The organism is Microcoleus sp. C2D2 (assembly GCF_036702495.1).
In the GTDB taxonomy this organism is placed as follows: Bacteria; Cyanobacteriota; Cyanobacteriia; order Cyanobacteriales; family Microcoleaceae; genus Microcoleus.
In genome coordinates, this window is record NZ_JAUBTO010000019.1 from 1 (window position 1) to 57,671 (window position 57,671).

The following is a 57,671-nucleotide window of genomic DNA, read 5'->3' on the forward strand; positions in this document are numbered from 1 at the left end:
GTCATTAGTCATTAGTCATTAGTCATTAGTCATTAGTCATTAGTCATTAGTCATTAGTCATTAGTCATTAGTCATTGGTCATTGGTCATTAAAATATAAAGACAGGGAGGTTTTTTTCGGGGATTTTAATAATACGAATTACGGGCGACGGCGGACTAATGACTAATGACTAATGACTGCTAACTAACTGATGACAGATGACTAATCTATAGTCCGGCCAGTTTTTATTTATTCGTCTGAAACTATCGATTTTTCGTTGGTGTATCCATGACCGAATCGCCTTGCAACCCTTATGATACGGTGGGCAATCAAAAACTGTCCGAAGTATTGACTAAAGACTAATTACTAATATGAATGATGACGATTTAAACGAATTAATAGATGCTTTTACCGCAGAATGCGAAGAGTTTCTCCAGTTAATGGAGACGAACCTGCTGGCGATGGAAGCTGCGGGGTTGAAAGAGCGACAAGCGGCAGTTAAAGAAATGTTTCGGGCGGCTCACTCGATTAAAGGTGCGGGTTCGATGTTGGGCTTTCAAAACGTATCGGCGGCGGCTCACACGCTGGAGGACTGTTTTGTCATTTTGCGCGATCGCACAGACTTGTCGGTTCTGGAACCGACTACTGTGAGTGTTTTGCTGCAAGGCGTGGATGCTCTCAAAAACATTGCCCTCGAATCAATTCAACACTCCGATGTCACAACTCCCGATCAAACCGAAAACTTGGAGGCGATCGCCCAAATTTTCGCGATTTTCGAGGCCAAGTACGGCAAGCCAGAACAGTCGCCAGTCCCCGCAGCCAGCCAATCGGCCGCCCCGGAAACCCTGAAACTGATTTTTGAACACGATGTGCTCCCACTCTTCAATCGCCTCGAAACCGACCTTTCCCAAGCTTCTGAGGCAGATTTGGCAAAAAGCGTGGCCGCCCTCAACCAGGTTTACTATCAACTCTCCGGTTTGGCTGGAATGCTGCAATTGCCGGATTTTGGGAAAGTCGCCGAACCCCTCAGAGATTTGATCGACTCTCCAGACTTGACTCTACAACGGTTGCAATCCGAGGGTTGGGCGATCGCCCAAAACTTGCAAATCGCACGCCAACAACTATTGGAAGGAAGGGCGATCGACATCCCCTCCATCTCCCCCTCCCCCACTCCCCCACTCCCCCCCTCCCCCACTCCCCCACTCCCCCCCTCCCCCACTCCCACACTCCCCCCCTCCGCCTCCGCCTCTCCCCCAGTCCCCAACCCCCAAAGGCCGACAATCCGCGTAGACTTAGAACGCTTAAATGAATTGGTGAATCTAGTCGGAGAATTAGTCATCAACCGTACAAATTTAGAACTTCAAGAATCCGAACTGCGCAGCGAAGTCAAGCGCATCCGCCGCAGTATCCTAGATTTGAACCAATTCGGCGGTCAGTTGCGAGAAGAATACGACAGACTGAGTTTTGCAGACTGGAGAGGGGGAAACGGTTCGTCTGGATTGGGAAAACTTGCTGCAGCAGAAACCGAATTCCCAATCATTGCTAACGGCAAATCCTCTGTACCCCACGCTCACTTCGATATCTTAGAGATGGATCGTTATACAGAGTTCCACTCGACAGCTGCAGAAGTCATCGAAACTGCCCAAGCAATTTCTCAATCCGCCACCAAATTAGACACCTTAGCCATGAAATTCGAGCGCAGTACCGACCAACTGCGCCGCATTACCGACCAACTGCGCAGCCGCGTCATGCAGTTGCGAGTCGTGAGTTTCAGCCGCGCCGTCGATCACTTGCCCAGAGCCCTCCGGGATATGTGCCTCACATACGAGAAAGATGTCAACCTGCTGCTACTGGGAAGAGATACCAAAATTGACGAAAGTTTGCTCGACGCTTTGCGCGACCCCTTAATACACTTAGTGAGAAACGCTTTTGACCACGGCATCGAAATGCCCGAAGTTCGGCAAGCAATCGGCAAGCCCGCCAGCGGTCAAATTGAAATAGAAGCCCGCCACCAAGGCGGGCAGACTATTATTACTGTCGCCGACGACGGCAAAGGCATTGACCCGGAAATCATTCGCCGTAAAATTGTCACAAAGGGTTTGGCGACGGAGGAACAAGCTCAAGAATTTTCCATTGCCGAACTCTACGATTTTCTGTTTTGGCCGGGTTTCAGCACTGCAGAAGGGGTCAGCGACCTTTCGGGGCGGGGAGTCGGACTCGACGTGGTGCGAACAAATTTGCGGACTGTGCGGGGGACTGTGAAGGTAGACTCTCGCCTGGGAAAAGGTACGAGTTTTATCATCAAACTGCCGCTGCTGCTGTCGATTACTGATGCATTGATGGTGAAGACCGATCACAATAAAATAGCAGTGCCGCTGGATGCAGTAGAGGAAATTTTGCACATTAAAGCCTCGGAAGTTCACATCGCCGGCAATCAGCCGATGCTGTGGTGGCGGCAGGAATTTATTCGTTTGGTGAGGATGCAAGATTTGCTCGAATACAGCGCCGCCGCGCCGGATGCCCCCTCTCCTGACCCTTTGAGCCTAGACGAAATTCCCGTCCTGGTTTTGGCTTCTCCCGAAGGAATGCTGGCGGTGGCCGTGGAACGGCTGATCGGCCAGCAGGAAATTGTGGTTAAACCTTTGCCGCCGCCTCTATCCAAGCCTCGCGGGGTTTTGGGGAGTACGATTTTGGGGGACGGGCGCGTGGTGACTATTCTGGATGTGGACGATTTGGTGGGTCAACCTTCGGCAAGTAGTTCGATCGCCGCTGTGTCCGGTACAGTGCAGGAGATGGCGCCGAGTGCGAGTCAGTCACCGCTGATTTTGGTAGTGGACGATTCCTATACAATTCGGCAGTTGCTGTCTCTGACGCTGACTCGTGCTCGCTACCGGGTGGTACAGGCTAAAGACGGCGTGGATGCCCTGGAAAAGTTGCAAAATGGTCTTGATTGCAGTTTGGCGATCGTGGATATTGAAATGCCCCGGATGGATGGATTTGAATTGTTGCGATCGATCAGAGGAACCCATCGGTTTGCTAATATTCCCGTAGCCATGCTGACATCCCGCAGCGGCGAAAAACATCGGCAAATGGCAATGGAATTAGGCGCCAATCAATACTTCACCAAACCTTACAGCGAAGCCCAACTTTTACAAGCCATCCCCAAATTAATAAAACACTAAATAATCCCATCAAAAATCTCACATCTCCAATCAAATAATTCCCAATCTCAAACAAAACTTAGGGAAAAAGTGGTTTGACACGCGAATGATAGCGGTAAAGTGCGCGGGCTGGCGCACCTACTAAAATCAAACATCAAAAATCAAAAATTCTTCAATCTAAAATCTAAAATCTAAAATCTAAAATCGAATGACTCACGCCAATTACAATCGCCGATTCCGGAGCAAGAAACAAGGCTATGTTAGACTTTCTTCTAAAAAAATGGTTTCCTTTGAACTAGGAAATGTTTACTATGCTGTTCCTATTGAACGAGTGGAACGCATTGTTAAAGATTTTAATTCCTACGGCCTGTTACCTAGCGGTAATAGTTTAGTGCGACATCAAGAAGAACTAATTACCCTAATTAATTTATCCACAATATTTCCCAGCAGTCGGAGCATTGTTGACTGCAACTACCTGATTATTTGCACTTTAAATAAGAGCGATCGGTTGGGGTTTCCCATTCCTGAGATGCCAAAAATTTTAGAAATTTCCGAAGAAAGCTTCTGCGAAATTCCCGAATTGTACCGTCAACAGCAACTGCCTCCGGTCATAGAAAAGTTAATTCGCGCACCTGACGGTTCCGAAGTATTTTATCTGAATTTGGATCTATTTAGCGAAATGTAGGGTGTTCACTTTTCCAGGTATTATACAATATAAATCGTATTTTCGCAAAAAGTTATTTATGAAAAAACTCACAATAATGTCGATCGCCCTGGTAATTCTTGCCGCAACTCTGGAATTGCTAGATGTGGGGCTGCAACTAAGCGCGATCGCCCAACCACAAACACCCCAACCAATCCAAACACCCCAACCAATCCAAACACCCCAAATCCCAACACCCCAACCAATCCAAACACCCCCACAAATCCAACCACCCCAACAAATCCAAACACCCCAAATCCCAACACCCCAACCAAAACCAGACGACCCCAAAAACCTCGGCTACGTCTCCCCAGAATTTGCCGAAAAGTTCTCCCAGGAACAAATCGACCAAATCAACGCCAACGTCGAAACGCTGCTGCTAACTCAAAGCTGCTCCCGCTGCGACCTCCGAGCCGTAAAATTAGTTAACATTAACTTAAAAAATCCCATCCTTACAGGAGCAGATTTATCAGATGCCAACCTCAGCGGTAGTCGCTTCGAGATCTCAGATTTTGCCAACACCAATCTAGCTCGCACAGACTTAAGCGGAGCCGAATTAGTAGGAGCGAGAATCAGCAACGCTAACCTCAGAAAAGCTAACTTGACAAAGACAAATTTAGACGGTGCAGACCTGCGATTTTCCGACTTGAGAGATGCCAATCTTTCCGATGCCAACCTCCGCAATGCTAATATAGATGGCGCTAGTATCGATCGAGCAAGTATGGCCGGCACCACAATGCCCGACGGCAGAAAAAATCAATAATATAGCCTCGTTTCCTAGGCGATTGAAATCGCTTCTTATCAAACAAAGTCCGCATGGTGGGCGGACTGCATCCCTTGTTCCCTTGTTTCCCTTGTTCCCTTGTTCCCAGGCTCTGCCTGGGAATAAATATCTAGAGGCTCTGCCTCGTTTCCTCGTTTCCTCGTTTCCGGCTTCCCTCTTCCTTCTTCCCTCTTCCTTCTTCCCTCTTCCTTCAGAATCAAACAGCCAAAAACCTCTGAATCACCTCATCACTTAACTCGCCAGTGCTTCCAGAAGCCACAATCCCGCCTTTTTGCATAGCATAATACCAGTCAGCTTGGCGCACAAAATGCAAATGTTGCTCCACCAACAAAACAGAAATTCCCCTAGTAGCAACCACGCGGCGCACCGCAGCTTCTATGTCTAAAATAATAGACGGTTGAATTCCCTCCGTCGGTTCATCCAAAACCAGCAACTGCGGCTCACCCATCAAAGCTCTAGCAATAGCTAACTGCTGCTGCTGTCCCCCGCTCAAATCACCTCCCAGGCGATCGAGCATAGTTTTCAAAACAGGAAATAAATCAAAAATTTCCTCGGGAACTTCAGGATTTTTGGTTTTGGTTGGTTTCGCTTCCAAACCTAACAATAGATTTTCTTTTACCGTCAAACGGGGAATAATTTCGCGTCCTTGAGGCACGTAACCAATGCCCATTTTCGCCCGCTGGTGAGTCAACTTAGAAGCAATAGATTCTCCGCCAAAAGCAATAGTGCCGCCGCGCGGTTGCAGCAACCCCATAATCGTTTTTAGCATAGTAGTTTTGCCCACACCATTGCGGCCGATCAAGCAAACCATTTGCCCCGCCAAGACGCTTAAATCGACATCGCGCAAAATGTGACTTTCGCCGTAATAAACATTCAAATTAGAAACTTGCAGCATAGTTTTTAATTGGTAATGGATAATTGGTAATTGACAATCGGTAATCGGCAATCGGTAATTGGTAATCGGAAACAGTAAACTGACAAATGACCAATGACTAATGACTAATAACTAATAACTAATGACTAATGACTAATGACTAATAACTTCTTAGTCTTCCGGTTTGCCCAAATATACCTCAATTACCCGATCGTCATTTTGCACCTCATCCATAGTCCCCTCGCACAAAACCGCACCCTGATGCAACACCGTCACCTGCCGCGCAATTTGCCGCACAAACTCCATATCGTGTTCAATTACCAAAACCGAATGACTTTCGGCCAGCGAAATGAGCAACTCTCCAGTTAACATCGTTTCCTCATCCGTCAAACCCGCCACAGGTTCATCTACCAACAACAAATCAGGAGATTGAGCCACCAACATTCCAATTTCCAACCATTGCTTTTCCCCGTGAGAAAGCAAACCAGCCGAAACATCAGCTTTAGCCACTAAACCAATTGTTTCTAACAAACCGGCAACCGTGCGTTTTTCAGCAGCCGAAGCAGGCTTAAACAAAGTAGAAAAAACATTTTTATCGCGGCTGCAAGACAATTCCAAATTTTCGCGCGGCGTTAAATTCAAGTAAACTCGCGGCGTCTGAAACTTGCGACCAATTCCCAAGCGCGAAATCCTATCCTCCGAGAACTTGCGCAAATTTTGTCCCTTAAATAACACCCTGCCCTCTGTCGGCTGCACCTTCCCGGTAATCGAATCGAGAAAAGTTGTTTTCCCCGCACCGTTAGGGCCAATGATAACTCGCAGTTCGCCCGCATCCATGCTAAAATTTAAACCGTTGATAGCTTTAAAACCATCAAAACTAACAGTCAAGTTTTCTATTTCTAAGACTTTTCCATTCATAATTAGCAATTAACTCACTAATGGACAACAACCGATATCACTTGTAGGTACGGAGCGCAAATATCCTCCCTTATTAAGCAGATTTTCTCCCCTTCCGTGGCACCCTATTTTCTACTTTCTGATGCCAGTTTACTCTCAACTAAAACTGCTAGAGCTGCTCGGAATTGCAGTTGGGCTTGCAGCCATAATTCGTTCCGCTAACTTCGATAGCGGCAGACTTTGCAAATACACTTTTCCGGGCCCGGTTAGCTTGACTAAAAACAAGCCTTCGCCACCAAATAGAGCATTTTTAAACCCGCCAACAAACTGAATATCGTAGTCTACTGTGGGCGCAAAAGCTACCAAACAACCAGTGTCCGCTCGCAACACTTCACCCACCCCCAAATTTTTCTCAACTATTGTTCCTCCCGCATGAACAAAAGCTAGCCCGTCACCCTGCAACTTTTGCAGAATAAAACCTTCTCCGCCAAAGAAACCGGCACCCAGCCGCTTGGTGAAAGCTACCTCAATTTCAATGCCGTTGGCCGCACAGAGAAAAGAGTCTTTTTGACACAAAAATTTACCGCCAAGTTGGCCTAAATCCAGGGGAATTACTTTACCCGGATAGGGGGCGGCAAAAGCGACGCGGGCCTTGCGATTTCCGGCGTTGACAAAGGTGGTAATGAAAAAACCCGCTCCTGTCAGCATTCGTTTGAAACCTTGAAATAAGCCGCCGCCTGTGGATGTTTGCATTTGGATGTCGCCTTCCATGTATGTCATGGTTCCAGCTTCAGCCCTGACGCCTTCTTTGGGGTCGAGTTCAATCTCGATGAGTTGCAAATCGTCGCCGTAGATTTTGTAGTCAATAATATCTGCCATATGTTTTTCCTCAAGTTAAAGAATTAAGCTGCTTGCTACTGATATCTAAGGATCGTGAATTAAATAATTTGCATAAGCCTGTGGGATGGGCGTCTCGCCCGTCCCTTATAGACGGGCGAGACGCCCATCCCACAAGAACAATTAAAATTGCAGGTTATTTAATTCTGATTCCTAAGTAGGTGGACATATATATTGCATATTCTCAGAGAAAAATGCAGCTTTTCCCAAGTCTATTGCGATTGCTTCGTTTGTCTCTTTCAGGTGAAATTTATTTATGTCAGCCTACTTCTAAATTACACGATATTTTTGCCCTCAATGTTCAAGTTCTTCTTTTTCGAGCTGCACTTGGGGGTCTTGTTCCAGGCTGGGGTAAGTAGAGGCGTACCTCGGTCTTCTGAACAGGGTGCGGATTTGGTCAAAACCTTGATGTTGCAGCCATCCGACTAAGCCGTCGGGCAGCACTGTGACTACTATTAGGAATAGCGCGCCTTGGAAAAATAGCCACACTTCGGGGAATTGTTCGCTCAAAAAACTCTTGCCAAAGTTGACTAGCAGCGCTCCGAGTATTGCTCCTGATAATGTGGCGCGACCTCCTACTGCGACCCAGATTACCATTTCAATTGAAAAGGCAATATCCATTGCTTTTGGCGAAATGATTCCGGTTTGTACGGTAAATAATGCGCCTGCAATCCCGGCTAAACCGGCAGAAATTGCAAAGACTAAAACTTTATATCCTGTGGGATTGTAACCTGAGAAACGCAGGCGCACTTCGTCGTCGCGAATTGCTACTAGCAGGCGGCCGAAGCGCCCGCTGGTCAGCCAGCGGCAGAGGGCGTAAGTTGCTGCTAGAAATAGTATGGTGAGAATATAGAAAATATATTGAGTATTTCGGTCATTTACTGTGGCTCCGAACAAGGTTTTAAAGTCGGTGAGTCCGTTGGTTCCGTTAATGAGTTTTTGCTGACCGTTAAAGAAGTTGAAAAATACTATGGTTGCTGCTTGGGTGAGAATTGAAAAGTAAACGCCTCGAATCCGATTTCGGAATACTAAATAACCCAAAAGTGCGCCCAAAATAGCGGGGATGAGAACTGTTGCTGCTGCTGAGAAGGGAAATGAATAAAATGGTTGCCAAAACCAGGGCAGTTCGGTGACGCCGTAGAGACCCATAAATTCGGGCAATTGGATGCTGGCGGTTGGGGGAATTTGCAGTTTTAGGTGCATGGCGAAGGCGTAGCCGCCGATCGCAAAAAATACACCGTGTCCGAGACTCAGCAAACCCGTGTATCCCCAAATCAAGTCTATGCCGAGGGCTGCAATTGCTAGTGCTAAAAATCGCCCTAATTGATTGAGGCGAACGTCGGGGAGTATTCCTGGGATCAGCAATATGAATGTGAGGGCGATCGCGCTGACAATTGCCGCTTCTTTTAGCCAGGCTTTTTGATGTTTGTTCTGCATTTTTCGCTACCTTCGCAGGTGTAATTTTTAATTTTCTACCGTCCGCCCTTTTTGCGGGAAAATTCCTCCCGGCTTCACTTGCAGAAAAGCCATAATTAAGGCGAATACCATTACTTTTGCCATGCTGGTTGTGGCGAAAAATGTCAAGAAGTCGGCTAAAGGCTTGACAGGAGCGAACATTATTGCTAAGGTTCCCGAACCGATCAGATAATTGGCAGTGCCGATCGCCATTGCAGCAACTACAGTCCCCACAATCTTGCCGACACCGCCCACAACCACCACCATAAAGGTATCGACTATATAATTTTGTCCGGTATTTGAGCCTACCGAACCGATCAAACTAATCGCGCAGCCAGCGACACCTGCCAGCCCCGAACCCAAAGCAAAAGTCAGCGCGTCTACTTGTTCGGTAGGAATGCCCAAACACGCGCTCATGCTGCGATTTTGCGTCACAGCGCGAATGCGAAGTCCCCACACAGAACGCTGCAAAAATAGGTAAATTCCCGCCAAACAAATTCCTGTCAGCGCAATAATAAAAAGTCGGGCGTAGGGCAACTGGAAATTGCCCAGCGGGATGCCGCCGCGCAGCCATGCAGGCGCAGTCACATCCACGTTTTGAGCGCCAAACCAAGGTTTAGTTACTGCGAGTTGGTAAGTTTGCCCTAAAAAGGCGCTCACCGCCCAGGAAATACCCAAAGATAAAGGCAAAATTATGGCGATAATTTTGCTGCGAATGCGATCGAAATCCGGGCGCTGCTTCAGCACTCGCAAACCGCCAAAAAACAGCAAACAAAACACCGCAATCCCAATTACCAGCACCCAACTGACGCTGCGGACAAACTGCTGCAAAATTAAACTTACGCCCCAAGTTGCCAGCAGAGTTTCTAGCGGCCGCCCGTAAAGATAGCGAATCACTCCGCGTTCGAGAATTAATCCTACCAATGCAGCTACTAAAAAAGCTAGGGGAATCGCAAATAAAATATAGGTTTCAAAAGCAAATCCTCCGATACCTTTGAAGACATTTTGCACCACGAAAGTTGTATAAGCCCCCAGCATCATCAACTCGCCATGAGCCATATTAATCACGCCCATCAGCCCGAAAATAATCGCTAACCCCAGGGCTGCAATTAGTAAAACAGCGCCGATGCTAATGCCATTAAATAAACCGTCTAATAAGCCGATCGCCACTTTTTATCCTCCTATTTTCCTAGAATATTTGGTGCAATTCTGTAATGGTAAGGTGGGCATTGCGCCACCAACAAACGCAAGTTTTTGTATAAGCGTAAGGTGGGACATCAGCGCACAGAGCGATGTTTTATATTATTTCCGGTTACACCGGAATGATGTTGACTGGTGACTGGTGACGGTTGACTGTTGACTGTTGACGCCGTGAACAGTGAACCGTCAACAGTGAACTCGAATTTACTATTCCGATGCTAACGGATTTGATATTATGTGAGCTATCAAATCCGGTAAAGGTACACATTGCGCGCCCCTAAAGACGCGAGTTTTTGTATGAGGTAAAGGTGCGCCATAAGCACCAGGAGCGACGTTTTATAGCAGAAGGAAGAAGGAAGTTCGGCAACGGATTCGCAAGGGCGGATGTAACGGATGTAACGGATGTAACGGATGTAACGGATGTCAGGAAGAAGGAAGAAGGAAGAAGCCGTCATAGCAATGGTTTCAGCGATTAAGAATGTCCTAACCGTCTTGGCGGTTGCTATATGTACACAGTTATGTAAGGGGAAAGGTGGGCGCTGCGCACCCGGAGAGAGTTGAAAATTTCCTCAATTATGTGCTCTTAAATTTGCCGCCTTTTGTGGGGTCTGACCAATCGCAAAAAAAGCCTTTTGTTTCAGCGACAAACTGATTCCAAGGAATCGGCTTCACTGCTTCTGGCGTAGCAAAAGCGATCTTAAACAAACCGTCTTCTCTCACTTCGCCCAACCGCACAAATTTAGAAAGGTGATGGTTAACTTCCATCGTTACTTGGCCCCCCGGCGCGTCAAAGGTTTGACCCAAAGCTGCTGCGCGCACTTTTTCCAAATCGTCGGCTGTCCCTGCTTTTTCGACGGCTTGCTTCCAGAGGTAAACCATGATGTAAGCTGCTTCCATCGGGTCGTTAGTCACTCTATCGTTGCCGTATTTTGCTTTAAAAGCTTGCACAAATTTTGTATTTGCCGGAGATTCCACTGTCATGAAGTAATTCCAGGCGGCGTAATGACCTTTAAGATATTCTACGCCGATCGCCTTTACTTCTTCTTCAGCAATACTGACAGACATTGACGGATATTTGTCCGGTCCCAAACCTGCACCCTGCAACTGTTTGAAAAATGCTACGTTGCTGTCGCCGTTGAGGGAATTGAAAATGACGCCCCCGTCTGGCAAAGCTGCCTTAATTTTAGTAATAATTGGCGTGACTTCTGTCCCGCCCAAAGGAATGTAATCTTCTCCAACTAATTCGCCGCCTTTGGCTGCTAGCTGTTCCTTGATAATGGTATTTGCCGTGCGGGGGAAAACGTAGTCAGACCCGACTAAGAAGAATTTTTTGCCTTTATTTTCTAGCAGCCAGTCAACTGCTGGTTCGATTTGCTGGTTCGGCGCCGCCCCGGTATAAAAGATATTCTTGGAACACTCTTGACCCTCGTATTGTACGGGGTACCACAGCATATGATTTTTTTCTTCAAATACTGGCAATACTGCTTTGCGGCTGGCGGATGTCCAGCATCCGAAGACGGTGACTACTTTATCTTGGTCGATCAACTTTTTGGCTTTTTCGGCAAAAGTCGGCCAGTCTGAGTTGCCATCTTCTATTACTGTTTCGATTTGTTTCCCGAGGACACCCCCAGCTTTATTAATTTCTTCGATCGCTAATTGTTCGGCATCGACCACGCTTTTTTCGCTGATTGACATTGTGCCGCTCAAGGAATGCAAGATTCCTACTTTTATCGTGTTTGGGCCCCCGGCTGCTGGTGTAGTTCCTGTTGATGTGGGAGAAGCGGCTGGATTTGCTGTTGGAGTGGGAGTTCTACAAGCTTTTAGAAATAAACTTGATGTTAGGGTAGCAGAACTGTATAAAAGAAATTTCCGCCGATCGAATCGCTTTGTCATTTTTTCTTGTTACTCTTGAATAGATGAGTATGGTAATTGAGAATAATAACACATAGCGACTTGATATTAAGACTCGCTTCAGAAGACTGTTGTATTTTTAGATACAAAATTTACGATCTGTTGACAAAATGAAACTTTTCTGGGGATTGACGGTCACTGCTGCAAAAACTGGCCTGATACCATTTTAGATTTGAGATTTTAGATTGACTGATGAAATAAGGCTTTGGAGTTTACCTACCGTTGCATTCTTTTGTGAAACCGCGTTTAGACACCAAAATACGTCTTTTCAGCAATCAGTGTGAAATTAGAAACCGGGTTTCTTTACAGAAATTATCTTATTGATGCTAAAAGTTAGGCAGAAACCGGGTCGATCGCACACTCATAGGCGGGCGTCAAAGCAGGTGACGATCGCAATTCGCTTTGAATACGATCGTCACCTGTAGAAATGCCCCTGATGGATGGAGAATAGCGGACTCGAACCGCTGGCCTCTGCGGTGCGATCGCAGCGCTCTACCAACTGAGCTAATTCCCCTGATTGAGTTTTAATTTAGCATTTTAGATGCGGGATGGACGAATCTAAAAGGCTTACAGGTCTCGCTTGCTCTCAGCTTCGCAGACCGTGACCTACGTTAGCACGTAACTGCTAAAAACGTCAAGTGTTTTCCACAGCCGGCTCAGTGCGGGCGATCGAGCTAAGTTGGGCCACTCTGTCCAACTCTAAATCAGCAAAATAGTCCACCGTCCAATTAGCTTGGCGCTGGATCATGTGAAACGGGTAAGTGTGAGTCACACCGGCTACCTGAATCCCCGCTTTTTTTGCCGCTTCAATCCCCGCAAAAGTATCTTCTAGCGCCAAACACTCGATCGGTTGCAGATTAAAGTCGGGATATTTCTGGTTGAGAAGTTCCACAGCCAATAGATAGCCGTCGGGTGCTGGTTTGCTCGCCCTCAAGTCGTCGCCTGCGACAATTAACTCAAAGTTTGCTGCCAAACCGGCCCGATCTAACACCAATTCTATATCCGATCGGATTGCCCCGCTAACTACGGCCATTTTCAGTCCGGCGACCCGAATTTTGTCAATAAATTCTGCCAAACCCGGATAAATCGGCAGTTTGTCCAAAGTATCTATTTGAGCTTTGTAAGCTTCGGCCTTGCGCCGCAGCAGCCGATCGAGGTATGTTTCTGTCAGAAATCGTCCCCGGCGCTCGAGAAGTGCGGTAATGCAAGCGCGATCGCTCCTTCCCAAACAAACTTCTCGAAACTCCCCACGTTTGAGCTGGAGATTTTCATCGAGCATCAATCGATCGATTATTTTCTCGTGAATCGGCTCGTCATTAACAATCACACCATTAAAATCAAATAAAACTGCTTTTAGAGTCATTAGTCATCAGTCATTAGTCATTAGTCATTAGTCATTAGTCATCAGTCATTAGTCATTAGTCATTAGTCAGTCAACCGTCAACAGTCAACAATCAACAGTTAATACATCAAGCGGGAGCTGGAATGCCTGGTAAATCGCCATCAAAATCAGGAACCCGATCGATCGGATTCCACCCCGCCGCCACCCGCACCTGTTCCAAATCTTCCCCAGGCAAAGGTTTCACGCCCTGCGTCACCTGATTCGTCCACCAGTGTTCGTGAGTTTGCACCGCCGCGAATCCAGCCGCCCCCGCCCAAGCATCGAGGCTGCCAGCCAGGTAAGAATTTATATAAGGATCTTCCAGCATATCAGTCAGCCACTGTGTGTGCCGCAAAGTTTTTTGGCTTCCGTCCAAAATTACCACTTGTCCCCCAACCTTCAGCAGTCGGAAGCTTTCTCGCAAAATTGCCCGCGATACAGCAGGCGGCGTCTCGTGAAACAGGAAGGAAGCTGCGACTAAATCGAAGCTGCCATCGCCAAAAGCAACGCTTTCGGCCTTTCCGTGCAACCACTGGATATTTAAGCCGGCTTTTTGCGCTTTCATGCCAGCGACTACCAGCATATAAGGCGACAACTCCAACCCGACAACTTCCGCTTCGGGAAAAGCTTGCTTGAGCATGAGCGTTGCCGAACCGGTGCCGCATCCCAAATCGATGATTCGGCGCGGTTTCACCCGTACAGCGTCAATTAAGCCTTGCCTGACGACTGTTTCGTGGGGAGGCAAAACATATTGCGTGATTGGATCGTAGGAAATGGCGGCACTGGGGTTGAGGTAGCCGCCTTTAATGCCGTGAAAGTTTTGGCTGCTGTAATATTCGGGATAAACTAAGTCGGGTTGTCGGTAGCGATCGGCGGCTGTTTCCCAGTCGATACCTTGGTATAATCGTCCCAGTGCTTCTTCGTCGATCAGCAGTCGCATCACGGGGGCCAAAAAGCCCTGGAGAATTGTATCCTTGCCAACAGCCATAAAACACTCCTTTAAAAAAAACTATTCTAATTTTAGCCAAGGACCGTCAACTTAGCATTAATTAAAACTGTTTGTTCCCTCGGATCTCGGACCTCTTCCCGTTACCTCGGTTACAAAATCCGCGGGCTTCCTTTCCCACTTCGTTTTTATACCTGTTTCAAAAATTAATGCAACTGTAGACAAGCTGCAAACCCTTATTTTCTCATCCCTTCCCAATTCCAAAATCTAAAATCTCAACTCTTAAATCTAAAATTTAAACTCTAAAATCTAAAAGCTAAACTCTTAGATCTAAAATCTAAAATCTAAAATCTAAAATCTAAAATGGTATTACTTTCCGTTACTAATAGGAATTTTTACCAAAAACTCCGTGCCGCCGTCCGGAGGTTGAGAAATTTGGATGCTGCCGCCGTGTCCATCCACTACAATTTTGTAGCTAATTGCTAACCCCAAACCAGTGCCTTTGCCCACGGGTTTAGTAGTAAAAAATGGGTTAAAAATTTGGTCTTTAACGCTGTCTGGAATGCCGGGGCCGTTGTCGGCGATCGCCACTTCCAGAAATTTCCCGCCATTTTCGCGAACTACTCCCGTGGAAATAGTAATAATTTTATCCAGGTCATCGATCTCGTCCAAGGCATCGAGCGCATTGCTCAGCAAGTTCATAAACACCTGATTGAGCTGAGAGGGATAGCACTCGACTGAAGGCACTTTTCCGTAGTTTTTGACTATATCAATTCTATTTTTGATGCGGTTGGAGAGCAGCAGTAAGGTATTTTCTATACCTTCGTTAATTTCCGCCAGCTTTTTGTCAGATTCATCAAGGCGAGAAAAGTTGCGCAAAGAAAGAACTATGCTGCGAATGCGATCGGTTCCTATTCTCATAGAATTCAATATATGCGGCAAATCTTCCTCGATAAATTCTAACTCGATTTCTGCGGCAAAATCTGCGATTTCTCGGGGAACCTCTGGGAAGGTTTGTTTGTATAAATTCACCAAGTCTAATAAATCTTTAGTATATTGGCTGGTGTGAGGCAAATTAGCCGCAATGAAGTTAACGGGGTTGTTTATTTCGTGCGCTATCCCGGCCACCATTTGACCTAGGGATGACATTTTTTCGCTCTGCACTAAATGAGTTTGAGTTTTTTTCAGTTCATTTAAGGCACTATTGAGCTGTTTTACTTGGTCTTGGGTTTGACTGTAAAGGTGAGATTGAGTAATTGCGATCGCCAATTGGTCTGCTACAGCTTTTAACAGTTGGATTTCCTCCCGACTCCAAAGCCAATGAGTAGCGTGGCTGCAAATTAAATAACCCTGCGGCTCGTTCTGAGTCTGGACAGGTACGGCTAAATAGCTATTAGCTTTAAGTTCGAGCGGTTGAGTTACACCCTCAGCCAAAGTGTCGCTCGAAAGAATAATTGGCTCGCCTTTGCCGCTCGGTACTAACACATTCCCGAGAAAGTAAGGCTCAAACTCTAGGGCTGGTGTCGCAGAATCTGATGGGCAAGATTCCCACAGGATTTGTAACATTTTTTTTTGCGGTTCGTACCAACCAAAAGCCGCCCGTTCTAGGTGCAGCAAATTTACTATTTCTTCGACTGTACTTTGCAAGATTTCGTCTAATTCCAGGGAAGCGCGAATGCGTCCGGCAATCCGGTTGAGCATGGCTTCTCGCTCCGCTTGAGCGCGATTGTTTTCCGAGCAATAAATTAGCCAAATTGCTGCTAGCATTGCCGGGACGAGCAGTCCGGCGACTCCGGATGTCAGCAAATTTAATGCTTGCAGTTGGGATTCAATATTTTCGCGGGGAATTACTAAAGCCATCGACCAGTTAACTTCCTTGAGGGGAGCGTAGCCTACATACACCCATTTTTTATCTATTTTTACCAGTTCGATGTTCCTCTGGCCGTCGATCATCTGCCGCGTAATTGTGGAGAGTGCGGGGTCTTGTGAATCTAAAAAGCTTGGGACCAGCCGGTCGATATTTCCGATTAAGTTATTGTTGGGATGAACAATTGGCACTCCTTGTGAATTGAGCGCAAAAGCATAACTGTCGGAACCGTAGTGCAAGCTATTAGCCACAGATGCTACTTTATCTAATTTAATGCCACCCGAGAGGACTCCAATTACTTGATTGGGAGCGGGAGGCAAGGCCCAAATAGGAGCTGAAATGATGATTTTGGCAACTTTTGTACTGCGGCCGATCAGCGGATCGGAAACGTTGAGCTGCCCAGCCATTGCTTTTTGAAAGTGTTGGCGGTCTTTGCTGTTCGCGCGGTTGCCTAGAGTGTTGATGAATGACCCGTCGGGTTGACTTAATGATAGGATGAAATACTCTTTTAACCTGTATATTTTTCCTTGCAACTGGGGCTCGACTAATTTCCAATTGAGAGTGTTAACTGTAGGATCGTAAGCAATGGTTTGTATTTCTGCTTTGCGGCTGCTGAGCCAGCGGTCGATTTCGTCGGTGCCTTTTTCTAGTTTTAATAGTGCTATTTCCTTTAAATTATCGAGGATTAGTCCGCGCACAAAAAAATAGCTGATGCAAGCAGTTGTGCTAATGGTTAAAGCCGTGGTGCCTAGAATTAGCAGGGTCAGCAAATGGCGGCGCTGCCGTCTGTGCTCCCAAAGACTGTGCGCTTGCTGCCACCCTGATTGAGCAGAATTGCTGATGTTTTGCCAAAAGCGGCGCAGCTTTTTTGTTGGGTGCGGCGGCGGCGCAGACACACATCCGGCTTGATTTACTGGGTTTTGCATCATCAAATGTTCCTTTCGAGTCAAATTGATCGAACGGCCTCCGTCATTCTGCCGAATTAATATCAGGCAAGTAGTGAGACCAGTTTAAGAAAAGAATGCAACTGTAGCCAATATCCAAACCCTGTTAGTCATCAGTCATTCCCAATTCTTTAATCTAAAATCTAAAATCTCAAATGGTATGATATCAACTCCGCTAGCATCGTCGGGCGTAAAATCGAATCAACAGTCAATACTCAACTACCCCGTCAGTTTTTCGACAGACAGTTAACAGTCAACAGTCAACAGTCAACTATAATTCCGGTGCAACCGGAATTGATCTGACTTGCATTTCTGACTGCCAACAATTCTTATTCGGTTCGCGCGCTCACCTTCTATTGTGGCATCAATTTTATATTTCGACCTTCGGTTTACGACTTGAGGTTAGTTCTTTACGATATCTTTAATATCTATCTCGTTTGTATAACAAAATAATGGTAAATAACACAGAGAAAATACGGACTTTTTTAAATTAGCAATGTATTATAATGTAGGGTCAAACCCTCTTGACAATTTTACCAATTTGCGCTGGGGTTTCAAGGGGAAATTTTTTCGTCTAAGGCTTTTTTGGCCAAGCGGGTTGCATAAACGGTGAGGGCGATCGTGGCTAGCAAACCAATGCCGTAGAGAGCCCACTCAGCAGTAGTGCGCGATCTCCCTTGCGATCCGAGTGCAGCCAAACTCCCAGCCAGGGAACCGATATAAACATACATGACTGTTCCGGGAATCATGCCGATCCAAGATGCGAAAAAATAGTCTTTTAGAGATACCTGCGTGACTCCAAAAGCATAGTTAAGCAAATTAAACGGAAAAATGGGAGAAAGCCGGGTCAGCAGTACAATTTTCCATCCTTCAGAGGCAACTGCGGAGTCGATCGCCTTAAATTTTTGATTGCCCTCTATCTGTTTGGAAACCCAGTCGCGAGTTAAATACCTTCCTGTTAAAAAAGCGCAAGTTGCGCCTAAAACCGAGCCGATGGAAACACAAACCGAACCGCCAACGACTCCGAACAAAACGCCAGAACCGAGAGTCAGCAAAGAACCGGGGATAAATAGAACCGTTGCTACAATGTAAATTAGAATAAAAGCTGCCGGGCCCCAAGGGCCGAGACTAGCGATCGACTCCAGGGCATTTTTCAGAATTCCTTGGAAGTTAAAAAACTTGGTCGCAGCAATTAAAGCCACAGCTAAGCCAATCCCTAAAATCAGCTTCCACCTGTTTGATGTTGGCGGATTTTCACCGGGCGATCGCGAATCATTCATTACCTAAACTCCCCAGTCTAAATTGCATACACCCTAAGCTTGGCAGTTGCGCTTTAGCGCTGCAAGACTCTGTAATAAAGCGCAACTTTTCCCTTAAATTAAATCAAAGTACCGCCGCAGCTAGAACCGCAACCTGCCGTACATCCATAACAATAAGCAGCAGTTTGCACCTCTTGAATCAAATCTAAACTCCCAGATTCGAGCAATTTAGCAGCAGTTATCTTTTCTCCGCTGCCAGTTTTCGCCTGCAGATTTTCCATCTGGTTAAAATCGCAGTCGTAGACATTGCCCAAATAGTCGATCGACAATTCGTTACGACACATTAAATGTTCCAGAGTACCGGGATTAAAATTATCCTCCAAAAACCCGAGATAAGGCTTGTGCAGTTTCTTATGTTCCAAATGAAACTTAGTCCGTCCCACCGGCAAATTAGTAATCGCGAACAAGTGATTAAAACAAATCCCAAAATGTTCGGCCAAATAAACCTTGTAATCTTGCTCTAACTTGCCTTGTTCCGGTGTTAGCGAAAATTTGTCTGTTGTCGGCACTTGTGGATTGTACACCAAATCTACCATTAAATTTGGGTTTTTCCCGTATCCCAACTGATTTAGCTTTTGCAGCGCCAGAATCGAACTGTCAAAGACACCGCTGCCGCGCATTTTGTCCACATTGTCAGCTTGGTAGCAGGGAAGCGACGCCACAATTCTGAGTTGGTGCTGCGCGCAATATTCGGGAATATCTTCAAAACCTTTTTCAAAGTAAATCGTCAAATTAGAACGAACAATTACCTCTTTTCCTGCCGCCCTGGCAGCTTCCGCCAGCGGTTTAAAACCGTAAAGCATTTCGGGAGCACCGCCTGTGAGGTCAACAGTTTGAATTTGAGGAAAGCGGCGAATGATTTCAATTAATTGGTCGCAAATTTCCGGGGAAAGTTCTTCTGTTCGTTTTGGGCTAGCTTCTACGTGGCAGTGAGTGCAAGCCAGGTTGCAGCGTTTGCCGAGATTAATTTGTAAAACTGTAATCTGCTTTTTAGTTAAAGCTGAGTTGAGTTTGGTTTTGAAAGGCGTGACTGCTGTCTGAATCATTTGCTCACCTTTTGGTCTGTGCTCGCAACGAATGTAGAGACGTTCCGGCGGAACGCCTCTCATAATTTAGCACTAATTATGTGGATGCGACAGATCCAAATTTAACCGATCGCTACAAAGTTAATTGAAACTCAGAGCTTGAACCCTTATTAAAAACAGGCAAGATGCCTGTTCCACAGGAGAGTAATTTTATTGTGGAACAGGCATCTTGCCTGTTCATAAAAGGCTTATAGACAATACTGCAAGAGCTGAGTTAAAACTCCTATGTTACACCATTCTCAGTAACAGGCAAGATGCCTGTTCCACAGGAGAGTAATTTTCTTGTGGAACAGGCATCTTGCCTGTTCAGAAAAGGCTTATTGACAATACTGCAAGAGCTGAGTTAAAACCGACAAGGCAAGAATTATAACTTTGACACTAATCTTACTTTAGAGTGTCAACTAATGTTTCAACTCGTGCTTTAATTTCATCTCGAACGCGGTGAAAAGTTTCGATGGGTTGTCCGTCGGGGTCGTCTAGTTGCCAATCTTCAAACACTTCTCGCAATACCCACGCTTCGGGTAAATTCACGCCGCAGCCGCACAGAGAAATTACGGCGTCGTAGTCTTCAGCATTGAATTCGCTTAATGGGTTGGATGTTTGATCGGTGATGTCAATGCCGATTTCTGACATGACTTGAATAGCTGTCGGATGAACTCTGCTTGATTCTAACCCGGAACTGGTGACTCCAATCTTGCCTGCTCCGATGGTTTTAGCGAATCCTTCTGCCATTTGCGATCGGCAGGAGTTTCTTTTGCAAACAAACATTACTTTTTTCATGGTTTTTGTTGGTTGTAATAGGATGTTCTATCGAGATACGACAATATTGTGCGGGGCAGGTTTATTGAGATTGTTAGTTGGTGAAACCCGCATCCTGGGGGGCGGGTTTATTTAGAGTGTTAGTAGGAATCAAAGATTGTTGGTGAAACCCGCCCCTACTTTTATTGCGGTTAATTTAGCCGCTTGTTCCTTGCGTTCGCTGTAGCGATCGGTCAAATAGTCCGTTTGCTCCCGCAACAGCAAGGTAAACTTGTACAGTTCCTCCATCACGTCGATCGCGCGATCGCGATAAGGCGAATCCTTCATCGTCCCATCTTCATTAAACTCCTGATAAGCCTTCGCAACCGAAGACTGATTCGGAATCGTAAACATCCGCATCCAGCGGCCCAAAATTCTCAAAGTATTGACAGCATTAAAAGACTGGGAACCGCCGCTGACTTGCATCACCGCCAAAGTTCGGCCTTGAGTCGGTCTGACAGCCCCAATGCTTAAAGGAATCCAGTCAATTTGATTTTTCATAATCCCGGTAATATTGCCGTGCATTTCTGGACTAGACCACACTTGACCCTCCGACCACAGGCTCAATTCCCGCAACTCTTGAACCTTCGGATGAGTATCGGGAACGCTGCCGTAAATCGGCAATTCTAGAGGATTAAAGAACCTAACTTCTGCACCGAAATCCTCAATAATTCTCGCCGCTTCTTCCGCCAACAAGCGGCTGTAAGAACGCTCTCTAAACGACCCGTATAAAAACAGAATTCTCGGTTTGTGCGTAAAATTTGCCATGATGCTTTTAATGAAAATCCCGAAATCCGTTAGACAGTTCCCGATAAACGGCGACTGCTAATTGTGCTCCCCAGATAGGAGCAACCCAGTAAACCCAATGGTGGTTCCAAATACCGCCAATTAAAGCCGGACCCAGAGACCGTGCCGGATTCATACTCGCTCCGGTAATCGGCCCCATAAAAGCCGCTTCTAACCCTACAGTTAACCCAATTGCTATCCCGGCAAAGCCGATGTGAGCGCGTCTATCTAATCCCGAACCGAGGATAACAAACATTAAGATAAAGGTCAAAACAGTTTCTAAAATTAGAGACTGCAACCAGTTACCATTGAGAGGGGTAGTTGCACCGAGATTGCCGACTTCACCTAAAGTTATTAGCAGCACTTGAGAAGCAGCGATTGCACCCGCACACTGCCCTAAAACGTAAGGCAAAACTTTGTATTTTGGGAAAAAGCCGCTCGCCCAAAAGCCTAAAGTTACGGCCGGATTAAAGTGTGCACCGCTGATGTGTCCTAGGGCGTAAATCATCGCAGTTACTACTGCACCAAATACAAAACTGATGCCTAAATGAGTTACGGAACCAGCGCTAGTTTTGTTAACCATCACCGCACCGGTGCCTGCAAAAACCAAAATAAATGTACCTAGAAATTCCGCGATCGCCTCTCGCCTGCAATCTGGCCGAGCACAACCTAACCTCTGACCTGTTGCATCCATCGCTCTCAACTAATTTGTTCCATCCCATCATATCAATAAAAATTGATATGTCAATCATCAAACAAGCCAGAGGAGTATTTGAGTGATTAAGAAATGTTGATGGGTTAACCCGCGTCGGAACAGGGGCGCGCCGGCAGGATCTGGCTGAAGCGGCGGTATTCGGCGAGGTACTGTTCGAGGGCGACAAACTGAGCTAAATTGAGGCTGTAGTAAATCCAGCGGCTTTCTTGGCGGCTGCGGACTAAAGCTGCATCCTTTAAGGCTTTGAGGTGAAAAGAGAGTTTAGACTGAGGGACGTTGAGCCGATCGCACAAATCGCACACGCACAACTCCTGTTCCCGCAGCAACTCCAAAATCTGAAGCCGCAAAGGATCGGAAAGTGCCTGAAAGCCAGCAGCAATCAATTTATCTGCAACAGGAGGCGCGATCGTATAATTTTTAACCATAAATTACCCTTAAAATTTTATTCAAAAACTCCCGGCGCGATTTCTTGTTTTTACCGTTAGATTCGATCGGGTTATCCTTTGATGACAACCCCAAATCAACTGCGAACTATTTCTCTTCTAGGACTAACGATTAATTCTCTTACCGATGCAACGCCCAGTAAGCGCAGCCGCTGATTGCAGCAGCAATTGGCAAGGTCAAAATCCATGATAGTAGAATCTGATAGAAAACGCGCACATTAGCTTTTTTTGAAATCAATCCTACACCAAAGATTGAACCTACCGAAACATGAGTAGTAGAAACTGGAAGTCCATAGCGACTGGCAGCAATCACTAAAAACCCCGTCACTAAGTTTGCCACCAGTCCTTGACCGGTATTCATTGCTGTCAGCTTTTTGCTCATTGTTTCGGCAACTTTTCGAGCATTCAACAAACCGCCGATCGCCATTCCCAAAGCTACTGCTAAACTTCCCCACTGAACTGATATTGATTGACCGACTAACATCAGCGAAACTATTTTCGGAGTATCGTTCAATCCTCTGGCAAAACTGACGATTCCCGCACTCATAAAATGGCAAACATCCACTAACTTTTGGCTGGGAATTTGTAAGAAATTTCCCTGGTACCTTTGCGTGCATTTATCTAGAGAATCGACCGCAACATCAGCGGTTGTGATGCACTTCAGTATGTTAGTTGCATCCGGTTGGGGAATGGGAATAATCTGTTGAATTTGACCAGCGCAAATACACCATTCTTTCTGGATTCCCAAATAAACTCGCAGGTAGCGAGACAGCCCATAAATTAAAGCTGCTAATGGAATCGCAATCACGGGACTCAGCAACAAAGGCATTAGAAAAGTTTTCTGCAATGCTGTAAAATTAACTTGAGTACCAATTGCTACTAAACCTGCACCGACAAGAGCACCTGTAAGACCGTGAGTTGTGGAAATAGGGAATCCAGTTAAGGTAGCAAGAATAACGGTTAAACCCGCAGCGATGGCGACTGCCAAATGAAAATCTGGGGCATTGGCGATCTCGTCTGGAACTAGCCCTTTTCCAGAAAAGCTTTTTACCAGGGTTTCTGCTAAAAAAATAGAAAATACTGAACCTGCAAAAGTTGTAATCGTTGCCCAACCAATTGCTGTTTTATAGTTCGTCGTCTGACTGCCAAACAGTGTCGCCACGCCTTTAAAATTATCATTAGCACCATTGCAGTATGCTAAAAAAAACGTGGCGATAAATAGCCCAATAAGTAACATTCTATTAGCCAGACTAAGTGTGGTTTATTTGAAACAGTTTTTTGCCGGGGCCCCTACAGCACCGAATTTGATTGTAGAGACACAGTGGCCTCAAATAAAATAATGAAAATATTAAGATTTCTTTGGAAGGCGAGCGATCGCGTCTTAATTTCGCGCAACATGGGAGCGAGATTGAACGATACTATAATTAAGGCTCGGCGATCGCGGACGGTACGCTCACCCCCCCCATTCACTTAGGATTCTGTACCCTTGCCGGCACATCTGTCAGTCCCGCCTTCTGCATCAGCGAAATCACCCCTATAGATAGAATTCCCCCAATAATTGCCCCAACAACTACCAGGGTGAGAAACACTTTTTGCAGAGTTTTTTTAGTAGCAGGGTGGTACTGTCTCGGCAATTCTTGACCTTGCTCGTCAACTTCTTGCTCCAGGGGGTCTAGCGGATTGGATGGATTTGAGTTAAAAGGATTGGGCGCTTGATTCATGGCTGGCTTTGGTTAAAGGAGATCGACAACTATTTTAACTTGCGATTTGCCCTCGCAGCTTAAATAATACATTCTGGTTTTACTCAAGACTCTATAAAATTTATTAAGATACCGAGAATTTTACCCACATTATTAATAAAATATTCGCTGGTGTCAATCTCTATCGCAATTCCTTCTAACTTGAAAAATTTCCAGATACTCCCAGTTGTGACAACTCCATAAATTATGTGAATGTCATTTTCTTGACGCTGGTTAAATATTTGTGCTGCGATCGTTTCTGCCATGCACTGTCCTAAGCCGGATTGGATGTTGTCATTTTTGGCTTCAACCAAGGCGATAACTGGGGATTCAATGACTAGCTGTTCGGGCGATCGGCTAATTATAAAATCGCAATAACCGCTCAAACCCCTAGCAGCGTCTACATTGAATTCTCGACCTGAAAATAAACTCATCCGTTCCGGTAGCCGTTTTTTTATTTCAACTAATATCGGCGCGACAATTAGCTCAGAGCGAGCTTTGTCGGAATTAATTTCTAGTGCTAAAGGCAAATTGAATTGCAAAGTTTCTTGCAAAAAACTGCTTGGTTCTATTTCGGGAATGTCAGCAAACAAGCCCATCTTGCTCGAAAAGGCGATTCCGAAAATTGCCTTAATTTGTTCTATGCTAAATTGACTGTAGGGCATTTGACTCCCTATCCCGAAAAATTAAGTGTTTTTAAGAAGCTAACATTATATCACTTGAGGCGCTAAAATTTGAAGCGGGGGTATTTATATACTTGCCTGGTTGTCCAATGCTTTCTGTGGAAGATAACTACTATGACGTTACGCGAACTTCAAGACCGAGCACTGAGGTTGTCTGCCGAGGAGCGATGGCAGTTGATCGATGCCTTGATGCGATCGCTCCAACCGAAACCCCGATCGAAGGTGAAACCGAAGGGTTTAGCCGCGAGTTTAATTGGCATTGCGAAAACGGACGCGCCACCACCTACAGATGCAGAAGTAAAGGCAATGTTGGATGAGCGGTTAGTGCAAAAGTATCTGTGATGAAAGTTTTATTTGATACCAATGTTTTACTGGATGCAATGCTTGCACGCGAACCTTTCGTAGCGGATGCTGCTTTTTTACTGAATGCAATTGAATCTGGGCGAGTTGAAGGGTTTATGTCGGCGACAACGGTTACGGATGTGCATTATTTGGTTGGACGACAAACCAAGAGTTCTGAAGCTGCGATTGCCGCCGTAACTCGGCTTTTGGCATTGATGGAAATTTGTGCGGTGGATAGAGAGATTCTGGAACAAGCGATCGTGCTGGGATTGCCGGATTTTGAAGATGCGGTACAAATAGCCTGTGCGATCGAGTTAGAGTTAGAGGCGATCGTTACTCGGGATGTGAATGGATTCGCAGGGTCGCCGATTCCCGTTTTGTCACCTCAAGAACTGAGAAATCGGTTGCTCTAGCAGAGGGCTGAATAAATTAGGCGATCGGTGTTTCATCCCCGGCTTCAAAGCGCGGAAATGAAACACTTACAAAATAAGGTAGAAAATATCTGTTATCCTTCTGCTTTTGACAGGCGATCGAGAGAAATTGTTGCCGCTTGAGATACTTGAGAATTACTGTCTTTTTCTAAGTATTTTAAAGCCGAAACGCTCTTAACACTCGGCAAATTGCCCAAAGCTTCAGCCAGCCTCTGGCGGATCAGCCAATCTTCCGACTGAGCAAAATTGAGGATGCGATCGATCGCCCCAATTTCCTTAATTTCCCCCAAAGCCGAAATTGCCGCCTGCTGGATCACCACTTGCTCGCTTTCGAGAGCTTTTAGCAGCACGTCGCGAGCCCGGGGATCTTTGAGATTCCCCAGAGAAACAGCAGCACTGAAGCGCACCAGCCATTGAGTATCTTCATAAAAAGCCCGCACCAAAGCCTCAAAAGCTCTGATATCTTCCAGATAACCCAAAGCACCTGCAGCGTCAGCGCGAATGCCGTAATCAGGGTCTGTTTCTAGCAATTTGACTAGAATGGGATAGCACTCTGCTGTCGGTTTGACCCCAAGAGCAAACACAGCCATCGAGCGCACCTGCAAACTTTCGTCGTTCAACACCTTTTTAATCAAAGGCACCGCAATAGCTGCCGGCACGTTCCGCAAGTTGGCCAAAGCCACCATTCGATCGGCTGAATTTTCGCTTTCTAACTTGGCAGCAATTTGCTCTAAGCTTAAAGTTGTCATTATGGATAAATCTTGTAGTAAAAGTTTACATTCTGGTTATTTTGATTATAGGGGAGTCTCAGGAGAAATGCAGGCAGTAAAAACCGCCCTGCCTATTTGAGCAAGCGTGAGATTGCGAAGGAGTGACACCATTAATCTAAAGCTGAGATTGCGTAGAAAAAATCAATTAGAAGTCTATTATTTAAATCCCAAGCACAGGCGAGGTGTTTGTGCCGTTCCCCAAGGCTTTGCCCGATAGTTAGCCGCCCTCTGACAACCTGCAATCAACTATGCCCTTTTACCACCCGCCGTTTTACTCCTCAGCCTTAGAACAAGCGATCGATCGCTACCCCCTCACTGCCGGACCAGAAACTTCCTTAGCAGTGGCGATCGCCCTGATGAGTCAGTTGCAAAACAGTTGTCCCCTAGTCAAAATAGCTTTACCCTCAGACCGGGGACCGATGAACGAAGCGTCCGCGCCGGAAAAGGTGCGGGCCCACTGCGTGCTCGTCGTGCAGAACCAGCAGACTATTACCACAGGCAACTTCTCAAACAACGCCAGAGAAGGGCTGTTAATCGGCATATTAACTCCCGCCGACCTTGTGAGGCTGATAGCTTCTGGCAAAATAGACACTCAGCAAAAAGTAGCCCTGCACAAAATACCAATTTCCCAAGTGATGTCCCCGGTGCCGGTCTCCCTGACAGAATCCGATGACCAAGACGTGTTTACCGCTTTATCCTTATTTCGCCAGCACCGGATTCGCTATTTGCCGATCGTCAATCAATTCGGCCACTTGGCAGGAGTCCTGACGCGGGAAAGAATTCGCCAAGTATTGCAGCCTTCAAACATTCTCAAATTGCGGCGGGTAGCAGAATTGATGACTACGCCAATTACAGCGCCCCACACCGCCTCGCTGCTGAGCATAACCGAACTGATGTCAGAGCATCAAGTCAGTTGCGTAGTCATTACAAAAAACAAAGAATTAACAATGGAGAAGCCCAAAGATGACTATACCTCCATTTTTCACTATTCCTTTCACCAACCCCTGGGAATTGTTACCGAATACGACATCGTGCAGGCACAATTTCTCGAGCTAAAATTCGAGCAAACCCCAGCTCAAAAAGTCATGAGAACTCCCCTGCAATTTCTGCAACCTTCCGATTCCCTGTGGACGGCGCACAAAGAAATGCAGCAGCAACAAGTGCAGCGGTTGGTCGTGTGCGGGGGGCGCGGAGAAATGTTGGGAATTATTACTCAGACCAGCTTGCTCAGAGTCCTCGATCCCACCGAAATGTACCGAGTTGTCAAACAGTTGCAGCAGTCGGTTTATCAACTGCAAGCCGAAAAAGTGGAACTGCTGCAAAACCGCAACGCCAAACTGGAACAGCAGGTGCGGGAACGGACTGCAAAACTCCACGAACAATTGCAGCGCGATCGGCTGTTAACTCACATTTCCTTGCGGATTCACCAATCCTTAAACCTCGAAGAAATTCTCCACGCCAGCGTCGATGAAGTCCGCCAAGTTTTGCAAGCTGACCGAGTAGCAATCCTGCATTTAGAGTCGAGCAATTCCGGCATTGTAGTGGCAGAATCCGTTGCCGAAAATTGGCATTCAATCTTGGGAGAAATCATGCCCGATAATATTTGGCAAGAATCTGCTTCGGCGATCGAACAGGAAATTTATGCCGTCCCCGACATCGACCAAGCCAGTTTGAGCGCCGAAAAATATGCGCGGTTCCAGCAAGCGCAAATCAAAGCTTATTTGATTGTACCTATTTTGCAAGACGGCAATTTGTGGGGGATGATGTGCGTCCATCAGTGTTCCCAATCCCGGCAGTGGCAGCCTTCGGAAGTGGATTTGCTGCTGCAACTGGCAACTCAAATCGCGATCGCCATTCAGCAAGCCCAACTCTATCAGCAAGTGCAAAATCTCAACACCGATCTCGAACGCCAAGTCCAAGAACGCACCGCCGAATTGCAGCAAAAAGTTCACGAACTCCAGCATTTAAACGTCCTCAAGGATGAATTTCTCAGCACAGTTTCTCACGAACTGCGGACGCCTTTAGCTAATATAAAAATGGCTATTCATATGCTGAGAATTTCTCCCACGCCAGACCGGCGCCAGATTTATCTAGAAATTTTAGAAACAGAATGTACTAGAGAAACAGATTTGATTAATGCTTTACTAGATTTGCAGCGGCTCGAAGCCGCAACTTGCCCGATCGACCTGGAACCAGTAAACTTAGAAGTCTGGCTGCCTACTATTATCGACCCGTTTTACACCCGGGCCCACGACCGCCACCAGCATTTGCGAGTAGAGTGCGATCGCCACCTCCCCACGATTAGTTCCAACCGCGCTAGTTTGGGACGAATTTTAGCAGAGCTCCTCAACAATGCCTGCAAATATACTGCCAATGACGGCCAAATTTATCTGAAAGTTGAGTGCAAAAAGGGAGACTGGGAACAAGGAGGACAAAGGAAAAATTCGCGACAAGCAAGTGCTCAGGCTTCAGAAATCCACTTTACACTCAGCAATCAATCGTCCATTTCCATAGAGGAATTGCCTCGAATTTTTGAGAAATTTTATCGAGTTCCCAACGCCGATCCTTGGAAACAAGGAGGTACAGGTTTGGGTTTAGCTTTGGTTCAAAAACTTGTCGAACAGTTGCAGGGAAAAATTGAGGTTGAAAGCAGCAATGGCTGGACTAATTTTACCGTCACATTTCCTACCAAGCCGGATGGAAATTAGTCCGCCATCAGTCGATTTTAGATTTGAGATTTTAGACGGGGGCGTAAAACGTTCGGCGAGGGCGAGGGCCGAACGATTTGAGATTTTAGATTTACTTCACAGATGAATCTGGGACCTGGAACAACAGTCTAAAATTTGGGGGTTCCACGACTCCTGTCGGGGGCTTGTATCCATTGTGGGGTGGGGTCATCTTTTTTGGCTCTCACTCTTTTTTGGAAGCTAGTTTGGGGATGCCAGACGGTGCTGGTGAAAAATTCAAATATTCATTTTTCTCTTCAACAACTGATGATGTAGATGCTTGATACCTCCTGCGTTTGGTGGCATGATTCGCAACTGTGCCCAAGCAGGGTATGCCAAAATTTTCTAATTGACTGAAAACTTTTTGGACTACAGAAAAATTGACCTGGCGAATTGCTACAACCATCAGTATGCCATCTGTGCGCGCCGCTAAAAAATTCGCATCTTTACTGTCAACGAGCGGCGGCGTATCGTAGATAACTAAGTCAAATGTTGCCTGAAGTTCTTCCATTAAATACTGCATCTGAGAGGAGGCAAGCCGTCTGGCAGTACCGGGAATAGGGAGACCTGCAGTTAATACAAAAAGATTATCTGCTAGATGCGATCGCTGGATAATTTCATTGGGTTCGTTTTGATTGTCTAGCAAGTTGCTCAATCCCTTGACATTAGGCAGTTCCAACAGCAAGTGCAAGCTGGGCGAATGCAAATTCGCGTCCACTAACAGCACTCGCTGACCCGCCAGCGCTGCCACGTGAGCTAAGTTTAAAGCAACGGTAGATTTGCCTTCGCCAACTGTAGCCGAACCAACTGCCAAAGAGCTAATCGTTCGATTTGAAGAAAGAAAGCGGATATTAGTATAAAGAGAGTCAAAAGCTTCTATAAATTCCGCAGCATTTTTCTTATTACGCTCTTTTCCTTCAAGATAAGCATAGGCATTAGCAATAGAAGGCGGAAAATTTTTAGCATTTTTGTCAAGAGGAATTTCTCCCAATAAAGGCGCTTCAACCGCATCTTTAACGTCATCAGCACAGTAGAAAATATCGTGCAACTTTTCAATAAGGATAGCCGAGCCCAGACCCAAAACTAGGGCCCCAACAGCTGCTATCACAAATTTGTTTTTATTGTTCGCTGCAAGTGGAACCAGCTGGCCCTTACGATCTCGCGGTATCTGCGGTTCAGAAACTATTTCCCAAGGTACTTGGCTTTGAGCTGCTTGGACGCGCAGAGTTTCCCGCTGACTTAAAAGTTGATCGCGGGTGCGGGCGGCGATGTCTAATTGCTGTTGCAGTTCGTTGTAGCGGCGGGCTATACTGGGAAATTCTCTGGCTTCTCGGCTCAAATTGTTTTTTGTTTGGGCGAGCGCCTGACTGCGAGCTTGTAAGACTTGAAGTTGGTTGGCAGTATCAACCAATTGTTTAATCAAGCCTATGCGAATCGAATTTTGAAAATTCTGAACTTTAGAATTGGCTGCCGTGCCTACTAAATTTTGCCCCAAAATTCGCTGCGTTTGCTGGTTGAGCAAAGCTACTAAATTTGCCCGCTTGCGCTCTAAAGCTTCCACTATAGGGTTAGCAGATTTAAAACGAGCTGTTTCTACAGCAATCTGACCTTCTACTTCCTTAACCTTGGCCAGCAAGTCTTTATATTGAGGTTCTTCGCTTAAAGCGGAAGCGGCAATAGCTTCATCTGGTGTAAAATCTAATTGTTTTTGCAAGTTAGCGTACAGCGTTTTCTGTTCTTGCAGCAGCCTTTGAGTTTCTAACTCTAAAGTTTCTACGGTGCGAACTTGCTCGATCAATTGCGCGCCTTGTTCTTTAGGATCGGTAATCTTTTGCTGCTGCTGTATGATCTGTAAATCCGACTTCAGGTCATTTACGCGCTTATTGAGTCCCGGAAGCTGGTCTTCAATAAATTTAACACCTTCACCAATGCGAGTCTTGCGTTCGTCAAGACTGTACTTTAAATATTTCTTTTTAGTTTCTTGTAAAACAAACTCAACTATTGTAGGATCCTGCCCGATGAAGCGAACTTCCAAAATTTTAGTTATCGTCAAATCATTTTCTCCGACGCGCACAACGACTAATCCTTGTTTAATAAAGCCCTCGGTAACTTTTGGATATCGTTTTTGGACTTGTTTAGCAATAGCCGACAGCATCTGAGGACTCTGGAGAATTTCAAGTTGAGTTGGGTAGTCCAAACTAAAAAAATCTCGACTAGGCACTCCCCCCCTCTCGCCCTGATTGGCGAGGGCAGAGGGGTCAGCAATTCTGGCCTCCGTTGTCACGGGTTCCACTAGTATCCGAAAATCGCCTTGATATGTTTTCTTGCCTGCGCTGATCTTATAATAAACTCCAGCGCCTACTAGACCTATAATCCCAATAATGATTAGGGCTTTTCGCTGAAAAGTCCTCAACAAGGGCTTTAGATTCAATGCTTTCTGAGGCTGCGCGCTTAACTCTTCTCCCTCGTCAACGGAAAATTGCTGCACCTGTCGGCTCTGGTTGCTAATGGGTACGATATGAGCATCCTGTTCTCTTTCCATGTTGACCTCTGTGAGATTTTGTTGGTAAAATCAGCTTTGTTCTGCGAGCCTTCTGCTTGATACTTTGAGCATTGGCTTAAGGATATCACAGGAGATTCTTGGTTAGCCGAGCCGACTTCCTTCTAATAGTTCTCACTAATTTCACATAGTATACAAAAATAACTAAATCCCTCTGCTGTGCCGGCTGCAAAAGTTTTTTTACAACTTCTTGAGAGTTGTATCCGACTGCATTTGGGTCTGCTGCGTTGTGCTGGTATTTAGGGTTTCCGGGTGGCGAAGCAAACTTTTTTGGGTCTCGCTCAGCTTCGCCGCAGGGGGCGCAATAACTTTACCAAATTTTTACAATTGACTGTAACACCTCAGCCGCCGCTTGGGCGGGTATTGCCTTGTCATGTAGGCCATTTTTCTGTTCGCCTGCCGCGGCTGCTGTACCTGTTAACTTACCCGCTAACTGACCGGCTAAAAAGTTTGTCTTTTTTCATGTAGATATAATTAGCAGCCTTCAGCCGATTTTGGGAACGGCAACTAATCGAATCAATTGCCGATGAAAACCTGTCTTTTCTTTTAATTATAAACTTTTTGAGGAGCTGGATGACTGCTTAAGTCTATATAATTACTTATTACTCCCATCTTATCACAAACTTCTCTCAAGAGTGAGGGACCGACATAAAATTTAATAATTTGCGATCTCAAACTCGATCGACATCTCGAGAAACTCAAGCCTTCTGGCTGTTTCTACCGTTCGGGATGGTGCGGAGCAATGTTATGTTTTTTCGTATAAAAACTAGGTTTCTGGGTTCCTGGGCTATTACTAAAACTATCGCTTTTATAGCAGAAGGAAGAAGGAAGTTCGGCAACGGATTCGCTTTCTGAGGATTTAACGGATGTAACGGGTGGATGTTGAAGAAAGAAGCGAGAAGGAATAATATCAATTCCGGTTACACCGGAATGATGGGGAGTCGGGAGTCGGGAGTCGTCCGTTGGGGAATGTGAATTATTGACCTTGACTTTATCATTCCCATGCAACCGGAAACGATATAAAAGCAAGGATTTCAGCAATTAAAAACGTCCTCACCGTCGGGCGCGGTTCCTCGCTTCGCCATCCGAGCAAGCTATAGCAATCCTTTCGGGAAATGCGCCACGGTTTTTTTTGTTTGAAGGAACCGATGAAAGAGGCAGATGACAAATCCGTAAAAGAAGAGAAGAGAAGAGAAGAGAGGAAAAGAGCAAGAGTTCGCCAGTAATGGGAGGATTGCTATAGATGCCCTGATTAGCTGTTTGTAGTTGTTACTTTTGGATTTTACTAATTACCCATTACTGATTAAACCTTACTGATTTTCTGCTTTTTTTTCTCGAAGTCTCAACAAAATTTCTGCATGAACTTCGCGACTAATCGGATAAAAATATGTGAGAATCATGCCAGCAATTAAAGCAATTGTCGGCAGCGGCCCGATCGCAACTCGAATGGCGAACAGTGCAGAATCCGGCTGTACTGGCGCAGCTTGTCCCTGAATTGTGGCGAGAAATCCAGCTCTTTCTAATGCTTGTCCTACTAACCACAAGCCGAGCGCCAAACCGATTTTTTGCAACAACACCATAAACGAATAAAACACGCCTTCGCGTCTTTCTCCTGTTTGAAGCTCGTCGAGTTCAATGACATCCGGTATCATCGACCAAGGTATTAGATAAGCAGTCGAAACTCCGACACCTGCCATGACTGCTAGCAGGTACATCTGGACTACTTGTCCTGGTTGCAGAAAAAATAGTCCGGCTTGTGCGATTATCCACAAACTCATGCCCATAAAATAAACGGCTTTTTTGCCATATCGCTCGCTGACTTTACTCCAAACAGATAACATGGCGAGTGCAGTGCCTTGAACTGCGATCGCAGTTTGGGTAAAAGTTGCTGACGGCAGTTTCATCCAGTCGATTACAAAGTAGGGCAAAATTGAAGCAGTTAATTGCACTCCCAGCCAAGAACAGAGATAAATTCCAATTACGTACAAAAAAGGGCGATTGTTAAATGCAATCCGCAACTGTTCTCCCATCGGCAAGGATGTTGAATCGTCTGCTACTGGATTTTCTGACAATTGAGAGAGTACGTGTTCGCGGGTTCCCAAAAAGCACCAGTACAAAGGCAATACAGAGATTACTGCACATAGTGCGCCTAGGATTATGTATTTTTGGGTGTCATCTTTAACTATTGCAAAGATAATTTGCGCTATAATTAGTGACAAAATGCTGCCGCCGATCGAGAAAGAAAACCGGAAACTGTTAAGGCTAGTGCGTTCGTTGTAGTCTTGGGTTATTTCTGGGGTGAGGGCGGTGTAAGGCAGGTTGACGGCGGTGTAGGCCGTGTTAAACAAAATGGCGATCGCCACATAGTACCAAAATAGTATCGTTGGATCTTTGCTGGGAACAATCCACTGCAAAAAGAAGAAGATGCCGAAAGGAATTGCCCCGTAAACGATCCAAGGATATCGGCGCCCCCAGCGGTGAGATGTGCGATCGCTCAAAACCCCCACAATCGGGTCATTTATGGCGTCCCAAACCTTGCCGATCAGCAAAATGTTGCTAGCAGTACCCGCAGCCAAACCGGCGACGTTGGTAAAGAAATACAGCAGGAAAAATACCAAAACATTCGCAGTAATCGCGGGGCCGAGGTCGCCGGCACCGTAAGCTAATTTTGTTGAAAAACTGAGTTTTTTTGTTTCGGGGTTGTCGGCGGCTGGTTGAGGCCCGGAAGTGTTGCTCATAAACTTTGTTTTCGGGATTTTTTGGCAGTCACAGTCTTTCCAGTAGGAGTATAACTCGCACTACGCTCTAATACTAAGTTTTTTGTGGGGTTCGGGACTAGCCTGAAGATTTGGTAATTGATAATTTGGTAATCGGTAATTGATAGGTTGGTGGGGGCGGGTTTACAAGATTATTGGTCTGAGGCAATTATTCTTGGTAAAACCTGCCCTACTTAAGGAAACAGTTGCGAAATCTGAACTTCTATTTCTGGAAATGCCAGCATTGACAAAACATCATCTTCATTAAATACTGTTTCTTGTCGGTAGTTTGTCTCGCCCGGTTCGCGAAAAACATAAACTTGCCGCGTGTTAACATCAAGTATCCAATAATCAGTAATTCCCGCTTTAGCATACGCCGGTGCTTTTCGCCTGCGGTCTGTTTCTAAAGTGGTGTCAGCTATTTCTACTAATAAGAAAATATTGTCTGGTGCGGGATGAAAATCTTGGTACAGCCGGGGGTCGATTTGCACTACAGCAATATCCGGTTCTGGTTCTGAATTATAACTTAGAGCGATCGGGTCTTGAATGCGAATTAAAGCAAGTCCTGCCAGCAGACTTCTTAGATAGTCGGCTGCACAGAGATTAGTTGCTGCGTGGGGAGGATTTTTTGCACTCATTGAAATAATTTGCCCGTCAATTAATTCGACTCGTTCATCGGGATTGAGAATGCCAGTTTCGGTCATGCGGCGGTATTCGTCTACAGTCCACAAGCGTAAATCTGTTACAGTCATGGCAAAATTTTCTTTGGCGATATTATCTATTATCCTAAAGGCAGAAACCTGGTTTTTTATCACAATACTGGATTAGAGACTTTAACACTGGTAAAAAACCAGGTTTTTTTGGTATAGTCCCGGAAAAATCCCCAATCCCCAATCTAAAATCTAAAATCTAAAATCTAAAATTGCTATGTCAGCAATCTAGATTTTGCTGTAATTGCTCCCAGACACCACAAAATAGCATTGACAATCTCCGAACGCTGGATGTCCTCTTCAGCTAAAAAACTCGCAAACTCTCGATCGATATTCAGGTTGTCTGCCAAAGCATAAAGCACTTGCTTGTACTCTGTGGGCATCGGTGTTAATGTGGCTGCAACTAAATTTAACAGCGCGTTCAAACAGTTAAGCATAGTCCCTGATTCGTCAATATCTTCTGCATCGAGCAAGTACAGCGTTTCTGCAATGTCACAAATAGCGTCTATTTGTGTGGGTGGCTTTCCCTGTTTCCTAACATCGATATTGCACAATTGGAGAGCGTTAATCGCTAGTTCTGGACGGGTAAAAAATACAAGTTGACCGCCGGCTACTAAAGGCGGCTCTTGTTCTCCATAGACAATTAGAGTATATAGATTTGGTATTTCGGTGTCGGGGTCGATGCGGAAACCGAACAGCCACAGCAATTTTTCTGTATTTAGGTTTGCTGTTTGCAGTGTTGTTGGGAATTTTTTTTGTTCTGACATGAATTTTTAATCCTTATAAAATTTAGGCTTTTCAATCCGGTTTCTACGGAAAATCTGGGTTTTAGTGAGAAATCTATAAATAAACCGGGTCGAGCAAGGCAAGAATGCGTAATTTTTGTTTATAAATTTTGCTGGATTATGTCGCAGCACTCAGCGACGGTTGCTCTTTTTTCCATTGCTGCGACTAGGGCTTCGTAAGCTGATTTGTGGCTTTCGATCAGGTTTTTGGCTCGCAGCGAACCCCAGTTTTGTTTGAGTTGAATTTCGGAACTGGGACGGCGCAGTTGTGTTAAAATTGCGCTAATTTTTGTACGGTCTTCTGCTCCTCCTTGTGCGCTGCCGTAAACAAATTTTTCTGCGACTATTCCGGCCATCCACACGGTGCAGTATTGGTCTAAAAGTTGGGCGGAAAGAGTGCCGCTTTGGAGTTGAGATGCTAATTGTTCGTCTTCAAATCGGACGCCGCCTTGGGCTGTTTGGCCTTGTTTAAATGCTTCGATCGCGTTGAGGGCGTAGCTGGTTACGGGAATTCCCAATAGGTGGGCAACTAGGAAGTGTCCGGCTTCGTGGTGAAGGATACGATCGCGCTTTTGTTTGGAAGTTCCCCCCAGCCAATCTAATAAAATTGTACCGCCTTGACCTTGCCACTGGAAACTGTCTAGGGTGGCTAGCCCCAACAGGCAAAAAGTGGCGATCGCAGGTACGGCTTCTGGCAAGTTGAATAGGGGCCCCAACAATATTGAAACGGTGATGGCAAAGATAGAAATAGCGATAATATTCAAAGAAGTGTCTTTCATAACTGGGAATTGGTAATGGGGAATTGGTAATGGGGAATTGGTAATGGGGAATTGGTTTTAGAGGTAAACTCGGGTACGATCGCGCGATCGGTTTGGCAGCGTCGGGTCGATCGGAGCGCCCGGGACTTCCGACAAAAACTCTATCTTCCAGTTTGACTGAAAATTGCCGCTGCGAAGCCACCGATATTAAAAAGATATTAAAATAAGTCAAAGTCAAATAAAAGTGTTAGTGGAATCCTTCATGTCAGTTTTGGCAGCGATCGCAGTTTTAGGTATCTTGATTGTCGTTCACGAACTCGGCCACTTCCTGGCGGCGAGACTTCAACACATCCACGTCAACCGCTTCTCTATCGGTTTCGGGCCCATCCTCTGGAAGTACCAAGGCCCGGAAACTGAATACGCCCTCCGCGCCTTTCCCCTGGGAGGTTTCGTGGGTTTCCCGGACGACGATCCAGACAGTACAATTCCCCCAAATGACCCGAATTTGCTCAAAAATCGCCCCGTGCTCGATCGGGCGATCGTCATTAGTGCAGGGGTAATTGCCAACTTGATTTTTGCTTACTTCCTGTTGGTGGTGCAATTGGGTACTGTCGGCGGTGCATCCATGAACTACCTACCGGGAGTTAAAGTCCCGGAAGTCGCCGCGGAAGTCAGTTCGGCCGCGAAACAAGCGGGAATTCGATCGGGCGACGTTGTTCTGTCTGTTGACGGCAAGGAATTGGGCGCTTCCCGCGAAGCAATCAAATTATTGGTCGCAGCAATCCAAGATCATCCCAACCAACCCCTAGCGTTGGAAATTCAGCGCCAAGAACAAAAATTTGTGGTGACAGTAACTCCTGAAGAGTCGCCCGACGGCAAAGGTCGCATTGGCGTGCAGCTAACTTCTAACGGCACTGTGGTGCGGCAGAGGGCGGGATTTGTAGAGGCGTTTAGCAAAGCCGCCAAAGAATTTGAGCGGATTGTGGTGCTGACGGTTCAAGGTTTCGGGCAGTTACTTAGCAATTTCAGCCAGACTGCCGACAAGTTGTCCGGGCCTGTGGCGATTGTGGCGATTGGTGCAGGGATTGCCAAATCGGATGCTGCGAGTTTGTTTCAGTATGCGGTGTTAATTAGCATCAATTTGGCTGTGATTAATATCTTGCCTTTACCTGCTTTGGACGGCGGTCAGCTAGCTTTTCTCTTGATAGAAGGACTGCGGGGCAAGCCTCTACCGAACCGCATTCAGGAAAATGTCATGCAGACTGGTTTGGTGTTGTTGCTGGGTTTGGGAATTTTCTTGATTATTCGCGATACTGCTAATTTGGCTGGCTTTGATTTGCGAAATTTCATGCAATAGTTGAAGGAAGAAGGAAGAAGGAAGAAGGAAGAAGGAAGAAGGAAGAAGGAAGAAGGAAGAATTCTGTCTACTTTTCCGTTTTCCTATTTTCCTATTTTTCCCTCTCTTTTTTTCCTCCGCAAGTGAGGCAGAGCCTCTGGTTATGGGTTCCCCGGTCGTGCCTGGGAACCACTTAAAAACAAATAACAAGTGACTAATGACTACTGACTAATGACTAATGACTACTGACTACTGACTAATGACTAAAAAGTTAAGTTTGAAACAACGATCGCTCGAAATTCTGATTCGCCTCAAACGCCTCTATCCAGAAGCTCCTTGCACTCTCAACTACGAAACTCCCGTGCAGTTACTGGTGGCGACGATTCTCTCGGCTCAGTGTACGGACGATCGAGTAAATCTGGTAACGCCGGCTTTGTTTGAGCGTTTTCCCGATGCGGTTGCTTTGGGAAATGCTGATTTAGAAGAACTCGAAAGTCTGGTGCGATCGACTGGTTTCTACCGCAATAAGTCTAAAAACATTAAAGGTGCTTGTCAGGCGATCGTCAATAAATTTAACAATCAAGTGCCGCAGCGGATGGAACTGCTACTAGAATTGCCCGGAGTTGCCCGCAAAACGGCTAATGTCGTTCTCGCTCACGCTTTTGGTATTAATATGGGCGTGACCGTAGACACTCACGTCAAACGTTTGAGTCAGCGGTTGGGATTGACCGAACATACCGATCCTACAAGGATCGAGCGGGATTTGATGGTATTGTTGCCGCAGCCGGATTGGGAAAATTGGTCGATTCGGTTGGTTTATCACGGCAGAGCAGTTTGTAATGCCAGAAATCCGGCTTGCAATATTTGCGAGCTTGCAGATTTGTGTCCTTCTGCTAATAGTTAGGTGTTGCACCAATGTTCAGTACAGGTAAGATGCCTGTACCACAAAAATCTTGAGTTATTGCAGATTTGTACCCTTTTGCTAATAGTTAGGTGTTGCACTAATGGTAAGTACAGGCAAGATGCCTGTCCCACAAAAATGTTGAGTGATTGTGGAACAGGCATCTTGCCTGTTGCTAAAAAAGTTGAGTAAAATCTTGTTGACAAAAGAAATAATTCAAATAAAAGTTATCCAAAAAGACAAAAATACAGTAAAATAGTAGATTGTGATTTATCTAAGGATATCAACAGATTATGGCTAAGAAGAGCATGGTCGAGCGCGAGAAAAAGCGCCAGAGACTCGTAGACAAGTACGCCGACAAGCGGGAAGACCTGAAAGACCAGTTTGACCAAGCTAACAATCAGATGGACAAAATGGCGATTCACCGCCAACTGCAACAGCTACCTCGCAGCAGTTCGCGGACTCGCTTGCGGAACCGCTGCTGGGCAACTGGACGCCCCAGAGGTTACTATCGTGACTTCGGACTGTCTCGCAACGTGATGCGAGAAATGGCTCACGAAGGTCTTTTGCCCGGTGTTGTGAAGTCTAGCTGGTAGCAGGAAGGAAGAAGGAAGAAGGAAGAAGGAAGAAGGAAGAAGGAAGAAGGAAGAAAAAAACTCACAATTAATCGGCAGGATTATGTTTGGGGTTGATTTTTGTTTCAGACTTATGAGTTAAATTTTCCTCCTTCTTGCTTCACTGGCCGCAGCATTTATCAATGCCGAGACTTTCGAGTAACAAGTCGCTGACGGCGTTGGCGATCGCAAATTCGCCGTAGAAGCTTTTAGAAAAATCATAGGCCTGCATTTCGGTGACGATCGCAATTACGAGGCTGCCCACGTCATTTTCGCCTTCCATACGCTGGCGGACATAGATTTGGGCAGCCCTTTTAGCTATTTGCTGGTTGGCTGCTTCTGGGATAAACTCGGAGTCTAGCCATGCCAGCAGCGTTTGTTGGAGCCATTGGCCTTCTTGCTCAGGGTTTTTGGCGGGCGGTAAGGTAATAGGTTCGATGGTTTCAGACATGATTATTCCTAATTGCTAATGTTGACTTTGAAAAGTCAATTGACAAATGAGATCTGATAAATATATGCAATATGATATACCGACAATTATACAAGGATATGCCCAAGGCTACTTCTTGATGGCAAATGACGGGGAGGAGAGTTTGGGGTGGTATTCGAGCCGCCAGCGGGCGCTGATTCCTCTGGATGAAAGATTTACCTATCCGAAATCCCTGCGCCGCCAAATCAATCAAAATCGATTTTCGGTGGCTGTGAACCGCGATTTTGGGGCGGTGGTTGAGGGTTGTGCCGATCGCGAAACGACTTGGATTTCTAAGGAGCTCAAGAAGATTTACTGGGGTTTGTATGAGGCCGGTTGGGCTTACAGCTTCGAGACTTGGTGCGGCGACGAATTGGCGGGCGGTATTTTAGGATTGTCTATAGGCGGTGCGTTTATTGGGGAGTCGATGTTTTACCGAATTCCCGAGGGTTCTAAGGTGGCGATGGTGAAGTTGGTGGAGAGATTGCGCGATCGATCGTATCTGATGTTCGATGCTCAAATGAACAATCCCCACTTGGAAAGATTCGGAGCTTATACTGTTAAGGAAAAACTCTACAACACTCTTTTGCAAGAAGCTTTAAAGCGTCGCTGCTCGCTATTTTAAATATGTTCTGCGGGGGGAAACTGCAGATGATAGCGGGGGCGATCGCTCTTCTGAAATTGATTCTAATCTGATACAGGATTTTTTAGGTAAGCAAAGATAGAGGACACGGCAGTGCCGTTTCCCTACAGCGATCGATCGCTTGATGGGTGTACTTGATCAACGTGGAATCTATTGTAACTATCCAATTCCGCATCAAAACACTCTCAAGAAGACGGAGGCAGAGCCCATATGCGTTACCACGCTGGAGCTTGGTAAAATCAAAAATCAAAAATCAAATCAAAAATCAAAAATCAAAAATCAAAAATCAAAAATCAAAAATCAAAAATCGATTGACGGAGGCAGAGCCCATCTGCGTTACCACGCTGGAGCTTGGTAAAATCTCCAATCTCCAATCAAAAATCTCCAATCTCCAATCTCCAATCAAAAAATCAAAAATCAAAAATCAAAAATCGATTGACGCTGGCCCCCATCTGCGGCTACGCTTTTAAGTGTAAGGTTGCTTTGCTTGTACAGGAGGCAGCCCGCGTCGCCCAAAAATCTAGTTGCACTGCCCAAAGCTGCAGGAACAGCAATGGACAGCATAACCGCCAAACTGAGCAACCAGTCTGGAGGCTAACGGAGTATCTTAACATTCTCTGTGGCCGCCCTGCTGTGTGTTGAAATGCGGGGCGGCTGGATTTTTGGGTTTTCCTAGAAAACCCAAAGTCAGGAGAACATAATATGTCACAGGAATTCGTCCCCGACGAAAACGAATTCGTTAGCGCAGCCCTCGAAGAGGATTGCCCAAATTCCGAGCCCGCAGCAGTATCGGAACAGGATGTGCTGCTGGTAACGGTTGTGGGTTCGCCCCAGGGTGTGAGGGAAACGATTCTTACTTTGTACCGGCTGGGATTTGCACAAGTGGGCGATTGGAGTCCCCTACAGCGCGCGGCAAATCCGAAGCAGGTGATGAGTGTGCTGATTCGCCGGAAAGTGCGATCGACTGAAAGTAAGCCGCCGACAAGGTAATACGAATTTAATGTGAAGTTGCACATATCTCGATCCCCCTAAATCCCCCTTAAGAAGGGGGACTTTGATCAGAATCTTGTCCCCCCCTCCCGCGGGGGGCTAGGGGGGATCGGATTCTACGGGGCCTCATAAAAAATTGGTATAAGCTGCAGAATAATGCGCTTTTTCACTCTCCGGCAGGGGTTTAAACTGCTGCCGGAGTGCGGGAAAGTGCATTAAGTTGATATTTATTGATATTTATGGGCGATCGTCTCGCGTCCTTACCCGTACCTAAACTTTTCAGCTTCGCTATAATATTTCAAATTAAACCATACAAATCGAGCAAAAAGCAATGATAGATCCAGTCAGCGCGGGTTTGGGTTGGTTGTTGGTAGGGCCGATTTTACAGGAATTGGCTAAAGCAGCTTTAGACGACTACGTTAAAGATTTTTTTAAAGGTTGTATTAAAGATGTTGAAGGAATTGCAAAAAAGCCCTTCGCTCAAAATGCTGTTCTCGGTGCCCTGAAAGAGTTTCTCATATTGTTCGAGCAGGAATTAGAGCGATCTGGTTTAGATAAAAAACAGATCCGGCAATATCTGCAACCTTTAAAACAATTTGTCAAACAACCTCCTGTGCCGCAAGTTTTGGGAAGTGCGTTTCAAAGGAATTGTCAGGTTTTAAATACTGCTATCTTAGCTCAGTCTTGGCAAACTTTGACCTTACAGCATCCGCTGCGACGGAATTTGCCCACTTTGACTCGGATTGTTCCTTCTAATCTTCTTAAGGAGCAACCAACTCCCTCGCTGCCCCATGCGTTTAGTTGGGAACGAGTGGCAGAAAAATATCTGGCAAGTGTTAAAGTAATTATACAGCAAAATGCGGAACTACGAGAAATTCTGAACGATCAAAATTTGGACGGCATCTTGGGAAGTTTGACAGATAGTGACGCAATTCCGCCTGATTTTAACTTAGAAAGTTATCAAGAAAAACGGCGAGAACAAGATGGAGATTTGGATTTAGGTAATTTAGATACTAGGTCGGGAGACTGCGAACAACAACTAACAGTTAAAGAAATATTTATTCCCCACGCTCAATCAGAAAATAATTCGGAGGTGGTAATTTCAGGAGTACAAGAAATAGCACAGGGGTGGAAAGATGACCCCGCAACCTTACCTAACCTCAAACAACGCGCTCAATCAGACGATGATTGGACTGTGCGATTGTCAGCACTTCAAGAATTAGTACGTGGGTGGAAAGATGACCCAGAAACCTTACCTATCCTCAAACAACTGGCTCAATATGATGATGATTCTGCTGTGCGGTTTTCAGCCATTCAAGAATTAGCATGGGGGTGGAAAGATGACTCGGAGACCTTACCTTGGCTCAAACAACTGGCTCAATCTGAGGATAATTGGGATGTGCGACGTGCAGCAGTTCAAGAAATAGCACGGGGGTGGAACGATGACGCGGAAACCTTACCTTGGCTCAAACAACTGGCTCAATCTGAGGATAATGGGGAGGTGCGACAAGCAGCAGTTCAAGCATTAGCACGGGGGTGGAAAGATGACCCGGAAACCTTACCTTGGCTCAAACAACTTGCTCAATCAGACAATAATTGGGCTGTGCGACGTGCAGCAGTTCAAGAATTAGCACGGGGGTGGAAGGATGAGTCTGGGATATTTGAATTATTGGGCGATGTTGCTATCCATGACCCCTTCGATCGCGAGGATGAGTGGCAAGATAATCCCCGGCAAGCAGCTCTTGCAGCTACGATTGAGCTATATCCCGATCGCCCTCACACTTTAGAACTTGTGCGCGATCGCGCCCAGAACGATCGCGACCAAAAACTCCGCGAATTTGCCCAGGAAAAATTGACCCAATTAGAAGGCAAATGAGCGATATACTCGATGGGCGATCGCCATTTTTTCTAATTTTAGGGGCTTGTCGTTGGGTGGGGGCGGGTTTATGAGATTATTGGTTTTAAACATAGATGGTTGGTAAAACCCGCCCCTACAGATTTCTGAATTACCAATGATAAATTGCGTGTTGAACAATATCTATGTAGGGGCGGGTTTCACCCACAATAATTGCCTAAAACCCATAATCTGGTAAACCCGCCCCCACCCGATGACAAATTAAAAGGTACATTGCTGTGCGATCGAGATAGTCGATCGCCCCCAACTAAAATCACTGATACTACAATATATAATACAGAGAGGCGAGCCAAAATCCTTCTTAGCAAACGAACAAGTAGATAACGAAGGTTTTTCCTGGCGTTGCGCTGCCAAAGTCGATCGCAAATTATTGCGGCAGTGGTTCCTCAAAATTACCGATTACTCAGAAACCGGGTTTGTTCCGAAAACGCTGCATCTGAGCCTTTAACTGGTGAAAAACCCCGTTTCTTTGATATTTATGCGTAAGTCCTAGAAATATACACAGCGTGTCCTTAGCCATAGCTCAAATTTTGGGCCGCGGTATAATGTTGAATATTAAAGGCGATCGAGCAAAAAGCAATGATAGATCCAGTCAGCGCGGGTTTGGGTTGGTTGTTGGTGCAACCTATTTTGACGGAATTGGCTAAAGCAGCTTTAGACGACTACGTTAAAGATTTTTTTAAAGACTGCATTAAAGATGTTGAAGGAATTGCTAAAAAGCCCTTCGCTCAAAATGCAGTTCGCGATGCCCTGAAATCCTTTATTATATTGTTCGAGCAGGAATTAGAGCGATCGCAGTTAGATAAAAAACAGATTCAGCAATATCTGCAACCTTTAAAACAATTTATCAAACAACCTCCTGTGCGGCAAGTTTTGGGAAGTCCGTTTCAAGCAAATTGTCGGGTTTTAGATACTGCTATCTTATATCAGTCTTGGCAAACTTTGACCTTACAACGTTGGGTGGGACGGAAGTTGCCCACGTTGACTCGAATCCTACCTTCTAATTTTTTTAATGAGCGACCAGTTGCTTCGCTTCCCGATGCGTTTAGTTGGGAACGAGTGGCAGAGAACTATCTGGCAAGTGTTAAATCAATTATACAGCAAAATGCGAAACTACGAGAAATTCTGAATGCTCAAAATTTAGACGGTATCTTGGGACGTTTGACAGATAGTAGCCCTATTCCGGCTGATTTTAACTTAGAAAGTTATCAAGAAGGACTGCGAGAACAATATGAATATTTGGATTTAGCTAATTTAGATACTAGGTCTGGAGAATACGAACGACAACTGACTGTTAAAGAAATATTTATTCCCCAAAATGCGCGCTCCTGTCAGGAATATTTGCCGAAAGATTATGAATTACCCAAGGAGATTCAAAAGCGATTGCGGGAACGGGGAGACATAGCAGCCGAAGTCCGTCCCGAAGATTTGGAACGCTACCAGCAAGCTTACACTCAACAGCAAGCTGACTCGGTTTTGAAAGTAATTGATGATGTCAATTACCCTTATATAGTCATTCTCGGCGATCCGGGTTCTGGGAAATCTACGCTCTTAAAATACCTGGCGCTTCAGTGGGCCAAACTGTCTCCAAATCAGTTGTCATCTAAACGGATTCACTTACTGATTGAATTGCGAAAGTACAACAGCAGCACAGATGAAGAAAACTGCCGTGATTTCCTAGAATTTATGGAGCGCGGTTCTAGGTGGATCGGGCATTTAAACAAATCTATTTTGCACGAATTGCTGAACGCTGGCCGCGCTGTTGTCATGTTTGACGGGCTAGATGAAGTCTTTGAGGTGGAAAAACGCAATCGTATTGTTGACCAAATTCATGACTTCACTCAAGACTATCCAACGGTGAAAGTGATTGTCACTTCTCGCGTGATTGGCTACAAGCAGCCACGGCTAAAAAATGCTGAATTTCATCACTTCATGCTGCAAGATTTTGAACCGGAACAAATTCAAGATTTTATCCAGAAGTGGCACGAATTGACGTTTACAGACCGCTTGAAAAAAGCTGCAAGTTTAGAACGACTGGATAAAGCGATTGGGGAATCGAGGGCGATTCAAGAGTTAGCTGGAAATCCGCTGTTGCTGACGATGATGGCAATTCTGAATCGCAATCAAGAGTTACCGCGTTTTCGAGCTAAACTCTATGAAGAAGCTTCAAAAGTGCTGCTGCATAAATGGGATTTTGAGGTGAAAGAAAAACTAAATAATGACAGAGTTGACCCTTATGTAATTGATGAAGAAATCAAACAAAGTATCTGCGGGCGAATCGCCTACACAATGCAGTCTAGTAGCAAAAAATTAGGAAATATTATTAGTCGCCAGGATTTGCGGCAAACTATTACTGATTCATTGAGCGGCTTGATGGTAACTGGGGCAACTGCTTGTGCTAAGTTGATGGTAGACCAATTGCGCGATCGCAATTTTATCTTGTGCTTCTTGGGTGGATACAATGAAGATTATTTTGCTTTTGTCCACCGCACGTTTTTGGAATATTTTTGTGCTTGGGAGTTTGTCCGTCAATTTGAAAAACAAAAAACGCTTGAGTTAGAGGGTTTGATTGAAGTTTTTCGAGAGCATTGGCGAGATGAGTCTTGGCATGAAGTGTTGCGTTTAATGGCGGGAATGCTGGATGCTAATTTTACAGGTAAAATCCTAGAATCCTTGATTGGTGAAAATGGGGAAGCAGAAAAGTTTAGCAATCTATTTTTGGCGGCGCAGTGTGTTTCTGAAGTCAAGAATAGAAATAGTATTGATGAAATTGGTTGTAAGTTGCGCGATCGAGTTAAAGAGTTAACTAAATATGGAAATATCACTCCTTCTACACCTCAAGAATATCACAGCTTAGTTGATCAAATTCGCCGACAAGCAGTAGCAGCAGTTGCAACCACTTGGAAAGATGGCCCAGAAACCTTACCTTGGCTCAAACAACTGACTCAATCAGACGATAATTGGGCTGTGCGAGGTACAGCAGTCAAAGAAATAGCACGGGGGTGGAAAGATCACCCGGAAACCTTACCTTGGCTCAAACAACGCGCTCAATCAGACGATGATTCGGCTGTGCGATTTTCAGCCCTTCAAGAAATAGCACGGGGGTGGAAAGATCACCCGGAAACCTTACCTAACCTCAAACAACGGACTCAATCAGACGATAATTGGGGTGTGCGACTTTCAGCCCTTCAAGAATTAGCACGGGGGTGGAAAGATGACCCGGAAACCTTACCTTGGCTCAAACAACGCGCTCAATCAGACGATTATTGGCTTGTGCGATATGGAGCAGTCGAAGAAATAGCACGGGGGTGGAAAGATGACCCGGAAACCTTACCTTGGCTCAAACAACGCGCTCAATCAGACGATTATGGGTATGTGCGATTTTCAGCCCTTCAAGAAATAGCAATGTGGTGGAAAGATGACCCTGGAATATTTGAATTTTTGTGCGATGTTGCTATCAATGACCCCTTCGATCGCGAGGATGAGTGGCAAGGTAACCCGCGACAAGCAGCTCTTGCAGCTACGATCGAGCTATATCCCGATCGCCCTCAAACTTTAGAACTTGTGCGCGATCGCGCTCAGAACGATCGCGACCAAGAACTCCGCGAATGGGCCCAGAAAATATTGGCAATATTAGAACGCCAATGAGCGATATATTCGATCGCCGATCGCCATTTTTTATAATTTCAGGAGTCGTTGGGTGGGGGCGGGTTTATGAGATTATTGGTTTTACACATAGATGGTTGGTAAAACCCGCCCCTACAAATTTGTCAATTACCAATGATAAGTTGCGGGTTGTACAATATCTATGTAGGGGCGGGTTTCACCAACAATAATTGCCTCAAACCCATAATCTGGTAAACCCGCCCCGACCCGATGAACTTCTCGGAGACAACCACAATGCAAGTCACAACCGAAGAAATTATTTATCCATGCAGCGACGGTCAACCGATGGCAGATAGCACAATTCAATACAAACTAATTGTCACAATCAAAGAAGGTTGCGAGTCGCTGTTGAAAGATGACCCAAACGTGTTTATAGCCGCCGATTTACTGTGGTATCCGGTGGAGGGTAGAACAGATATTTCTCAAGCGCCCGATGTAATGGTGGTATTTGGGAGGCCAAAGGGCGATCGGCGTTCTTACCTACAATTTCGTGAAGATAATATTCCTCCCCAAGTCGTGTTTGAGATTCGCTCTTTCAGCGACAGCCAACTAAAAATGAACAAGAAATTTTCATTTTACAATCGCTATGGAGTCGAGGAGTATTACCTTTATGACCCAGCACAAAATGAGTTGACAGGTTGGCAAAAAATTGAAGGAATTTTAGAAGTAATTGAACCGATGGAGGGCTGGATAAGTCCAAGATTGGGAGTGCGGTTTGAGTTAGAATCGGAAGGGTTAGAACTTTATCGACCTGATGGACAAAAGTTTCTTTCCTATTCCGAATTAGATGAACAGCGAGAATTAGAGCGACGGCGTGCCGAACAACAATTTCAGCGCGCCGAACAACAATTTCAGCGGGCAGAACAACAATTTCAGCGGGCAGAAGAAGCCTCGCAGCGGGCCGAACAAGAAGCTCAAAAAGCCGAACGTTTAGCCGCCAAACTGCGCGAATTGAACATCGATCCAGATACCATCTAAGCTCGAACTAGGAGAATAAACCCGGTTTGTCAAAGAAATCGGGTTTCTGGGGATTGCAGTTATTTACTTTTTTCAGGGCGAATCGGGATATTTGGTCGATCGCCCCCCAGCTAAAATTACATATACTACAATATATAATACAGATATTTGAGCCAAAATCCTTGGAGCTCAGAAAAATCAGAATCGAAGCCCCTTGAATGTGTAAAAATACTGAAGCAAACATTACTAAAGCTTACACGGAGCAATTGTTGTGGATTCCAGATATAACCCCCAATCCATAGAACAAAAATGGCAGCAGACATGGGCTGAGCAAAACTTAGACCAGATGCCAGAAGATACCCAAAAGCCTAAATTTTATGCCTTATCCATGTTCCCCTACCCCTCGGGAAACCTGCACATGGGGCACGTCCGCAACTACACAATCATCGATGTAATTGCCAGACTCAAGCGAATGCAAGGCTATCGCGTACTCAATCCGATGGGGTGGGACGCTTTTGGTTTGCCCGCAGAAAATGCCGCCATTGAGCGCGGAATTGCCCCGGCAAAATGGACCTATGAAAATATTGCCCAAATGAAAGGCTTATTTCGCAGTCTCGGCATCTCCTTTGATTGGACAAAAGAAGTTACAACTTGTTCTCCCGATTATTATCGGTGGACTCAATGGATTTTCTTGCAATTTTTAGAAGCAGGATTAGCTTATCAAAAAGAAGCGGCAGTTAATTGGGACCCCATCGACCAAACAGTCTTAGCAAACGAACAAGTAGATAACGAAGGACGTTCCTGGCGTTCCGGTGCCAAAGTCGAGCGCAAATTATTGCGGCAGTGGTTCCTCAAAATTACCGATTACGCCGAACAGTTATTAAACGACTTAGACAAATTGCCAGATTGGCCCGAAAGAGTCAAATTAATGCAAGCCAACTGGATCGGCAAATCAGTCGGCGCTTACTTAGAATTTCCGATTGTCGGAATGGATGAAAAAATCGCCGTTTTTACCACACGTCCCGATACAGTTTACGGCGTCAGTTACCTTGTTTTAGCGCCGGAACATCCACTAACTCAGCGCGTGACAACCGCAGACAGAAAAGTCGCCGTAGAAACCTTCATCAAAGAAGTCGCCGCCCAAAGCGAGATCGATCGCACAGCCGAAGACAAACCAAAGCGCGGCATCCCCACAGGCGGCAAAGCAATCAATCCTTTCAGCGGCGAAGAAATTCCCATTTGGATTGCCGATTATGTGCTGTACGAATACGGCACCGGCGCAGTCATGGGAGTACCCGCCCACGACACGCGAGATTTCAAATTTGCCAATCAATATCAACTGCCAATTAAAGTAGTAATTGTAGATGATGATGAGATGCCGCTGACGGAAGCTTACACCGAACCCGGAATTATGATTAATTCCCAAAGCTTCAACGGCATGGATTCAATTAAAGGCAAAGCAGCAATTATTAGAGCGGCCGAAGATGCAGGTTGTGGCAAAGCGCGAGTGCAATATCGCTTGAGAGATTGGCTAATTTCTAGACAGCGTTATTGGGGCGCTCCGATTCCTGTAATTCACTGTCCCACCTGCGGAACAGTCCCCGTACCCGCATCGGATTTGCCCGTATTGTTGCCGGAAAATGTAGAATTTACGGGCAAAGGTTCGCCCTTGGCAAAGATGGAAGAATGGGTAAACGTTCCTTGTCCGAGTTGCGGCACTCCGGCGAAGCGGGAAACAGACACGATGGATACTTTTATCGATTCTTCGTGGTATTTCTTGCGCTATCCCGATGCTCAAAATCAAGAGCAAGTCTTCGATACGGCGAAGACAAATGATTGGATGCCCGTAGACCAATATGTCGGCGGCATCGAACACGCAATCTTGCACTTGCTGTATTCGCGGTTCTTTACCAAGGTTTTGCGCGATCGGGGTTTGATCGATTGTGACGAACCATTTAAACGCCTGTTAACTCAAGGCATGGTGCAAGCAATGGCCTATAAAAATCCTGTTACTGGCAAATACTTTCCCCCAGCAGATATAGACCCCGAAAATCCCAAAGATCCTCAAACTGGCGAAGCTTTGCAAGTCTTCTACGAGAAGATGTCCAAATCAAAATACAATGGTGTTGACCCCTTGGAAGTTATGGGCAAATATGGGGTAGATACGGCGCGGATGTTTATTTTATTCAAAGCGCCGCCAGAGAAGGATTTGGAGTGGGAGGACGCTGATGTGGAAGGGCAATTTCGCTTTTTAAATCGCGTTTGGCGCCTGGTGACAGAGTTTGCTGCACGAGTCCCTGCCTCCCCCGGTCAAGGGGGAGAGAAAGAGGTATTAAGTAAACCTGAGAAGGATTTGCGGCGGGCGATTCACACTGCAATTAAGGCAGTGAGCGAAGATTTGGAGGGCGATTATCAGTTCAATACTGCTGTTTCGGAAATGATGAAACTCAGCAATGCTTTGAATGATGCTAAATGTAAAGATTCGCCAATTTATGCAGAAGGAATTAACACTTTGATTCGCTTGTTAGCGCCTTTTGCGCCGCATATTGCTGATGAATTGTGGCACAATACTGGTAACAGTGAATCGGTACACAAGCAAACTTGGCCGAGTGTGGATGCTTCTGCCTTAATTACCGATGAAATTACACTGGTAATTCAAGTAATGGGCAAAACTCGCGGCACAATTCAAGTGCCTTCTGGTGCTGATAAAGCTGCTTTGGAAAAGTTTGCTCGCGAGTCGGAATTAGCCAAGCGTCACCTGGAAGGTAAGGAGATTAAAAAGGTAATTGTGGTGCCTGGAAAGTTGGTTAATTTCGTGGTAGCTGGATAAAGATGAGAAACCCGGTTTCTTTAATAAACCGGGTTTCTGAGACTTGCAGTTAACAAGTAGCCATGCCAAAAATGAGCAAGCTAAACAAGACAAAAAAACCTTTTTTGAGAGGGCTATTGTGTTTAGGAAAGATTTGGGCGATCGCCTACATTGCTTCCTGTATACTCTTGTTTTTTCTGCAAACTCGTTTGATCTTTCAGCCAACACCTACAATCGCCAAAACACCGGATGCTTTTAACATCCCTTACCAAGAAGTTTGGTTGCCAGTTAAGGGTCGATCGCGCAAAATTGAAAAACTTCACGGTTGGTGGCTGCCCGCCGCAAATCGAAAATCATTAGGAACTTTATTGTACCTGCACGGCAGGGGTTTGAACATCGGTGCGAATATCACTCAATCTTACCGCTTTCGGCAATTGGGTTTTTCTGTATTGCTGATTGATTACCGGGGTTACGGCCGCAGTCAAGGCAGTTTCCCGAAGGAATCACAAGTATATGAAGATGCTGAAGTTGCTTATAATTATTTAGTTAAGCAGCGGCAATTGTTGCCTAACCAAATTTTATTTTATGGTCATTCAATGGGAGGTGCTGTTGCTATTGAGTTAGCAATAAGGCATCCAGAAGCTGCTGGTTTGATTGTCCACAATTCGTTTACTTCTATGGTGGATATGGTGGAAAATAATGCTTATATGCGATTTTTTCCGGTGCGGTTGTTGCTGACGCAAAGGTTTGATTCTCTTGCTAAGGTCAAATCACTGCGAATGCCGATTTTGTTTGTTCACGGGATTGCCGATTCTTTTGTTCCTGCTACTATGAGCAAAAAGTTATATGCTAGTTCTCCTGAATCTAAAAAACTTTTGCTAGTTCCTAATGCTAGGCACAATAATGGAGATGCTTTTTTTAATAATCCCGAATATCGCCAAACTATTGTGGATTTTGCCGCAAAAGTAATCGAGCGAAAAAAGCTATGACTTACGCACTTCGCCTTCATAACCGGGTTTTTTAGGGAATCTGCTGATTCTAACAAAGTATTTTCGTAAAAAACCCGGTTTCTGAGCACCGATGCCTAAGTCCTATTTAATTGTTAGTTTCAAAAAGCAATTGCACGATCGCCCCGCATTCCAATTTTAATACTGATTGAGCGCTGCCGCCATTAACGGCAATTTCTACCCAACCGTCAGAACCAGTTATGGCAATTAAATCGCCCGGTTCGGTGTCGCTGTAGGTTTTACCGCTGGGGATGCGAATTGCACCAGAACTATTGCTAATTGTCAATGACCAATTGTTACCTATAATGCAATTATTGGGGATATTAGTAATTAGGTTGCCGAAGCGATCGACATATTGAATGCAGCCTGCTGCACCTGTGGCTGTAACGGCACAATTTGGTATCTCTAACTCTACTAAACTTGCAGGGTCGATCGCCTGTCCCAAGTCTTCCAGCGCCACCCCGTTGGCCAAGTGAGCGCCTGCTGCTGCGAAAATATCGCGACCGTGAAAAGTGCTGCTGGGTTGAGGTGTGCGCCAGTATTGAGAATTCGTGAGTTCGACAGAGGATCTCGCACTTTCCCGACTCAACACCCCGCTAAACAACCCGTTATCGGGCCCGACCAGAAAGCAATTAGCACATTTAATCGCAACCGGGCGCCTCTTGCTTCCCACCCCCGGATCGACGACAGCAACGTGTACGGTTTCCGGCGGAAAATAAGCAAAAGCAGTCATCAAACAAAACCTCGCCGCCGCAATATTTTGAGAGGGTATTTGGTGCGTGATGTCAATTACTTTTAACTGCGGGTTAATTTGGGCGATCGCACCTTTCATCACTCCTGCATAAACATCGCTTAATCCAAAATCCGTCAGTAGAGTTATAATTCTATTTTTAGACATATATCCAAAGGTAAGAATATGGTAGCGCAGTGGGAAAATTTTCTGCAAAACTTGGGAGAATGGCACGGTTCCTTCACTCAGCTATCAACGCGAGGAGAGGTACTTCAAGATACTCCTAGCATTATTTCTCTCGAAGGTTTCAATGACAACAAAACTCTGCGATTGAAACTCCGTCGGTTTTCCCCAAATCCTAGCGGTGTCGGCGAACCGGAAGTCAGCGAACTTGTTCGAGAATATCAAGCTTTGGGACGAGATATCCTATTTTTTGAGAATGGAGCTTTTTCTCAGGGTACTATTCAACTAGCGCCTTATTCTGAGTGCGGTGGCGAGTTTGGTTTTATCTACAATTATCGCCGGTTGCGCTTCCTTCTGATCTACAATACCGACGGCAATTTATCAACACTTACCTTAATTCGGGAAAAGCAGCTTGATAAAAATGTCCCCGAACGTCCGCCTTTAACTGTTGACGATTTGCTGGGAGAGTGGCAGGGCGAGGCCGTGACAATGTATCCCGATTGGCGTTCTCCTGACTTTTATTCTACCAAAATGCAATTGCATTTAGAAAGTAGCGATCGCCTAGTGTATAAAATTACTTTTGGCAGTAATGCTACTGTTATCAGTTCTAGCGGCAGGATTGACGGTTCAGTTTTACACTTTAACGAAGGTGCTTCGCCCGTGCAAGTTTTGCTCCTTCCTGACGGCGGTTCTTGCACTTTACCTGTCAAGATTGAATTGAGAAAACCTATATTTTTCGAGGTCGGTTGGTTGGTAGAACCTGACTTGCGGTTTCGGATGATTCGCAGTTACAATGAGCGGGGTGAATGGGTAAGTTTGACTTTAGTTACTGAACGAAAAATTAGTCATTAATCCAGATCAGTTGTTGATGATTAATGTTGAGTCTTTTGGGCGGGCTAGGAGCAACGGCCCACAATAAACTTGATGTATTGTGGAACGGGCATCTTGCCCGTTCTAAAAATAGTACAAGATATCAGCACTACAAACATTTTTCAGATTTAGGAACCGGACTTTGTTTCCTGGGTTTGCGATTGAATCACCGCACTCCAATCATCATTGTTAACAGCCGCTTCCAAATCCTTACCACGTTCGCCCTCACTTTTGGCTGCTGTTTCTAACTCTTTGGTAAGAGTAGAATCTGCCATTGCTTTGCGCAATTTCAGCTTCTTTTCCTCATAAGCTTTTTGTTCTTCGGCAGACATTGCCGATCGCGCTGCTTGGCCTACCGTAGCCGCCCACATTTCGCTTTCAGCACCGTTTCCAGGCGGAATACTGCCAATGGATGCTATCCAAGCATCCCGCACACTTTCCATTTCTTCCCGCTTGGGGAATTTGAAAGTTTGCACGCGCAGGAAAGCACAATTTTCGGCGCCATTTTGGGCGATGTGACCGTTGATTGAAAGCAGGATATTTCGCGAATAACCTATATACTGAGTTTGGCGGGAAATATCCATTACAGCGTAAACGCCCGCGACTTTCGCGTTAGTTGCTAGAGCGCGCCACGTATCGATCGACATTACTTGCGTGCCGTCATTTTCTAATTCAGAAATAGCGGCTGCTGCGCTGTGTTCTGAGTCGGAACTGTATAAAAAGTTGTGCAGTCCTTCATGGGCGACAGGTACGTTTTGATGTTCAATTGCTACGTCTCGATCGGCATTCACTTGATTAGCTTCCATAAAACCCAATTCCTCAAAAAATGTCAACTTTACTCATTAAATCCCGCTTTCAGGGGCGGGAAAGATGCCCGCCCCACAATAAAGTTCTCTTTGTGGAACAGGCATCTTGCCTGTTCTATTGTTTTTTTGGCCCTTATCTACTTAACTTACTGCAATTTGTTGCAATTCCTCGTCAGTCAATTTAACTTCAAGCGCCCGCAAAGAGTCCTCAATACTCGATACTTTGGTGGCACCGGGAATCGGAACGACGCAGGGCGACTGTGCCATCAACCAAGCTAATACTATACAGTAAACTGAAACGTTTTTTTCTGCTGCTAATTTTGAGATCGCGGACTTATCTTGCAAGCTGGCAGCGCGGCGGCTTCCTCCCAGAGGGCTCCAGGGAAAAAATGTCAGTTTTTCGGTTTCGCAATATTCCAGAACGCCGTCTGATTCCGGTTGTCTGTGCCACGGATTGTACTGATTCTGCACGGAGACAACTTCGACTGTATCGCGGGCGCGTTTGATTTGCTCTACAGAAAAGTTGGAAACTCCAATAAATCGAATCATTCCTGCTTCTACTGCTTCTTTTGCAGGTGCTAGGGCTTCCTCGATTGTATAACCGGGATCGGGCGAGTGATATTGCCAAAGGTCGATCGGTTCCTTGCCGCCCAATGCTTCAAAACTTTCCCGAATTGTCTTGCGTAAATGGTGGGGGTTGCCATTGCGCGTCCATGCACCTTGAGGCCGCATTAAGCCGCCTTTAGTGGCGACAGTAACGGCCCTAATATCTCCGCTGTACTCTTGCAAAGCTTTGGCAATCAGGTGCTCGTTGTGGTGTTTGTCGGATTCATCTTGGCAGTAGGAATCTGCGGTGTCAAGTAGGGTGACACCCAAATCGAGGGCGCGGTGAATTACCGCAATTGATTGCGATTCGGGCGGTCTGCTGCTTAAGGACATTGGCATACATCCAAGACCGATCGCGCTGATAGTAAAATTACTGTTCCCCAGTTTTTTTCTTTTCATTGGTTTGCCTTCGTTTGCGTGGTTTATTTCCAGTTTACCTTTCAAGGATATGTGGAATCTTGACATTTTTTAACTATCTAAATAAATAGAAAAAAAATATTTTGTAGATAAGCTGTTTGGCTTTTAAGATGTATATTTCAATTCCCTATTCCCCACTTGTCAAATCCTCTCTCCCTCAAACATAATAGACAATCTAGATGCGGCGCAGCTTACCTACCTACTTAACTAGCTGGAAGCGCTGGTGTAAAAGCGGAGTGCAAATTGCCAGAAGTAGCGGGAGAAAAATAAAAGCCCGATCGCCAATATTCCCGCCCCTGCGATCCAAACGATTTCACCTCTCCCCAGCATGGCTTCTGCAGGCACAGTCGTCAAGAAGGCAACGGGAACTACGAAAGTGAAGAAAAATCGATAAGCTGCGGGATAAGCTGCCATGGGAAATCTACCCGCTTCTAACAATCCTTGGAGGACTTCGGTAACGTTGGAAATTTTGACAAACCAAATGCTGGTTGCACCTAACATAAACCATATACTGTAAAGAGTAATAGTTCCGAATAACAGCGGTATTGCTGTTAAAAAATAGTTGCCGATTTCTACTCCCAACTTGTTAGCAGCATATAGCAGCAATACGGCACCGAAGATTACATCTGGAAGTCCCCAAGGGGAAACTGTGTTTGCAGACAGCCAGAATTGGGAACTGATGGGTTTGAGGAGTACGAAATCGAGAGTACCTTGCTGCACTCGATCGACAATACGGCTGAGGTTGGGCTCGAGAAAGGTTGACGAAAACCCCTGCAAAAGCGTAAAAATGCCGAGTACAACTAAAGCCTCTTCCCATGAATAGCCCGAAAACCTGTAGCCGGTACGGTAGAACAAAAACAGCCCAAACAAGCTGCCAGCAAGATTTCCGAGGCTGCTGACGGCCGCGAGGACAAAGTTGATGCGGTATTCTAGTTCTGCTGCGATCGCTGCACCCCAGAACAATTTCAGTACGTGGAAATATCGTCCCATGTTTGTCGCCATTTTTTGCCGTGTAAATACTTAAATTCCCCTATTGTAAAGCTTGTGTAAAGTTAACTGCTGTACGGGCTGCTCATTTCACTATAACTTTAAATTATTTATACCGCTTACTTAAGTAGCTTTACTGAGACCCAGTATTAAGTTATTTAACAAAAATTAAACAAAAATTACAATTATTAATTTAAGTCAATTTTAAAGCAATATATTTGGGCCATTATTAAACATGATTCATCTATTAACACAAAGCATCGCTTGATTAATTACAAATACTCATATTTTACAATTATTAACACTATAAAAATTTGACAAACATCTAGCCCTACCCAAACGGAATGCTGATCGTGGTGCATACGTACTCAAAAGGGATACGTAATTAGCAATACCTCATCATACGTACAATACAGAGTTTGAGAAATTCACTTAACTAACAACGCATAAGGAAAAAAAGACATGGATGCTTTAACATTATCGAGACTGGGCGTCAAGCACACCCAGAGTGCAGTAGCCGAATCGCTGCGGATCAATACAGGATACGACATGACAAGCCCAGCCACTTTTTACGGGATTGTCAACGAGCACTGCAATGTTAAATGCCGCCAGTGCGAGTATTGGCGACTCAAAGAATATAAAGACGAAATTTTGACGTATCGAAGAATGGCAAAATGCCCTCTTGAGCGTCAAAGAATTTGTGGGCGAATTTTCCATCAACTTTAGCGGCGGCGAACCTTATATTAAAAAAGGTTTTCTAGACTTGCTGGCCTTTGCGAATAAAAATGGCATTCACGCCGGCGTCACCACCAACGGCTATTGCATGACTAAGGAAAACGCAGCCAAAACTGTCGCTGCTCGTCCTTTTAATGTGAATATGTCCGTTGACGGGCCGAATGCAGAACTGCACGATTATTTGCGCGGTCAACCGGGATTGTTCGATCGGTTTTCTAAAGGAATCGGTTATCTGCGCGAAGAACAAGAAAAACAGAACGTCGTGTTTCCGATCAACGTCAAACCGACAATTAACCGGCTCAACTTCCGCCACCTCCCGGAAATAGTCACCTGGGCTCAGGGAATTGGGGCGACGACGGTGAACTTCCAACCGGTCAACCGCTGGACGCCAGAAACATTCGAGGAATTGTGGATTGAAAAAGAAGACATGGAGGAATTCTCACAAGTAATCGAGCGCCTAATTGAAATGAAGCAGAACGGCGCTCCGATTATGAACAGCGATGAAGTGTTGCGATTGATGATTCCTCATTTTGCGGAAGAAAAAGCTCCAGATTCAACTCGTCCTTGTCGCGTTGGACTGCGCAATTACTGGATTGATACGCGCGGCGATGTGAAATTGTGCGAT

51 protein-coding genes and 1 tRNA gene (1 of these 52 running past the window's edge) are annotated in these 57,671 nt (G+C 45.6%); 22 read left to right on the top strand and 30 right to left on the bottom strand.

Translation table 11 applies throughout. The features are described 5' to 3' along the window. Window positions 1-350 precede the first annotated feature (350 nt). The 3 genes from QUB61_RS08875 (at window position 351) to QUB61_RS08885 (ending at window position 4,606) form a co-directional block, all read left to right on the top strand. Entirely contained in the window at window positions 351-3,161 is a 2,811-nt protein-coding gene (locus QUB61_RS08875) for a hybrid sensor histidine kinase/response regulator (RefSeq protein ID WP_333126921.1), read from the top strand. Between the two features lie 187 nt (window positions 3,162-3,348). Then, window positions 3,349-3,825, top strand: a complete 477-nt coding sequence (locus QUB61_RS08880; protein ID WP_333126919.1) for a chemotaxis protein CheW — start codon at window positions 3,349-3,351, stop codon at window positions 3,823-3,825. Window positions 3,826-3,883: 58 nt separating this feature from the next. After that, on the top strand, window positions 3,884-4,606 hold the full coding sequence (locus QUB61_RS08885; protein WP_333126916.1) for a pentapeptide repeat-containing protein: 723 nt from the start codon (window positions 3,884-3,886) through the stop codon (window positions 4,604-4,606). Between the two features lie 217 nt (window positions 4,607-4,823). On the opposite strand, the gene urtE is transcribed toward QUB61_RS08885, so the two are convergent. From urtE to QUB61_RS08910, 5 genes are all read right to left on the bottom strand, one after another. Continuing rightward, window positions 4,824-5,522, bottom strand: coding sequence for an urea ABC transporter ATP-binding subunit UrtE (gene urtE / locus QUB61_RS08890; protein ID WP_333126913.1), 699 nt, complete (start codon window positions 5,520-5,522; stop codon window positions 4,824-4,826). A gap of 150 nt (window positions 5,523-5,672) precedes the next feature. Continuing rightward, window positions 5,673-6,419 carry an urea ABC transporter ATP-binding protein UrtD gene (gene urtD, locus QUB61_RS08895; RefSeq protein ID WP_333126910.1) on the bottom strand — a complete coding sequence of 249 codons (747 nt, stop codon included), beginning with the start codon at window positions 6,417-6,419 and terminating at the stop codon, window positions 5,673-5,675. A gap of 135 nt (window positions 6,420-6,554) precedes the next feature. Further along, the gene (locus QUB61_RS08900; protein WP_333126908.1) at window positions 6,555-7,277 is read right to left on the bottom strand and encodes a TIGR00266 family protein; all 723 of its coding nucleotides are present in this window, start codon (window positions 7,275-7,277) and stop codon (window positions 6,555-6,557) included. Window positions 7,278-7,589: 312 nt separating this feature from the next. Then, window positions 7,590-8,732, bottom strand: a complete 1,143-nt coding sequence (urtC, locus tag QUB61_RS08905; RefSeq protein ID WP_333126906.1) for an urea ABC transporter permease subunit UrtC — start codon at window positions 8,730-8,732, stop codon at window positions 7,590-7,592. 27 nt (window positions 8,733-8,759) lie between these two features. Beyond that, complete coding sequence (locus tag QUB61_RS08910) at window positions 8,760-9,914, bottom strand: ABC transporter permease subunit (RefSeq protein ID WP_333126923.1); 1,155 nt, start codon at window positions 9,912-9,914, stop codon at window positions 8,760-8,762. Between the two features lie 344 nt (window positions 9,915-10,258). Here QUB61_RS08910 and QUB61_RS08915 point away from each other — a divergent pair, with 344 nt between their 5' ends. After that, window positions 10,259-10,426 carry a hypothetical protein gene (locus QUB61_RS08915; protein ID WP_333126904.1) on the top strand — a complete coding sequence of 56 codons (168 nt, stop codon included), beginning with the start codon at window positions 10,259-10,261 and terminating at the stop codon, window positions 10,424-10,426. A gap of 97 nt (window positions 10,427-10,523) precedes the next feature. On the opposite strand, the gene urtA is transcribed toward QUB61_RS08915, so the two are convergent. From urtA to QUB61_RS08985, 14 genes are all read right to left on the bottom strand, one after another. Further along, window positions 10,524-11,843 (bottom strand): urea ABC transporter substrate-binding protein, encoded by a 1,320-nt coding sequence (gene urtA / locus QUB61_RS08920; protein WP_333126902.1) that lies wholly within the window; start codon window positions 11,841-11,843, stop codon window positions 10,524-10,526. A 459-nt stretch (window positions 11,844-12,302) separates the two neighbouring features. Next, window positions 12,303-12,375 (bottom strand) — tRNA-Ala (locus QUB61_RS08925). A gap of 120 nt (window positions 12,376-12,495) precedes the next feature. After that, window positions 12,496-13,224 (bottom strand): HAD family phosphatase, encoded by a 729-nt coding sequence (locus QUB61_RS08930; protein WP_333126900.1) that lies wholly within the window; start codon window positions 13,222-13,224, stop codon window positions 12,496-12,498. Window positions 13,225-13,330: 106 nt separating this feature from the next. Beyond that, window positions 13,331-14,230 (bottom strand): methyltransferase domain-containing protein, encoded by a 900-nt coding sequence (locus QUB61_RS08935; RefSeq protein WP_333126897.1) that lies wholly within the window; start codon window positions 14,228-14,230, stop codon window positions 13,331-13,333. Between the two features lie 327 nt (window positions 14,231-14,557). After that, on the bottom strand, window positions 14,558-16,984 hold the full coding sequence (locus tag QUB61_RS08940) for an ATP-binding protein (RefSeq protein WP_333126894.1): 2,427 nt from the start codon (window positions 16,982-16,984) through the stop codon (window positions 14,558-14,560). Between the two features lie 569 nt (window positions 16,985-17,553). Next, window positions 17,554-18,279: a TVP38/TMEM64 family protein gene (locus QUB61_RS08945; RefSeq protein ID WP_333126891.1), complete on the bottom strand. Its 726-nt coding sequence runs from the start codon at window positions 18,277-18,279 to the stop codon at window positions 17,554-17,556. A gap of 98 nt (window positions 18,280-18,377) precedes the next feature. Then, a complete protein-coding gene (gene arsS / locus QUB61_RS08950) occupies window positions 18,378-19,364 on the bottom strand; it encodes an arsenosugar biosynthesis radical SAM (seleno)protein ArsS (protein WP_333126889.1) in 987 nt (328 codons plus the stop codon). Between the two features lie 423 nt (window positions 19,365-19,787). After that, window positions 19,788-20,183, bottom strand: coding sequence for an arsenate reductase, glutathione/glutaredoxin type (arsC, locus tag QUB61_RS08955; RefSeq protein ID WP_333126886.1), 396 nt, complete (start codon window positions 20,181-20,183; stop codon window positions 19,788-19,790). Between the two features lie 129 nt (window positions 20,184-20,312). Further along, the gene (arsH, locus tag QUB61_RS08960; protein ID WP_333126883.1) at window positions 20,313-20,969 is read right to left on the bottom strand and encodes an arsenical resistance protein ArsH; all 657 of its coding nucleotides are present in this window, start codon (window positions 20,967-20,969) and stop codon (window positions 20,313-20,315) included. Between the two features lie 7 nt (window positions 20,970-20,976). Further along, window positions 20,977-21,681: an MIP/aquaporin family protein gene (locus QUB61_RS08965; RefSeq protein WP_333126881.1), complete on the bottom strand. Its 705-nt coding sequence runs from the start codon at window positions 21,679-21,681 to the stop codon at window positions 20,977-20,979. Between the two features lie 104 nt (window positions 21,682-21,785). Next, complete coding sequence (locus QUB61_RS08970; protein ID WP_333126878.1) at window positions 21,786-22,127, bottom strand: metalloregulator ArsR/SmtB family transcription factor; 342 nt, start codon at window positions 22,125-22,127, stop codon at window positions 21,786-21,788. Between the two features lie 139 nt (window positions 22,128-22,266). Beyond that, window positions 22,267-23,382, bottom strand: a complete 1,116-nt coding sequence (locus QUB61_RS08975) for an inorganic phosphate transporter (protein WP_333126875.1) — start codon at window positions 23,380-23,382, stop codon at window positions 22,267-22,269. 229 nt (window positions 23,383-23,611) lie between these two features. Further along, entirely contained in the window at window positions 23,612-23,866 is a 255-nt protein-coding gene (locus QUB61_RS08980; protein WP_333126872.1) for a hypothetical protein, read from the bottom strand. Window positions 23,867-23,949: 83 nt separating this feature from the next. Further along, a complete protein-coding gene (locus QUB61_RS08985; protein ID WP_333126870.1) occupies window positions 23,950-24,549 on the bottom strand; it encodes a hypothetical protein in 600 nt (199 codons plus the stop codon). A 132-nt stretch (window positions 24,550-24,681) separates the two neighbouring features. On the opposite strand from QUB61_RS08985, the gene QUB61_RS08990 reads away from it, so the two are divergent. After that, window positions 24,682-24,909 carry a hypothetical protein gene (locus tag QUB61_RS08990; protein ID WP_106146537.1) on the top strand — a complete coding sequence of 76 codons (228 nt, stop codon included), beginning with the start codon at window positions 24,682-24,684 and terminating at the stop codon, window positions 24,907-24,909. Next, window positions 24,909-25,322 carry a PIN domain-containing protein gene (locus tag QUB61_RS08995; protein ID WP_333126868.1) on the top strand — a complete coding sequence of 138 codons (414 nt, stop codon included), beginning with the start codon at window positions 24,909-24,911 and terminating at the stop codon, window positions 25,320-25,322. Before QUB61_RS08990 ends, QUB61_RS08995 begins: the two co-directional genes overlap by 1 nt. 92 nt (window positions 25,323-25,414) lie before the next feature. On the opposite strand, the gene QUB61_RS09000 is transcribed toward QUB61_RS08995, so the two are convergent. Continuing rightward, window positions 25,415-26,089 (bottom strand): HEAT repeat domain-containing protein, encoded by a 675-nt coding sequence (locus tag QUB61_RS09000; RefSeq protein ID WP_333126865.1) that lies wholly within the window; start codon window positions 26,087-26,089, stop codon window positions 25,415-25,417. 269 nt (window positions 26,090-26,358) lie between these two features. Here QUB61_RS09000 and QUB61_RS09005 point away from each other — a divergent pair, with 269 nt between their 5' ends. Beyond that, entirely contained in the window at window positions 26,359-28,818 is a 2,460-nt protein-coding gene (locus QUB61_RS09005; protein ID WP_333126862.1) for a CBS domain-containing protein, read from the top strand. 202 nt (window positions 28,819-29,020) lie between these two features. Here QUB61_RS09005 and QUB61_RS09010 read toward each other — a convergent pair whose 3' ends face one another. The 5 genes from QUB61_RS09010 to QUB61_RS09030 form a co-directional block, all read right to left on the bottom strand. After that, on the bottom strand, window positions 29,021-31,378 hold the full coding sequence (locus tag QUB61_RS09010) for a polysaccharide biosynthesis tyrosine autokinase (protein WP_333126859.1): 2,358 nt from the start codon (window positions 31,376-31,378) through the stop codon (window positions 29,021-29,023). Window positions 31,379-32,706: 1,328 nt separating this feature from the next. After that, window positions 32,707-34,134, bottom strand: a complete 1,428-nt coding sequence (locus QUB61_RS09015; RefSeq protein ID WP_333126856.1) for an MFS transporter — start codon at window positions 34,132-34,134, stop codon at window positions 32,707-32,709. 212 nt (window positions 34,135-34,346) lie between these two features. Next, a complete protein-coding gene (locus QUB61_RS09020; protein ID WP_333126853.1) occupies window positions 34,347-34,904 on the bottom strand; it encodes a Uma2 family endonuclease in 558 nt (185 codons plus the stop codon). Between the two features lie 173 nt (window positions 34,905-35,077). Further along, a complete protein-coding gene (locus tag QUB61_RS09025; RefSeq protein ID WP_333126850.1) occupies window positions 35,078-35,629 on the bottom strand; it encodes a hypothetical protein in 552 nt (183 codons plus the stop codon). Window positions 35,630-35,748: 119 nt separating this feature from the next. Further along, window positions 35,749-36,426, bottom strand: coding sequence for an ATP-dependent Zn protease (locus tag QUB61_RS09030; RefSeq protein ID WP_333126847.1), 678 nt, complete (start codon window positions 36,424-36,426; stop codon window positions 35,749-35,751). A gap of 241 nt (window positions 36,427-36,667) precedes the next feature. Here QUB61_RS09030 and rseP point away from each other — a divergent pair, with 241 nt between their 5' ends. The 4 genes from rseP to rpsN all read left to right on the top strand — a co-directional run bounded on the left by rseP (window position 36,668) and on the right by rpsN (window position 39,238). Then, window positions 36,668-37,762, top strand: a complete 1,095-nt coding sequence (gene rseP / locus QUB61_RS09035; RefSeq protein WP_333126844.1) for an RIP metalloprotease RseP — start codon at window positions 36,668-36,670, stop codon at window positions 37,760-37,762. Continuing rightward, the gene (locus QUB61_RS09040; protein WP_333126841.1) at window positions 37,763-37,888 is read left to right on the top strand and encodes a hypothetical protein; all 126 of its coding nucleotides are present in this window, start codon (window positions 37,763-37,765) and stop codon (window positions 37,886-37,888) included. 112 nt (window positions 37,889-38,000) lie between these two features. Further along, window positions 38,001-38,645 carry an endonuclease III gene (nth, locus tag QUB61_RS09045; protein WP_333126839.1) on the top strand — a complete coding sequence of 215 codons (645 nt, stop codon included), beginning with the start codon at window positions 38,001-38,003 and terminating at the stop codon, window positions 38,643-38,645. A 290-nt stretch (window positions 38,646-38,935) separates the two neighbouring features. Beyond that, window positions 38,936-39,238, top strand: a complete 303-nt coding sequence (gene rpsN / locus QUB61_RS09050) for a 30S ribosomal protein S14 (protein WP_242721574.1) — start codon at window positions 38,936-38,938, stop codon at window positions 39,236-39,238. Window positions 39,239-39,377: 139 nt separating this feature from the next. On the opposite strand, the gene QUB61_RS09055 is transcribed toward rpsN, so the two are convergent. Then, a complete protein-coding gene (locus QUB61_RS09055; protein WP_190740107.1) occupies window positions 39,378-39,707 on the bottom strand; it encodes a hypothetical protein in 330 nt (109 codons plus the stop codon). Window positions 39,708-39,771: 64 nt separating this feature from the next. On the opposite strand from QUB61_RS09055, the gene aat reads away from it, so the two are divergent. The 8 genes from aat to QUB61_RS09095 all read left to right on the top strand — a co-directional run bounded on the left by aat (window position 39,772) and on the right by QUB61_RS09095 (window position 51,694). Continuing rightward, window positions 39,772-40,350, top strand: a complete 579-nt coding sequence (aat, locus tag QUB61_RS09060) for a leucyl/phenylalanyl-tRNA--protein transferase (RefSeq protein WP_333121847.1) — start codon at window positions 39,772-39,774, stop codon at window positions 40,348-40,350. Between the two features lie 142 nt (window positions 40,351-40,492). Next, window positions 40,493-40,726: a hypothetical protein gene (locus QUB61_RS09065; RefSeq protein WP_333126835.1), complete on the top strand. Its 234-nt coding sequence runs from the start codon at window positions 40,493-40,495 to the stop codon at window positions 40,724-40,726. Between the two features lie 344 nt (window positions 40,727-41,070). Further along, entirely contained in the window at window positions 41,071-41,358 is a 288-nt protein-coding gene (locus QUB61_RS09070; protein WP_333126833.1) for a hypothetical protein, read from the top strand. 331 nt (window positions 41,359-41,689) lie between these two features. After that, window positions 41,690-43,234, top strand: a complete 1,545-nt coding sequence (locus tag QUB61_RS09075) for a HEAT repeat domain-containing protein (RefSeq protein WP_333126832.1) — start codon at window positions 41,690-41,692, stop codon at window positions 43,232-43,234. 618 nt (window positions 43,235-43,852) lie between these two features. Continuing rightward, window positions 43,853-46,921 (top strand): HEAT repeat domain-containing protein, encoded by a 3,069-nt coding sequence (locus QUB61_RS09080; RefSeq protein WP_333126830.1) that lies wholly within the window; start codon window positions 43,853-43,855, stop codon window positions 46,919-46,921. 252 nt (window positions 46,922-47,173) lie between these two features. Beyond that, window positions 47,174-47,917: a Uma2 family endonuclease gene (locus QUB61_RS09085; RefSeq protein WP_333126827.1), complete on the top strand. Its 744-nt coding sequence runs from the start codon at window positions 47,174-47,176 to the stop codon at window positions 47,915-47,917. A 250-nt stretch (window positions 47,918-48,167) separates the two neighbouring features. Continuing rightward, a complete protein-coding gene (leuS, locus tag QUB61_RS09090; RefSeq protein WP_333126824.1) occupies window positions 48,168-50,726 on the top strand; it encodes a leucine--tRNA ligase in 2,559 nt (852 codons plus the stop codon). A gap of 71 nt (window positions 50,727-50,797) precedes the next feature. Beyond that, window positions 50,798-51,694 (top strand): alpha/beta fold hydrolase, encoded by an 897-nt coding sequence (locus QUB61_RS09095; RefSeq protein WP_333126821.1) that lies wholly within the window; start codon window positions 50,798-50,800, stop codon window positions 51,692-51,694. Window positions 51,695-51,800: 106 nt separating this feature from the next. On the opposite strand, the gene QUB61_RS09100 is transcribed toward QUB61_RS09095, so the two are convergent. Further along, window positions 51,801-52,610 (bottom strand): SAM-dependent chlorinase/fluorinase, encoded by an 810-nt coding sequence (locus QUB61_RS09100; RefSeq protein WP_333126819.1) that lies wholly within the window; start codon window positions 52,608-52,610, stop codon window positions 51,801-51,803. A gap of 18 nt (window positions 52,611-52,628) precedes the next feature. Here QUB61_RS09100 and QUB61_RS09105 point away from each other — a divergent pair, with 18 nt between their 5' ends. Beyond that, a complete protein-coding gene (locus QUB61_RS09105) occupies window positions 52,629-53,477 on the top strand; it encodes a DUF3598 family protein (RefSeq protein ID WP_333126816.1) in 849 nt (282 codons plus the stop codon). A gap of 146 nt (window positions 53,478-53,623) precedes the next feature. Here QUB61_RS09105 and QUB61_RS09110 read toward each other — a convergent pair whose 3' ends face one another. The 3 genes from QUB61_RS09110 to QUB61_RS09120 all read right to left on the bottom strand — a co-directional run bounded on the left by QUB61_RS09110 (window position 53,624) and on the right by QUB61_RS09120 (window position 56,326). Continuing rightward, window positions 53,624-54,301 (bottom strand): GIY-YIG nuclease family protein, encoded by a 678-nt coding sequence (locus QUB61_RS09110; protein ID WP_333126813.1) that lies wholly within the window; start codon window positions 54,299-54,301, stop codon window positions 53,624-53,626. 141 nt (window positions 54,302-54,442) lie between these two features. Beyond that, complete coding sequence (locus QUB61_RS09115; protein WP_333126810.1) at window positions 54,443-55,306, bottom strand: aldo/keto reductase; 864 nt, start codon at window positions 55,304-55,306, stop codon at window positions 54,443-54,445. A gap of 225 nt (window positions 55,307-55,531) precedes the next feature. Next, the gene (locus QUB61_RS09120) at window positions 55,532-56,326 is read right to left on the bottom strand and encodes an ABC transporter permease (RefSeq protein ID WP_333126808.1); all 795 of its coding nucleotides are present in this window, start codon (window positions 56,324-56,326) and stop codon (window positions 55,532-55,534) included. 447 nt (window positions 56,327-56,773) lie between these two features. Between QUB61_RS09120 and QUB61_RS09125 the strand changes: the two genes are divergently transcribed. Continuing rightward, window positions 56,774-57,037: a hypothetical protein gene (locus tag QUB61_RS09125; RefSeq protein ID WP_333126806.1), complete on the top strand. Its 264-nt coding sequence runs from the start codon at window positions 56,774-56,776 to the stop codon at window positions 57,035-57,037. Next, a protein-coding gene (locus QUB61_RS09130; RefSeq protein ID WP_333126804.1) for a radical SAM protein crosses the window boundary here: on the top strand, window positions 56,994-57,671 show its 5' portion. It continues 3 nt past the right edge of the window; the window shows 678 of its 681 coding nt (coding positions 1-678); its start codon is at window positions 56,994-56,996; its stop codon lies beyond the right edge, outside the window. The genes QUB61_RS09125 and QUB61_RS09130 overlap by 44 nt, the downstream gene beginning before the upstream one ends.

Excerpts from the sequence above, each read along its gene's own strand:
- QUB61_RS09065 (WP_333126835.1), top strand. The coding sequence starts at position 40,493 with ATGGGTGTACTTGATCAACGTGGAATCTATTGTAACTATCCAATTCCG.
- QUB61_RS09115 (WP_333126810.1), bottom strand. The coding sequence starts at position 55,306 with ATGAAAAGAAAAAAACTGGGGAACAGTAATTTTACTATCAGCGCGATC.
- QUB61_RS08935 (WP_333126897.1), bottom strand. The coding sequence starts at position 14,230 with ATGGCTGTTGGCAAGGATACAATTCTCCAGGGCTTTTTGGCCCCCGTG.
- arsC (WP_333126886.1), bottom strand. The coding sequence starts at position 20,183 with ATGAAAAAAGTAATGTTTGTTTGCAAAAGAAACTCCTGCCGATCGCAA.
- QUB61_RS08875 (WP_333126921.1), top strand. The coding sequence starts at position 351 with ATGAATGATGACGATTTAAACGAATTAATAGATGCTTTTACCGCAGAA.
- QUB61_RS09080 (WP_333126830.1), top strand. The coding sequence starts at position 43,853 with ATGATAGATCCAGTCAGCGCGGGTTTGGGTTGGTTGTTGGTGCAACCT.
- QUB61_RS09020 (WP_333126853.1), bottom strand. The coding sequence starts at position 34,904 with ATGACTGTAACAGATTTACGCTTGTGGACTGTAGACGAATACCGCCGC.
- rseP (WP_333126844.1), top strand. The coding sequence starts at position 36,668 with ATGTCAGTTTTGGCAGCGATCGCAGTTTTAGGTATCTTGATTGTCGTT.
- QUB61_RS09055 (WP_190740107.1), bottom strand. The coding sequence starts at position 39,707 with ATGTCTGAAACCATCGAACCTATTACCTTACCGCCCGCCAAAAACCCT.
- nth (WP_333126839.1), top strand. The coding sequence starts at position 38,001 with ATGACTAAAAAGTTAAGTTTGAAACAACGATCGCTCGAAATTCTGATT.
- QUB61_RS08985 (WP_333126870.1), bottom strand. The coding sequence starts at position 24,549 with ATGCCCTACAGTCAATTTAGCATAGAACAAATTAAGGCAATTTTCGGA.
- QUB61_RS09025 (WP_333126850.1), bottom strand. The coding sequence starts at position 35,629 with ATGTCAGAACAAAAAAAATTCCCAACAACACTGCAAACAGCAAACCTA.
- QUB61_RS09085 (WP_333126827.1), top strand. The coding sequence starts at position 47,174 with ATGCAAGTCACAACCGAAGAAATTATTTATCCATGCAGCGACGGTCAA.
- urtC (WP_333126906.1), bottom strand. The coding sequence starts at position 8,732 with ATGCAGAACAAACATCAAAAAGCCTGGCTAAAAGAAGCGGCAATTGTC.
- QUB61_RS09100 (WP_333126819.1), bottom strand. The coding sequence starts at position 52,610 with ATGTCTAAAAATAGAATTATAACTCTACTGACGGATTTTGGATTAAGC.
- urtE (WP_333126913.1), bottom strand. The coding sequence starts at position 5,522 with ATGCTGCAAGTTTCTAATTTGAATGTTTATTACGGCGAAAGTCACATT.
- QUB61_RS08990 (WP_106146537.1), top strand. The coding sequence starts at position 24,682 with ATGACGTTACGCGAACTTCAAGACCGAGCACTGAGGTTGTCTGCCGAG.
- QUB61_RS09005 (WP_333126862.1), top strand. The coding sequence starts at position 26,359 with ATGCCCTTTTACCACCCGCCGTTTTACTCCTCAGCCTTAGAACAAGCG.
- arsH (WP_333126883.1), bottom strand. The coding sequence starts at position 20,969 with ATGGCAAATTTTACGCACAAACCGAGAATTCTGTTTTTATACGGGTCG.
- urtA (WP_333126902.1), bottom strand. The coding sequence starts at position 11,843 with ATGACAAAGCGATTCGATCGGCGGAAATTTCTTTTATACAGTTCTGCT.
- QUB61_RS09010 (WP_333126859.1), bottom strand. The coding sequence starts at position 31,378 with ATGGAAAGAGAACAGGATGCTCATATCGTACCCATTAGCAACCAGAGC.
- QUB61_RS09110 (WP_333126813.1), bottom strand. The coding sequence starts at position 54,301 with ATGGAAGCTAATCAAGTGAATGCCGATCGAGACGTAGCAATTGAACAT.
- QUB61_RS08970 (WP_333126878.1), bottom strand. The coding sequence starts at position 22,127 with ATGGTTAAAAATTATACGATCGCGCCTCCTGTTGCAGATAAATTGATT.
- QUB61_RS08945 (WP_333126891.1), bottom strand. The coding sequence starts at position 18,279 with ATGAATGATTCGCGATCGCCCGGTGAAAATCCGCCAACATCAAACAGG.
- QUB61_RS09095 (WP_333126821.1), top strand. The coding sequence starts at position 50,798 with ATGAGCAAGCTAAACAAGACAAAAAAACCTTTTTTGAGAGGGCTATTG.
- QUB61_RS09120 (WP_333126808.1), bottom strand. The coding sequence starts at position 56,326 with ATGGCGACAAACATGGGACGATATTTCCACGTACTGAAATTGTTCTGG.
- aat (WP_333121847.1), top strand. The coding sequence starts at position 39,772 with ATGCAATATGATATACCGACAATTATACAAGGATATGCCCAAGGCTAC.
- QUB61_RS08975 (WP_333126875.1), bottom strand. The coding sequence starts at position 23,382 with ATGTTACTTATTGGGCTATTTATCGCCACGTTTTTTTTAGCATACTGC.
- rpsN (WP_242721574.1), top strand. The coding sequence starts at position 38,936 with ATGGCTAAGAAGAGCATGGTCGAGCGCGAGAAAAAGCGCCAGAGACTC.
- QUB61_RS09000 (WP_333126865.1), bottom strand. The coding sequence starts at position 26,089 with ATGACAACTTTAAGCTTAGAGCAAATTGCTGCCAAGTTAGAAAGCGAA.
- QUB61_RS08885 (WP_333126916.1), top strand. The coding sequence starts at position 3,884 with ATGAAAAAACTCACAATAATGTCGATCGCCCTGGTAATTCTTGCCGCA.
- QUB61_RS08930 (WP_333126900.1), bottom strand. The coding sequence starts at position 13,224 with ATGACTCTAAAAGCAGTTTTATTTGATTTTAATGGTGTGATTGTTAAT.
- urtD (WP_333126910.1), bottom strand. The coding sequence starts at position 6,419 with ATGAATGGAAAAGTCTTAGAAATAGAAAACTTGACTGTTAGTTTTGAT.
- QUB61_RS09105 (WP_333126816.1), top strand. The coding sequence starts at position 52,629 with ATGGTAGCGCAGTGGGAAAATTTTCTGCAAAACTTGGGAGAATGGCAC.
- QUB61_RS09125 (WP_333126806.1), top strand. The coding sequence starts at position 56,774 with ATGGATGCTTTAACATTATCGAGACTGGGCGTCAAGCACACCCAGAGT.
- arsS (WP_333126889.1), bottom strand. The coding sequence starts at position 19,364 with ATGATTCAGACAGCAGTCACGCCTTTCAAAACCAAACTCAACTCAGCT.
- QUB61_RS08940 (WP_333126894.1), bottom strand. The coding sequence starts at position 16,984 with ATGATGCAAAACCCAGTAAATCAAGCCGGATGTGTGTCTGCGCCGCCG.
- QUB61_RS08880 (WP_333126919.1), top strand. The coding sequence starts at position 3,349 with ATGACTCACGCCAATTACAATCGCCGATTCCGGAGCAAGAAACAAGGC.
- QUB61_RS08900 (WP_333126908.1), bottom strand. The coding sequence starts at position 7,277 with ATGGCAGATATTATTGACTACAAAATCTACGGCGACGATTTGCAACTC.
- QUB61_RS09070 (WP_333126833.1), top strand. The coding sequence starts at position 41,071 with ATGTCACAGGAATTCGTCCCCGACGAAAACGAATTCGTTAGCGCAGCC.
- QUB61_RS09015 (WP_333126856.1), bottom strand. The coding sequence starts at position 34,134 with ATGAGCAACACTTCCGGGCCTCAACCAGCCGCCGACAACCCCGAAACA.
- QUB61_RS08980 (WP_333126872.1), bottom strand. The coding sequence starts at position 23,866 with ATGAATCAAGCGCCCAATCCTTTTAACTCAAATCCATCCAATCCGCTA.
- QUB61_RS08965 (WP_333126881.1), bottom strand. The coding sequence starts at position 21,681 with ATGGATGCAACAGGTCAGAGGTTAGGTTGTGCTCGGCCAGATTGCAGG.
- QUB61_RS09030 (WP_333126847.1), bottom strand. The coding sequence starts at position 36,426 with ATGAAAGACACTTCTTTGAATATTATCGCTATTTCTATCTTTGCCATC.
- QUB61_RS08995 (WP_333126868.1), top strand. The coding sequence starts at position 24,909 with ATGAAAGTTTTATTTGATACCAATGTTTTACTGGATGCAATGCTTGCA.
- QUB61_RS09075 (WP_333126832.1), top strand. The coding sequence starts at position 41,690 with ATGATAGATCCAGTCAGCGCGGGTTTGGGTTGGTTGTTGGTAGGGCCG.